Annotated in this window: 50 protein-coding genes (1 of these 50 running past the window's edge); 17 read left to right on the top strand and 33 right to left on the bottom strand. The window is 44.7% G+C overall.

Features of this window, described 5'->3' with window-relative positions; all coding sequences use genetic code 11:
• Positions 1–316 precede the first annotated feature (316 nt).
• The 5 genes from IGI72_RS05940 to IGI72_RS05920 form a co-directional block, all read right to left on the bottom strand.
• Positions 317–1,087, bottom strand: a complete 771-nt coding sequence (locus IGI72_RS05940) for a C39 family peptidase (protein WP_413152793.1) — start codon at positions 1,085–1,087, stop codon at positions 317–319.
• A 138-nt stretch (positions 1,088–1,225) separates the two neighbouring features.
• Positions 1,226–1,837, bottom strand: coding sequence for a hypothetical protein (locus IGI72_RS05935; RefSeq protein ID WP_005225537.1), 612 nt, complete (start codon positions 1,835–1,837; stop codon positions 1,226–1,228).
• 118 nt (positions 1,838–1,955) lie between these two features.
• Positions 1,956–2,843 (bottom strand): 16S rRNA (adenine(1518)-N(6)/adenine(1519)-N(6))-dimethyltransferase RsmA, encoded by an 888-nt coding sequence (gene rsmA / locus IGI72_RS05930; protein WP_413152792.1) that lies wholly within the window; start codon positions 2,841–2,843, stop codon positions 1,956–1,958.
• Complete coding sequence (rnmV, locus tag IGI72_RS05925; protein WP_142973789.1) at positions 2,840–3,412, bottom strand: ribonuclease M5; 573 nt, start codon at positions 3,410–3,412, stop codon at positions 2,840–2,842. The genes rsmA and rnmV overlap by 4 nt, the downstream gene beginning before the upstream one ends.
• Complete coding sequence (locus IGI72_RS05920; RefSeq protein ID WP_005225534.1) at positions 3,405–4,175, bottom strand: TatD family hydrolase; 771 nt, start codon at positions 4,173–4,175, stop codon at positions 3,405–3,407. Before IGI72_RS05920 ends, rnmV begins: the two co-directional genes overlap by 8 nt.
• A 185-nt stretch (positions 4,176–4,360) precedes the next feature.
• On the opposite strand from IGI72_RS05920, the gene IGI72_RS05915 reads away from it, so the two are divergent.
• The 3 genes from IGI72_RS05915 (at position 4,361) to IGI72_RS05905 (ending at position 6,420) form a co-directional block, all read left to right on the top strand.
• Entirely contained in the window at positions 4,361–5,077 is a 717-nt protein-coding gene (locus tag IGI72_RS05915) for a hypothetical protein (protein ID WP_413152791.1), read from the top strand.
• 174 nt (positions 5,078–5,251) lie between these two features.
• Complete coding sequence (locus IGI72_RS05910; protein ID WP_015509322.1) at positions 5,252–6,112, top strand: metallophosphoesterase; 861 nt, start codon at positions 5,252–5,254, stop codon at positions 6,110–6,112.
• A 134-nt stretch (positions 6,113–6,246) separates the two neighbouring features.
• On the top strand, positions 6,247–6,420 hold the full coding sequence (locus tag IGI72_RS05905) for a hypothetical protein (RefSeq protein ID WP_010747796.1): 174 nt from the start codon (positions 6,247–6,249) through the stop codon (positions 6,418–6,420).
• Positions 6,421–6,448: 28 nt separating this feature from the next.
• Here the strand turns inward: IGI72_RS05905 and IGI72_RS05900 are convergent, their stop codons facing one another.
• On the bottom strand, positions 6,449–8,206 hold the full coding sequence (locus tag IGI72_RS05900) for a metal ABC transporter permease subunit (protein WP_005225531.1): 1,758 nt from the start codon (positions 8,204–8,206) through the stop codon (positions 6,449–6,451).
• A gap of 1 nt (position 8,207) precedes the next feature.
• Positions 8,208–8,930, bottom strand: coding sequence for a metal ABC transporter ATP-binding protein (locus IGI72_RS05895; RefSeq protein WP_060791832.1), 723 nt, complete (start codon positions 8,928–8,930; stop codon positions 8,208–8,210).
• Between the two features lie 574 nt (positions 8,931–9,504).
• Here IGI72_RS05895 and IGI72_RS05890 point away from each other — a divergent pair.
• Entirely contained in the window at positions 9,505–11,019 is a 1,515-nt protein-coding gene (locus tag IGI72_RS05890; protein WP_413152789.1) for a flavocytochrome c, read from the top strand.
• An 84-nt stretch (positions 11,020–11,103) separates the two neighbouring features.
• Here IGI72_RS05890 and IGI72_RS05885 read toward each other — a convergent pair whose 3' ends face one another.
• The 4 genes from IGI72_RS05885 to IGI72_RS05870 all read right to left on the bottom strand — a co-directional run bounded on the left by IGI72_RS05885 (position 11,104) and on the right by IGI72_RS05870 (position 16,682).
• Positions 11,104–13,170, bottom strand: a complete 2,067-nt coding sequence (locus IGI72_RS05885; RefSeq protein WP_413152788.1) for a beta-galactosidase — start codon at positions 13,168–13,170, stop codon at positions 11,104–11,106.
• A gap of 9 nt (positions 13,171–13,179) precedes the next feature.
• Positions 13,180–14,034 carry a sugar ABC transporter permease gene (locus tag IGI72_RS05880; protein WP_413152787.1) on the bottom strand — a complete coding sequence of 285 codons (855 nt, stop codon included), beginning with the start codon at positions 14,032–14,034 and terminating at the stop codon, positions 13,180–13,182.
• Between the two features lies 1 nt (position 14,035).
• On the bottom strand, positions 14,036–15,271 hold the full coding sequence (locus IGI72_RS05875) for a carbohydrate ABC transporter permease (RefSeq protein WP_016608233.1): 1,236 nt from the start codon (positions 15,269–15,271) through the stop codon (positions 14,036–14,038).
• Between the two features lie 139 nt (positions 15,272–15,410).
• On the bottom strand, positions 15,411–16,682 hold the full coding sequence (locus IGI72_RS05870; protein ID WP_413152786.1) for an extracellular solute-binding protein: 1,272 nt from the start codon (positions 16,680–16,682) through the stop codon (positions 15,411–15,413).
• A gap of 254 nt (positions 16,683–16,936) precedes the next feature.
• Here IGI72_RS05870 and IGI72_RS05865 point away from each other — a divergent pair, with 254 nt between their 5' ends.
• Positions 16,937–17,935, top strand: a complete 999-nt coding sequence (locus IGI72_RS05865; RefSeq protein ID WP_081116594.1) for a LacI family DNA-binding transcriptional regulator — start codon at positions 16,937–16,939, stop codon at positions 17,933–17,935.
• Positions 17,936–18,017: 82 nt separating this feature from the next.
• On the opposite strand, the gene IGI72_RS05860 is transcribed toward IGI72_RS05865, so the two are convergent.
• From IGI72_RS05860 to IGI72_RS05780, 17 genes are all read right to left on the bottom strand, one after another.
• Positions 18,018–18,539 carry a GNAT family N-acetyltransferase gene (locus IGI72_RS05860; RefSeq protein ID WP_413126088.1) on the bottom strand — a complete coding sequence of 174 codons (522 nt, stop codon included), beginning with the start codon at positions 18,537–18,539 and terminating at the stop codon, positions 18,018–18,020.
• A gap of 17 nt (positions 18,540–18,556) precedes the next feature.
• Positions 18,557–19,318, bottom strand: coding sequence for a YibE/F family protein (locus IGI72_RS05855; RefSeq protein WP_413152785.1), 762 nt, complete (start codon positions 19,316–19,318; stop codon positions 18,557–18,559).
• Complete coding sequence (locus IGI72_RS05850; protein ID WP_413152784.1) at positions 19,315–20,346, bottom strand: YibE/F family protein; 1,032 nt, start codon at positions 20,344–20,346, stop codon at positions 19,315–19,317. Before IGI72_RS05850 ends, IGI72_RS05855 begins: the two co-directional genes overlap by 4 nt.
• Before the next feature lie 168 nt (positions 20,347–20,514).
• Positions 20,515–21,474, bottom strand: coding sequence for a D-2-hydroxyacid dehydrogenase (locus tag IGI72_RS05845; RefSeq protein WP_438753411.1), 960 nt, complete (start codon positions 21,472–21,474; stop codon positions 20,515–20,517).
• On the bottom strand, positions 21,471–22,802 hold the full coding sequence (locus IGI72_RS05840) for an APC family permease (RefSeq protein ID WP_010747783.1): 1,332 nt from the start codon (positions 22,800–22,802) through the stop codon (positions 21,471–21,473). Before IGI72_RS05840 ends, IGI72_RS05845 begins: the two co-directional genes overlap by 4 nt.
• 123 nt (positions 22,803–22,925) lie before the next feature.
• A complete protein-coding gene (locus tag IGI72_RS05835) occupies positions 22,926–24,146 on the bottom strand; it encodes an MFS transporter (protein WP_010747782.1) in 1,221 nt (406 codons plus the stop codon).
• Between the two features lie 188 nt (positions 24,147–24,334).
• Entirely contained in the window at positions 24,335–24,934 is a 600-nt protein-coding gene (locus tag IGI72_RS05830; RefSeq protein WP_368263966.1) for a YczE/YyaS/YitT family protein, read from the bottom strand.
• Between the two features lie 107 nt (positions 24,935–25,041).
• Positions 25,042–26,526, bottom strand: coding sequence for a response regulator transcription factor (locus tag IGI72_RS05825; protein ID WP_005225520.1), 1,485 nt, complete (start codon positions 26,524–26,526; stop codon positions 25,042–25,044).
• Positions 26,519–28,267, bottom strand: coding sequence for a sensor histidine kinase (locus IGI72_RS05820; RefSeq protein WP_270276071.1), 1,749 nt, complete (start codon positions 28,265–28,267; stop codon positions 26,519–26,521). Before IGI72_RS05820 ends, IGI72_RS05825 begins: the two co-directional genes overlap by 8 nt.
• Positions 28,260–28,880, bottom strand: a complete 621-nt coding sequence (locus tag IGI72_RS05815; protein ID WP_413152782.1) for a DUF624 domain-containing protein — start codon at positions 28,878–28,880, stop codon at positions 28,260–28,262. Before IGI72_RS05815 ends, IGI72_RS05820 begins: the two co-directional genes overlap by 8 nt.
• 278 nt (positions 28,881–29,158) lie before the next feature.
• Entirely contained in the window at positions 29,159–30,628 is a 1,470-nt protein-coding gene (locus IGI72_RS05810; protein WP_005225517.1) for an ABC transporter substrate-binding protein, read from the bottom strand.
• A 27-nt stretch (positions 30,629–30,655) separates the two neighbouring features.
• Positions 30,656–31,576, bottom strand: coding sequence for a carbohydrate ABC transporter permease (locus IGI72_RS05805; protein ID WP_005225516.1), 921 nt, complete (start codon positions 31,574–31,576; stop codon positions 30,656–30,658).
• A 13-nt stretch (positions 31,577–31,589) separates the two neighbouring features.
• Complete coding sequence (locus tag IGI72_RS05800; RefSeq protein ID WP_086294872.1) at positions 31,590–32,471, bottom strand: ABC transporter permease; 882 nt, start codon at positions 32,469–32,471, stop codon at positions 31,590–31,592.
• A gap of 240 nt (positions 32,472–32,711) precedes the next feature.
• Positions 32,712–34,103 carry a glycoside hydrolase family 1 protein gene (locus IGI72_RS05795; protein ID WP_413152780.1) on the bottom strand — a complete coding sequence of 464 codons (1,392 nt, stop codon included), beginning with the start codon at positions 34,101–34,103 and terminating at the stop codon, positions 32,712–32,714.
• On the bottom strand, positions 34,096–34,971 hold the full coding sequence (locus IGI72_RS05790) for an ROK family protein (RefSeq protein WP_081091708.1): 876 nt from the start codon (positions 34,969–34,971) through the stop codon (positions 34,096–34,098). Before IGI72_RS05790 ends, IGI72_RS05795 begins: the two co-directional genes overlap by 8 nt.
• A gap of 3 nt (positions 34,972–34,974) precedes the next feature.
• Positions 34,975–37,653, bottom strand: a complete 2,679-nt coding sequence (locus tag IGI72_RS05785) for an alpha-mannosidase (RefSeq protein ID WP_413152779.1) — start codon at positions 37,651–37,653, stop codon at positions 34,975–34,977.
• A 73-nt stretch (positions 37,654–37,726) separates the two neighbouring features.
• Complete coding sequence (locus tag IGI72_RS05780) at positions 37,727–39,016, bottom strand: glycoside hydrolase family 125 protein (protein ID WP_086294869.1); 1,290 nt, start codon at positions 39,014–39,016, stop codon at positions 37,727–37,729.
• Between the two features lie 155 nt (positions 39,017–39,171).
• Between IGI72_RS05780 and IGI72_RS05775 the strand changes: the two genes are divergently transcribed.
• Together IGI72_RS05775 and IGI72_RS05770 are read left to right on the top strand one after the other, a co-directional pair.
• Positions 39,172–40,224, top strand: coding sequence for a GntR family transcriptional regulator (locus tag IGI72_RS05775; protein ID WP_015509306.1), 1,053 nt, complete (start codon positions 39,172–39,174; stop codon positions 40,222–40,224).
• Positions 40,225–40,229: 5 nt separating this feature from the next.
• Positions 40,230–42,380 carry a GH92 family glycosyl hydrolase gene (locus IGI72_RS05770; RefSeq protein WP_413152777.1) on the top strand — a complete coding sequence of 717 codons (2,151 nt, stop codon included), beginning with the start codon at positions 40,230–40,232 and terminating at the stop codon, positions 42,378–42,380.
• A gap of 85 nt (positions 42,381–42,465) precedes the next feature.
• Here the strand turns inward: IGI72_RS05770 and IGI72_RS05765 are convergent, their stop codons facing one another.
• Positions 42,466–43,272: an HAD-IIB family hydrolase gene (locus IGI72_RS05765; protein ID WP_413152776.1), complete on the bottom strand. Its 807-nt coding sequence runs from the start codon at positions 43,270–43,272 to the stop codon at positions 42,466–42,468.
• A gap of 172 nt (positions 43,273–43,444) precedes the next feature.
• Here IGI72_RS05765 and IGI72_RS05760 point away from each other — a divergent pair, with 172 nt between their 5' ends.
• The 5 genes from IGI72_RS05760 (at position 43,445) to IGI72_RS05740 (ending at position 50,630) form a co-directional block, all read left to right on the top strand.
• Positions 43,445–44,440 carry an ROK family protein gene (locus IGI72_RS05760; RefSeq protein ID WP_213355196.1) on the top strand — a complete coding sequence of 332 codons (996 nt, stop codon included), beginning with the start codon at positions 43,445–43,447 and terminating at the stop codon, positions 44,438–44,440.
• 37 nt (positions 44,441–44,477) lie between these two features.
• Entirely contained in the window at positions 44,478–46,319 is a 1,842-nt protein-coding gene (locus IGI72_RS05755) for an FAD/NAD(P)-binding protein (protein ID WP_413152775.1), read from the top strand.
• Between the two features lie 191 nt (positions 46,320–46,510).
• Positions 46,511–47,449: an AAA family ATPase gene (locus IGI72_RS05750; protein WP_005225502.1), complete on the top strand. Its 939-nt coding sequence runs from the start codon at positions 46,511–46,513 to the stop codon at positions 47,447–47,449.
• A gap of 2 nt (positions 47,450–47,451) precedes the next feature.
• Entirely contained in the window at positions 47,452–48,495 is a 1,044-nt protein-coding gene (locus IGI72_RS05745) for a DUF58 domain-containing protein (protein ID WP_208773367.1), read from the top strand.
• On the top strand, positions 48,492–50,630 hold the full coding sequence (locus tag IGI72_RS05740) for a transglutaminase-like domain-containing protein (RefSeq protein ID WP_413152774.1): 2,139 nt from the start codon (positions 48,492–48,494) through the stop codon (positions 50,628–50,630). The genes IGI72_RS05745 and IGI72_RS05740 overlap by 4 nt, the downstream gene beginning before the upstream one ends.
• A gap of 58 nt (positions 50,631–50,688) precedes the next feature.
• On the opposite strand, the gene IGI72_RS05735 is transcribed toward IGI72_RS05740, so the two are convergent.
• The gene (locus IGI72_RS05735) at positions 50,689–53,340 is read right to left on the bottom strand and encodes a cation-translocating P-type ATPase (protein WP_016608271.1); all 2,652 of its coding nucleotides are present in this window, start codon (positions 53,338–53,340) and stop codon (positions 50,689–50,691) included.
• 349 nt (positions 53,341–53,689) lie between these two features.
• Between IGI72_RS05735 and IGI72_RS05730 the strand changes: the two genes are divergently transcribed.
• On the top strand, positions 53,690–54,433 hold the full coding sequence (locus IGI72_RS05730) for an NADPH-dependent oxidoreductase (protein ID WP_413152773.1): 744 nt from the start codon (positions 53,690–53,692) through the stop codon (positions 54,431–54,433).
• Positions 54,434–54,554: 121 nt separating this feature from the next.
• On the opposite strand, the gene IGI72_RS05725 is transcribed toward IGI72_RS05730, so the two are convergent.
• The gene (locus IGI72_RS05725) at positions 54,555–54,905 is read right to left on the bottom strand and encodes a hypothetical protein (RefSeq protein ID WP_208788196.1); all 351 of its coding nucleotides are present in this window, start codon (positions 54,903–54,905) and stop codon (positions 54,555–54,557) included.
• 160 nt (positions 54,906–55,065) lie between these two features.
• On the opposite strand from IGI72_RS05725, the gene IGI72_RS05720 reads away from it, so the two are divergent.
• Both IGI72_RS05720 and IGI72_RS05715 read left to right on the top strand, forming a co-directional pair.
• Positions 55,066–55,374, top strand: coding sequence for a DUF5960 family protein (locus tag IGI72_RS05720; RefSeq protein WP_008378984.1), 309 nt, complete (start codon positions 55,066–55,068; stop codon positions 55,372–55,374).
• 128 nt (positions 55,375–55,502) lie between these two features.
• Positions 55,503–55,709 carry a hypothetical protein gene (locus IGI72_RS05715; protein ID WP_034857684.1) on the top strand — a complete coding sequence of 69 codons (207 nt, stop codon included), beginning with the start codon at positions 55,503–55,505 and terminating at the stop codon, positions 55,707–55,709.
• Between the two features lie 143 nt (positions 55,710–55,852).
• Here IGI72_RS05715 and IGI72_RS05710 read toward each other — a convergent pair whose 3' ends face one another.
• The gene (locus IGI72_RS05710) at positions 55,853–56,146 is read right to left on the bottom strand and encodes a hypothetical protein (RefSeq protein WP_005234725.1); all 294 of its coding nucleotides are present in this window, start codon (positions 56,144–56,146) and stop codon (positions 55,853–55,855) included.
• A gap of 227 nt (positions 56,147–56,373) precedes the next feature.
• Here IGI72_RS05710 and IGI72_RS05705 point away from each other — a divergent pair, with 227 nt between their 5' ends.
• Both IGI72_RS05705 and IGI72_RS05700 read left to right on the top strand, forming a co-directional pair.
• The gene (locus tag IGI72_RS05705; protein ID WP_413152771.1) at positions 56,374–56,556 is read left to right on the top strand and encodes a type II toxin-antitoxin system HicA family toxin; all 183 of its coding nucleotides are present in this window, start codon (positions 56,374–56,376) and stop codon (positions 56,554–56,556) included.
• Between the two features lie 43 nt (positions 56,557–56,599).
• Complete coding sequence (locus IGI72_RS05700; protein WP_208769775.1) at positions 56,600–57,052, top strand: type II toxin-antitoxin system HicB family antitoxin; 453 nt, start codon at positions 56,600–56,602, stop codon at positions 57,050–57,052.
• Positions 57,053–57,215: 163 nt separating this feature from the next.
• On the opposite strand, the gene pepV is transcribed toward IGI72_RS05700, so the two are convergent.
• Positions 57,216–57,671, bottom strand: partial view of a dipeptidase PepV gene (gene pepV / locus IGI72_RS05695; protein ID WP_005225493.1) — the final stretch only. Its footprint extends 969 nt past the window's final position; 456 of the gene's 1,425 nt are visible here — the last part of the coding sequence; its start codon lies beyond the right edge, outside the window; it ends in the stop codon at positions 57,216–57,218.

The following is a 57,671-nucleotide window of genomic DNA, read 5'->3' as shown; positions in this document are numbered from 1 at the left end:
TATCCTTACGGATAAAAGGGACGACTTGATGCGCGTTACCACCCTAATTCGTGCTATTCTCACAAATAACACCTCAACAGTACACTATGATACTTGGCGCTGTAACGGGCGCATGCCGTTTTGCTGGCGTGAACCAACAAAAAAACTCAGAGCTCATCTTCACTGATCACCGCATGTCTCCTTTTTCACCAACCGGAGTCTCTGTACCTTTGTTGATCTGCTACTCTTCTCTTCAACGTTATCGATTTCTTTGTTTAATTTTAAAAAATTATAATTGTTTTTTCATTTACTGTCAACGGCAAGTTAGGGGTTTTTCTTAGATTTCTTCTAAATATAAGTATTGCTGACCCATTTTTTCATAGATCGCTGCTAAGTCTTCTTTGCTGACTTCACGATCCTTATGCCCATAAGGGTCGTTGACATACATCGCATCACCATCGATGCCAGTGATCACCACCGAATGGATCAATGCCGTCACAAGGATTTCGCCATTTTGGGTATTCCATTGAAAGAAATCCGCATCGGTAGGTACTTGTAATTCTAACGTCGCAATCATCCAAACTGGTTTCCCAGATTGTAGTACTTTGACGATCTCATCAAAGCTTTTGTCTCGTCCACTAACAACTTCGTATTGCTCTTTTACAATCCTTTCGGCGACATCGGTGATCGGTTCTACGTCAACCCCCATCGCGCTATCACCGCCATAGATGTTTCCAACAAAGCCTTCTCGCGGATCTCCATGGTGATAATAATCCTCATAAAGCGGGACATACGCTAATTCTTCCGCCAATTGATTTTTATTGGTATCAAATCCGTAAAAATTCAAGAGCATCGATAAAGCCGTTACCTCACAGCCATTCCCTAACGCCACTTCATCGAATTGATTTTCTAACGGAACATCCAATTGAATAACCTCACTGTATTCAGGCTCTGGTGTTTGTTCTTCATCCGAAAGTGCTAGTGTCAATTCATCCTCTATCTTTTCAAAGGGGGACTGCCCGTTCTTACTGTCATAAAAAATCAGCAGAAAGAAGAGCATCAAGACGAACATACCTAAAAGTAACCGTTTTAACTTTTTCTTCTTCATCTACTTCCTCCTCTTGTATATTATAACTTATTTCTGTTTATTATTTCACTATAATAAACTTTTTAGGAAGGAGTATTTTCTTAATCTAAACACAAAAAAATAGACCCGTTTAGGCAGCGGGTCTATTCAAACTGGCGCTTATGCCGCTTTCTTCTGTTTCTGAATAAAGCGTCCTTTTGCTTTCGAAAACGAACGAATATCAAATTGTTTGCTTAAGGCACCTGCAACAAAATAAGCCAAATTGAAATCGATCAAGCTATGGATCAAACCGCCGATCCCCATCAAAACGAACAAGAAATAGTAGAAATTACCATCGAATGCGGTCCCTGGTACATTTCCTGTGAAGTAAAAGGCGGCAACGACTGCCATTTCTACGGCAGAATGGATCAGTCCGATAATCAAGTTAAAGCTCTGAAATTTGATATTCAATAAAGAGGGTTTGCCATTTTTTAGTAAAATATCTGGGTGCTTCTGTAAATAAAAGGCACCGATGACGGCAAAAACAACATGGGACAATGCCCGTAAAGCAATGATTGGTGGCAGTGTTAAGAAAAAACCAAAGGTCGTTCCTAAAGCTACCGCGATCGCCATCGCAGGTGAAAAGAACATCGCCACAAAGACGGGCACATGGCTAGCTAAGGTAAAAGATGCTGGTCCGATGACGATTTTGGGCATTACCATGGGAATGACGATCCCCATGCCGATCAACAATGCAGCGATCGTTAAATGGCGGATGGAATGATTTTTCATTTATACTCTCTCCTTCAATGTGTCATGACAGTTCTGTCTTGCTTATTCTACTGGTATTTCTACGAGGTGTCAAGACACAAAAAAACGAATGTTTATTCAACATCCGTTTTTATTGAAGTTATCCTTTACGCGCTTGCATTTCATTGCTTAATTTGGCAAATTCCGCTAACGACAGCGTTTCTCCACGTCGTTTCGGATCGATCCCACTTGCTTCTAAGCTGTCTGCCAACCACTGTTTGGTTGTTTCATCTTTTCCATAGCTATTTTGCAAATTGTTCCAAAGGGTTTTACGACGCAGCTGAAAGGCTGCTTTCGTTAATTTGAAAAACTCTTTTTCATCGGTGACTGCGACTGCTGGTTGTGATCGACGCGTCAATTTCAAAATAGCCGAATCAACATTCGGTTGGGGCACAAAAACGGTTTTTGGGACGATGAATGCCAGTTTTGCTTCCATGTAGTATTGCACAGCGATCGACAACGAGCCATAGGATTTAGTCCCGGGAACTGCCGAGATTCGATCTGCCACTTCTTTTTGCATCATCACGACCATTTCATCTACTTTTACCTGAGACTCTAAAAAGTGCATCATAATTGGCGTTGTGATGTAGTAGGGCAAATTTGCGACAACTTTTAATGAAGCAGCCGTATCGCTGAATGCTGACTGAATGGTCGTTGCCAGATCTGCTTGCAAGACATCTTGATGAATGATTTTCACATTTTGATATGGCTGCATTGTGTCGGCTAACACTGGGATCAACCGATCATCAATTTCAAACGCCAACACTTGCTTGGCATGTTTTGCCAACTGTTCGGTCAGCGCACCGATTCCAGGACCAACCTCAATGACGTTTGTCGTCTCGTCGATGCCTGCAGTTTCTACGATTTTCCGTAAAATATTCGGTTCTGTTAAGAAGTTTTGCCCTAAACTTTTTTTAAAGGTAAAGCCATGTTTCGCTAAAATCTCTTTGGTTCTTGAGGGGGTTGCTATATCCCGTTCTTCCTTCACAATTCTTCCTCCACTATTTTCATTGCTTCTGCCAACTCTGCATCGGTGATACGAAACATTGCCAGCCGCTTCTCTAATTGTTTGCCGTTCGTATAGCCGATGCGTAAAAGATCCCCCAACCGCTCTCGTTTCTCTTTCGCTCCAGCCCCTGCGATCAAGCCATACGCTAACAACTGTTGCCGATCAATGGTCCCCTCATTGACTTCATTTGAAGCAATCGGGGTTACGACTTTTCGCAAGGCTTCTTTCAACGCTTCATGGCTGGCGTGTTCCACGCCTAAACTGCCCTTGCTTTTCGGTGCTGCCTGGCTGCGCGGTAAAAAGGCATGCTTGGCATCAGGAACGACTTCCATAATGATTTTGCGGATCTTTTCTCCCGAAAAATCGGGATCGGTAAACACGATGACCCCTCGTGTCTCTTGGGCGTGCTCGATTTGATCAAGGATCGTGTCATCGATCGCCGAACCGATCGTCTCGATGGTATCTACATCGAACACTTCTTGCAACCGACGGGTGTCGTCTTTGCCTTCGACGACAATGATTTCTTCGATTTTCGGCTTATTAGTCATTGATCCTAAACAAGCGATGGGCATTTTTTGTCGTGTAGGCCGCAACATCAGCAACCGCTTCTTGCCGCAGCTCCGCGATTTTATCCACTACATAATGAGTATAGCCCGGTTCATTGCGCTTGCCGCGATAAGGAACAGGGGCTAAATACGGCGCGTCAGTCTCAACGAGCAGCCGATCTTGTGGCACGACTTGCGCAGCTTCTTGTACCTCCGTCGCCTTTTTGAAGGTCACGACACCACTAAAGGAAATATACATTCCTAGGTCCAAGAACTTTTTCGCCCATTCGCCGTCCCCGCTAAAGCTGTGCATGATGCCGCCGATCGTTTGGACTTTTTCATCCTTTAAAATCGCATAGGTATCTTCTAAGGCTTCACGGGTATGAATACTGATGGGCAGCTGATGTTCACGGGCGATCGCCATTTGCCGACGAAAGACCTTTTCTTGAACTTCCTTCGGATCTTCCATCCAGTGATAGTCTAAACCGATTTCACCTAGGGCAACGACTTTTGGTTGTTCCAAGCGCTCTTGCAAATAGGTTTCCACTTGTGGGGTATAAGAACCAGCTTCGGTTGGATGCCAACCGATAATACTGTAAATGCCAGGATATTCTTTGCTTAATGCTAACGATTTTTCAATCGTTGGCTGATCAAAACCGACGACCGCCATCTCCGTTACTCCTAGTTCTTGCGCACGGGCGACCGTTTCGGGAATGTCTTCGTTAAACTGTTCTGCATTCAAATGTGTATGAGAATCAAAAATCATGAAATCTCCTCCTTAGTCCTTCTATACTCTAGCATATTTTGACGGTTTAAGAAACGAATCGTCTTCGCTTTTTTCAGCAGTTTAAGAAAACTTTCAGCAAGCAAAAAAAATCCGCCCAAAGTTGGAGGACGCCGAAGCTGATTTTCTCTATACTGAGGGTAACGAAATCGTATGGAGGTGGAAATATGGAACGATCAAAAATTGATCCCGGCCGCTTTTTTTCTGGCCAAAAAGCAGCCACGAAAGGCACGTTAAAACATCAATATCATTACTATCGGCAGCAAAATGCCCATCAAGCATTCAACAGCGATTTTCAGCGAAATTTCCAGCATGATTTCCCGAATTTTGCTACATGGTTAAAATTGCAGCAACAGACACCACAAAAGAATCAAACAGCGACTTTTTCTCACTGGTTATTGGTTGGTTTCTTCGGACTTTTGACAGCAGCAAGTTTTTCGCAACAGCTCTTATTCCTACTTTTTGTCTTTGTCTTAGCCGCTCTCGTCAAAGGCCCTGGCATGATCGTATGGGGCATCGTGTATTCCTTCTTAGTTAGTCTGTTCCCGCCATTGGGTATCGTTCTTTCTGGCTTATTTTTCTTACTGACCCTGCGTCAATTAACCAAAAACGGCACTTTCGTTTTGACTGCATTGTACTTTTACGGCTATCCCTTTGTCATCACAGCCCTCCAACACTTTACGAATTGGGACCCGCAATGGCTGTGGGTCGGCAGTATCGGTTTTGCCTTGATCAGTGGCCATTTTGTCTTAAAGCAAAACTATCCCTTTGCTTCAAGTAAAAGTCTCGCATGGGCGATCATCTCCGTCCCTTATGATTGTGTCATGGCTTTGATCCCCGTCAAACACAAAGCACGCTTCAAACGTTTGGTGAAAAGCAAATAATTGCGATCTAGGATACAAAAGATCGGCTATTGCAGCCCCTTTTGTATCTTTTTTTCATGGAAGAAACAAACGAAATACGATGGATATTTTTTGTTATTTTTGCTTTCGCATGATTGCTTTTTTTGTAAGAATCTACTATGCTAGAAACTAGCAAATCAAAAAAGGAGCCACGCCATGTACACCCTCATTCTTATTGCATTCCTCCTTACGGGCTTGCTAGTTTACTCCTTTATTATTGAACCGCATCTTCTCAAACAACGGCACTACCTCATAAAAAAAGACAAGCGCACCGTCTTAGATATTTCAAAGGCTTACGATCTTTATCAAGCAGAAAGCAATCTCGTGATCGCCCATATCAGCGACCTTCATTTTTCTCGTTGGTACAAACCACGGCGAATGAATCGCATCATTCGATCAACGATCCAAAACAAGCCGGATCTGATCATCATCACGGGGGATCTGATCGATAATTATAAAAAATGGCCGCATCGTTCAACCAAGCGACTGATCGAAAAGCTGAAAAAATTGCAAGCGCCTCTGGGTAAGATCGCAGTTATGGGGAACCATGACCATTTGAATGACGGGCATTACTTTGTTAAGGAAATATACCAGCATGCAGGGTTTACCTTACTTGATAATGAGTCGGTTTTTGGTTCTGATGACAAGACGTCGATGAATATTGTCGGTATCGATATAGAAAGTCCGAAAGTCAGTTTTACCTATGAAGCAACCTTAGCAGAATGGCAGCTGCTTTTGCTCCATGAACCCGATTATGTTTCTCGGATCACCAATCTGCCAAACTACGACTTGATTCTTTCTGGCCATAGCCATGGCGGGCAGATTCGCTTGCCTTTTTATTATGCGAAAACAAAGGGCGCGTTGAAATATACCGATGGGCTCTACCTTTTAGGCAATGAGACCTTATTAAGTGTTTCCAGCGGGGTTGGTATGACCAAGATTCCCGCCCGACTCGGTGTCCCACCTGAGATCCTTTATTACCATTTAGAACCGCAACAGCAATTGAACGTTTCTTAACTGTTCATCGGTGCAATTGGGAAAAAATCAGCGACTCGTTTCAGCAAACGTTCGATTCGCTGATTTTCTTTTTGCGCCCACCGTGTTAAAATATACTAAATAAACACTTTTCAACAATTAGGAGGAACCAAAAAATGCTCATATCGGGAACGCTTTGGTTTTTGATCGCCTTCTTCGCTTATACAGCCTATGTATACGGTCAGGGGTTGTACTTTCCTGTCATCGCTTTTCTTGCTGCTTTGATGGGCTGCGGATTTTATCTCTTTGCTTTTCTCCAGCACAAAAATACGACGAAAAAACATCCTTAGCCAGAACGAGCCAAGGATGTTTTTTGCATTATTGATTCAAGCCTTGATAAATCGTATCGAGATTCCACTTCATCATGTTATAGTAGCTGTCGCCTTCTTCTCCCGGCTCTGCAATCGAATCGGTAAAGACGGTTCCGAATATCGGAATACCTGCATCACGAGAAACACTTTGCATCGGACGAGTATTGACGCTGCTTTCGACAAATAAGGAAGCGACGGCTGAATTTTGCAGCTGATCCACTAAGTTTTTGATTTGCGCTGGGGTTCCTTCTTCTTCGGTATTGATTTCCCAGATATAGGCAGACGGTACACCGTAGGCTTTGGAGAAGTATTTGAAGGCTCCCTCACTGGTGACGATCAATTTCTTCTCTTCGGGAATCGATTGGAAGTTTTCCTTTGCTTGCTGATCCAGTTCTTCTAATGAAGCCAAGTAGCGTTCAAGGTTTTCTTCATAGAAAGAGCGATTGTCAGGGTCCTTTTCGCTCAAGCGTTGAGCAATGTTGCGGGCATAGATCATACCGTTTTCTAGATTTAACCAGGCATGAGGATCGGCTTTGCTGTGGTCTTCATCATCAGAAAGATAAAGCACATCCACGCCATCACTGACGGCAAAGTAATCTTCATTTTCTACCTTATTGGCATTGTTCATCAATTTGGTAAACCAGCCATTGCCGCCAGTTTCTAGATTCAAGCCGTTGTAAAGGATAAGATCGGCATCGGTCGCTTTTCGAACATCTTCCACTAAAGGTTCATATTCATGGGGATCACGCCCCACTGGTACGATACTGTGAAGATCGATTCGATCACCGGCAATGTTTTCCGTAATATCAGCAATGATCGAATTGGTCGCTACTACTGAAAGTTTCCCTTCTGTTTGGGCCATCTGTCCGTTTTGCTGTGCCAAAAAGAAGCCACCAGCTACAGCTGCCGTTGCTAAAACCGCCGTCGCTGACCAGCGTTTGACTGGACTGGTCTTTTGTTTTGGTGAGAACAAGAAACCGATCACGAAAAAGGCTCCTGCGGTCAAAACGATACTTGATCCTGCGGCAATATTAAAGCTATACCCGATAAACAAGCCGATAAATGAGGCGAAACCACCTAAAACCCCTGCGATGACCATCATATGCTTCAATTGTTTTGTATAAAGATAAGCCGTTGCTGCTGGAGTGACTAACAGAGCCACGATTAAGATCGTTCCGACGCTTTGCATCGCTGTCACTGAAACCAAAGTCAACAAGAACATCAATAAATAGTGATAGGCTTGCACTTTCATCCCAAAGGCCTTTGCCATCATCGGATCAAAAGACGTGATCAACAGTGGACGGAAGAAGAGGATGATCACTGCCAGCACAAGGATAGCGATAGCGATCGTCAGCCATTTGTCGCTGTCTTGCACCGCTAGCACATTCCCAAACAAAATGTGAAACAAATCAGTCGAACTATTTGCTACTCCAATCAAGATAACCCCTAAAGCTAGAAACGAACTAAAGGTGATACCGATCGCCGTATCGCTTTTGATCAGGCTGTTATTGGCGATATAGGTAATGATCATGGAAGCCAAGATCCCAAAGAAGATCGCCCCGACAAAAAAATGAACGCCGAAGATATAAGACAAGGCTACCCCTGGTAAGACCGCATGAGAGATTGCATCCCCCATCAAGGACATCCCTCGTAAGATAATAAAACAACCGATCACCCCTGCCACGATCCCGATCGCGACTGCCGTGATCAAGGCATTTTGCAAGAAATGATAGTTACTTAAACTCGTAAAAAAGCTTGTCAACATGTTAAACGCCTCCTTTCACGATGATCGCATCGCCAAATGTTTGCTTCAAATTGCTTTCGGTAAAGACTTCACTGACTGGTCCCGCAGCGATCAGGGTTTGATTGAGCAGAACCAAGTAATCAAAGTATTCGGTGATTTTCCCCAGATCATGGTGAACGATAAAAATCGTCTTTCCAGCATCTCGCAAGTTACGCAACAGGCCGACGATGATCGCTTCACTGGTGGCATCGATCCCTACAAAGGGCTCATCGAGGAAAATATAGTTGGCATCTTGCACCAACGTTCGAGCAATCAAGACCCGCTGAAACTGCCCGCCGGACAATTCCCCAATCTGACGTTCCGCAAAGGATTCCATTTCTACCGCTGCCAGAGCGGCTGTCACTTTCTGCCAATCGTTTGCCGACATCCTTTGGAACATGCGCATCTTAGGATACAAACCTAAAGATACGACTTCTTTGACTGTGATCGGAAACGTGTAATCAACCGCGGTCTTTTGTTCGACATAGGCAATTTCCTTTTGAAAGTCTTTTAACGCTTTTTTGTCGACACTCATGTTCCCACTGGAAGGGATCAATTTCAACGCCGCTTTGATCAGCGTCGACTTCCCTGCCCCATTTGGACCAATGATCCCTACGATCGACGGTTTTTCTACTTGAAACGACAAATCCGAGATCACTTGATGATCGCCATCATAGGCTGCGGATATTTCTGAAAAAGTAATCATTATTTTCACTCCATTTCCATAGTTAAGGATAGTTTATTTATTTTTTAGGTAGACCTAACTTATTTTTATTATACAAGAAAGGATTTGTTTTGCAAGACAGTTCTCTTGATTTTTTTAAGAAACACCGCAGTTTCTTGGCAATGACTCTTGAAAACTAAGATTCTATCTTTATTTATTGAGTAAAAGTTGGTGCCCACAAACACGGATGCCATCAATTTCTTTCTATCTTTTGAGCGCAAAGCATTTGATTTGTTATTAAATAAAAGAGATCATTCCTCGGCACCTCAGTGACGTACGTTTTTTCAATAACAGAAGAGAGGCGAATCAAAGCCTCTTCGCTTTCTCCCTTTATGATTAATACCAAACAAATCAAAGAATCAACAATTCTTCTATTTCCATAAATTCACGAATTCACTCTCTTTTATGATGACCAAGAAACCCTTTCATCTCGACTAAAACGCTTTATAAATTAAACTTTTCTAATTATTATGTGATTTTTCGAACAAAAGCTAAAAATAACATGACAACTATGTTAGTCTTTGATTTGGAAAAAGTTTTAGGAGGAATAAAAACAATGAAGAAAATTTTCCAAACACTATTAGTCCTAACCTCGTTAGCAACTTTGAGTGCTTGTGGTGCTGATTCACAAACAAGCAGCAGCTCAAGTACTGGTTCATCTGCTAATGAAGAAACAGATGCAACTTCTGCTGCATCTGGTCAAGAATACACAGACCCTAGCGAACTTGCAGACAGCTACGATGTCGTGATCGTCGGTGCAGGTGGCGCTGGAATGGCCGCTGCGATCCAAGCAAAAGAAGCTGGCGCAAACCCAGTTATTTTAGAAAAAATGCCAATTTCTGGTGGAAATACATTGAAATCTTCAGCAGGAATGAACGCTTCAGAAACCAAATTCCAAGAAGCAGAAGGCATCGAAGATTCAAACGATCTATTTTATGAAGAAACATTAGCTGGCGGTCACAACACCAATGATGAAGAATTGTTGCGCTACTTTGTGGATCATTCAGCAGAAGCGATCGATTGGTTAGATTCCATGGGTATCACTTTAGACAACTTAACAACGACTGGCGGGATGAGTGAAAAAAGAACGCACCGTCCATCGGATGGTTCTGCTGTTGGGGAATACTTAGTTGATGGCTTGATGCGCAACATCCATGAATTGGAAATCCCAATTTTTGTGAATGCCGATGTCAAAGAAATCAATGAAGAAGATGGTCAAGTCAACGGGGTGACCGTTGAAGTAGAAGGAACCGAACAAACCATTGATGCCAAAGCAGTTGTCGTTACAACAGGAGGTTTCGGTGCCAATTTCGACATGATCACCGAATACAAACCAGAATTGGCAGACTACGTGACAACGAACCAAGAGGGTTCGACTGGTGATGGGATCAAAATGATCGAAGCATTAGGTGGACAAACGGTTGATTTAGAGCAAATCCAAATCCACCCAACAGTGGATCAGTCTAAATCACTGTTAATCACTGAAGCTGTCCGTGGAGAAGGCGCGATCTTGGTCAATCAAGAAGGCGAACGGTTCTTCAATGAAATGGAAACACGAGACAAAGTCTCTGAAGCGATCATTGCCCTACCTGAAAAATCAGCAACGTTAGTTTTTGATGCAGGTGTCAAAGAACGCGTGACAGCCATTGATTTTTACGAGCAACAAGGGTTAGTCAAATCCGCTGACACGATCGAAGAATTAGCAAAAGAATTGGACATGCCAGAAGCAGCGCTTGCTGAAACGATCACTACGTGGAACAGCAGTGTGGCTGCTGGTGAAGACGAAGCCTTTGGACGCAGCACAGCAATGGACAACGATTTGTCAACAGGACCTTACTATGCCATTGCCATCGCTCCTGGTATCCACCACACGATGGGCGGCGTGAAGATCAACACCAACACAGAAGTGATCGCTACGGATAACGAGATCATTCCAGGTCTTTTTGCAGCCGGTGAAGTAACTGGTGGGTTGCATGGTGAAAACCGAATTGGCGGAAATGCCGTTGCCGATATCATCATCTTCGGACGCCAAGCAGGAACAAAAGCTGCCGAATTTGCGCAAGAAAATTAAAACACTCTCTATAAAAAAGAAGTACTTACGTTTTTTTTCATCAACGTAAGTACTTCTTTTTTCATATAATTGACACAATAGTCTTTATTGATCTGGTACTGTCACTTTGATAATCTGCACCTCATAAGGCGCCAACTGAAGCTTTTGGTTTGTCGTTTTTTCAGTAAGCAAATCGATTCCTGAAGTTGCTACCTCTACTTCTTGATTTTCTTCGGAAAAATTCATCACAAAATAATAGGTAGTCGGAGTAAGCTGCTCTTGCTGACTTTCTCTACTTTGGATCGACACGTTCGTTGAACCTTGACGGACCCACTCATTTTGTATGCGAAGCTGTTGTGTTACTTCTTGATAGAAGTCTTCCAAAAAGGCTTGATCCGTCCGTCCCCCAAGATAGTAGGCACTTCCTTCACCATAATCATTTACGGTCACTGCAGCTTGACCTTGATAAAAATCAGCACCGTAGACCCCTAACGTTTGGGCAGTGTTTGTTTGAACAACACTACAATAATCATGAATTTGGTACTGCTGCTCCTTCATTAAAAGCAGATTTTTTTGTTTCGGATATAACGTATCGATTTCTTTCACAGACACACCAAACAGTTCTTCTAACTCTTGGGGCCAGCCCCCTAAATAGGTCAAGTCCGTTTCATTCACGATCCCCGTCAAATAAGTGGAAACCAGCGTCCCGCCATTTTTCGTATACTGTTGAAACTTTTTCATAGTTTCTTTTGGTAAAAGGTAAAGCATCGGAGCGATGATCAATTGGTAAGAGTCAAAGTCATGGTCTTTCGTGATGACATCAACCGCGATGTCATGATCCCAAAAATAGCGATAATGCTCTTGCAACGTTTGTGGGTAGCGTTTGCTCTCCAAACCAAAACCTTGCGCATCATTGAGCGCCCAATTGTTATCCCAATCATAGATGATCGCCACTTTGGCTTTTTTGTGCAATCCTTTGATTTCTTTGATTTCTTCTAAGGCTTTTCCCACTTCTGCTACATCTTGAAAAACACGATTCTGTTCGTCGTTGTCATGGTCCACGACGGCCCCATGGAACTTCTCAGATGAGCCTCGAGATTTTCGCCATTGGAAATAAAGATTACTATCTGAACCGTGAGCAATAAATTGCATAGAAGACAACAGATGCATCCCGGGGCGTTTCGTGCGATTGACTGGATGCCAATTCACACCACTAGGGGTTGATTCCATGATCAAAAAGGGTTGCTTTTTCAAGCTACGGTACTGATCATTGATAAACCCAACCTTACTTGCCAAATCAGCGGTCGTTCCCCAATCATTATGCCAAGCAGGATAACAATCCCAACTAATGACATCTACATGCTGGGCAAATTTTCCATAATCAAGGCTATAAAAGGGAATCAAATCTCGGGTATCTGCCATGAAATTCGTTGTGATCGGCACATCTGGAGACAAACGACGAATGTCTTTGATCTCATGTTCATAGAAATCAATGGTCTGATCGGTCACAAAACGATGCCAGTCTAGATTTAGTCCATGAACTTGCATTTCGCCGATCGGTGAAGGAGATTCGATTTGCGACCAATCGGTGATCGTATGGCTCCAGAAAGGTCCCCACCAGGCCTCATTCAAGGCTGCTAATGTTTGGTACTTCTGCTTGACCCACTGACGAAAGTTTTCTTGGCAAATGGGACAATGACAATCTCCAGAATACTCATTTGAAATATGCCACATCAATAGTGCTGGGTGATCGTGGTAGCGTTCAGCTAATTTCCGATTGATGATCGCCACTTTCTCACGATAGATCGGTGAAGAAAAGCAATGATTGTGACGCCCGCCGTGTAACATTTTTTCCCGTTTTTCATTGGTCCGTAGAACTTCAGGGTATGCTTTAGACAACCAGGCAGGACGCGCGCCGCTTGGCGTCGCTAAAATGACGTTGCTGTTTCGTTCGGCGAGCTCATCCATGATTTTGTCTAACCATTCAAATTCAAACACCCCTTCTGCTGGCTCTAAGGCACTCCAAGCAAAAATACCAAGGGAAAATGTATTAGCATGAGCTTTTTCCATTAGTTCTAAATCTTTGGCTAAGATCTCGGGATAATTTAGCCACTGGTCAGGATTATAATCCCCACCATGTAAAAAGCGTTCTTCTAAGTTATATCTTGTCATCTTCTCTTCCTATCCTTTTGTGCCACCAGCGGTCAAACCGGAGACAAAATGTTTTTGTAATGCAATAAAGACGAGTGCGATCGGAATACTGATCAAAATAGCCCCTGCCGCAAAAGTCGTATAGCTGGCTCCCATTTTATCCGTGACTAATTTGTATAACCCAATGGGTAGTGTATAGTACTCAGGATTACGTAAAATCACAGAAGACAGGGCAAAGTCTCCAAGTGGTCCAGTAAAGCCATTCATGGCAACGACTGCCAGCATTGGTCGTGATAAAGGAATCAAAATTTGCCAGAATATTCGCGTATTGCTTGCGCCATCTATCTTGGCACTCTCGTCTAAATCTAACGGGATCGAGTCAAAATACCCTTTCAATAAGTACGTGTTCATGGGAATCTGGCCCCCAACGTAAATCAAGATCAGCAACCAATGGCTATTGATCAAGCCGAGCATTTGCGCCAATACGAAAATTGCGATCAAGGCAGAGAACTGCGGGATCATTTGTAGTAGTAAGAACAGCATCAACCCATTTTTACGGCCTGTAAAACGAAATCGTGAAAAGGAATACGCCGTCATGGAGACAAAAATCAGTGACAAGAACATGGTGCATACACTGATTTTTAATGAATTCAAATACCATTGACTATAATAAAGCGAGTTGTCACCAGCAAACAATTTCGTGTAGTGACTTAATGTCAGACTCGTCGGAATCAGACTCGTACTTACTAAACTGTTCCCAGGATTAAAACTAGCACCGATCGTCCAAAGTAAAGGGTAGACGATCACTACTACCGTAAAAATCAGTACGAGATACGTCAAGGATAGGCGGACAAATTTTTGTTTCTTCATACTTGCTGCCTTCATGTTATCCAACCTCCTTGAATGAATTTGTTCGGCGGAATTGCCATAAAGCAATCGCGATTACGACGATCGATAAGAGAATCGTCAACGCTGCTGCCAGTGCATATTGACTATTTTGCATCGTGAGCTTATAGATCCACGAAACCAAAATATCGGTACCACCAGCGGTCGAACCAGGAACTGCTGGTCCACCAGAATTAAACAGATAAATGATATTGAAATTGTTGAAGTTAAACGTATATTGCGTGATCAAAATCGGTGCCATTGCATAAAGCAATAATGGCAATGTGATTCGGCGGAATTTTTGTAAAGCTGAAGCACCATCGATGGTCGCCGCCTCATACAAATCATCAGGAATGGATTGCAGCGTCCCTGTAGTCACGATAAAAATATACGGAAAGCCTAGCCAGCCTTGAATCAGTAGCAAAGCTAAGCGGGTCCAATTCGCACTCGTTAGCCAAGGAATCGGTGAAATCTGGAAGAAATTCAAAATCGAATGATTGATCGCACCAAAGGAATCATTGAACATTCCTGAAAACACCAAGATCGTAACAAATCCCGGAACTGCCCATGGGAGGATCAAAATCGTTCGAAAGAACTTTTTGAGTCGTAATTCTTTTTGATGCACCAGCACCGCTAAAAATATTCCGATAGAAACTTGTAACGTTGAGGCGATCAAGGTCCAGATAACTGTCCAGCCCAGAACATTGAAGAAGGTACTACGCCAAATATCGACAGTAAAAATCTTCTTAAAGGTCTCTAATCCCACCCAATCTGCTAAATTGGCAGGTGCAGAATGATACAGATCATAGTTCGTAAAAGCTAACGCGATACTAAAGAGAATCGGAAAAATAACAGAAAACACGAGTAAGAAAAATGCTGGGCTACTCATTAAATAAGGATAGCCTTCTCTTAATAGTGCCTGGTAGCTTTCACGGATAGAGTTGACTGGTAGCTCATTGTCTCTTAATTCACCGTTTTTATAGGCATCACGGATGTTTAAATAATAGAACAACAGACCAAAACCGATGACGATCAAGGCAACTAATCCTTCTGCTAATAAAAAGATGGAATTGTCTCTCGGCACTTCCACGCCTAATGTCACGATGCCCCAAAGTCCCATATTAAATAAATCTTTAAAGACGACAAGATACATAGCAAAAAAGAAGAAAAATAAAGCGCCTTTGATTTTTTGCCGATTATAAAATTGACCGAATCCTGGTATGATCGAGAATAGCATTGCTCGTTTTGCATACGACTGCGTGTTTTTCACATTTTCGCCCCCTGTAAGAAAAAGCCGCTGACAAACGTTTCGTTCGGCCTTACTTGATTCCTAATGATGAATGACCACCCGAAACGTTTGTCCTTGAGACGACTTTCTAGTTTTGAATTGCCGCAATGGCTGATTTGATCTGTTCGACTGCTTGTGGTAAAGCTGTTTTCGGTTCAGCCTTTCCAGTAGCAATGGTTTGCAATGCGGCATCCATTGGTTCCCATACTGAATTCATTTCAGTGATCCCAGGCGTTAGTTCTGCGTGTTGGGACTGAGCGGCAATGGCTGCAGCACTTTCACTTTCTTGAACTGCTGGATCATCTGCCAATGAAGCAACCGCTGGTACTTCCTGTGTTTTTTCATAACGAACTTTTGAATTTTCCTCATTGCTGATAAATTTGACGAATGCTTCAGCTAATTCAGGGTTTTGGGAATAGCTACTTACGTTGTAGCTTTTGACACCGATAAAGGAGCCCATATGTTCACCATTGCCTAATAATGGCAATTCTTTCACACCATAGTCGATGCCCGCTTCTTTATAAGGAGACAAGTTCCATGGTCCCGAGATGACAGCGGCAGCTTTTCCTTCCGTAAATAAAGAGTCCAACACATTGATTCCTTGTTCGCCGACCAATCCCGATGGAAAAATACCTGCATCATAAAACTGTTGGATATAGTCTGCCCCTTCGATCGCGCCTTCATTAGCTAATCCAATATCTTCAGGGTCATAGGATCCATCGGCATTCTCGCCAAAAACATAACCGCCATAACCGCTCAATACACCTTGTGCGTAATAAATTTGATCCCATAATGCCAGTAACCCATAACTATCAGCACCTAAAACAGACTTGGAATACTCCAGCCACTCATCCGTTGTCTGTGGCAAGTCTTCTTCGGAAATTAGTTCTTTGTTATAATACAAAATTTGTGTTTCAACCGCTTTTGGTAAGCCGTAGACTTTGCCGTCAACGATTTGCGATTGCATTGCTGATTCTGTATACAGATCTTGTAGCGTTTGATCGACTGTTAATTCTTTCAACAAACCTTCGGTAACGGCTGTACCGATTTGATCGCCAGGAATCGTGATGACATCCGCACCTGTACCAGCGGGGCCATCCAATCGTAAATCTTCGATCTGTCCACCATAGGCTTTTTCGACCACTTTGATCGTCACATCGTGTTCTTCTTCAAATTGTTTGACTGCCTCTTCAATCCCAACTGATTTTGCTTGGTCTTCCCAGACCAATAGATCATAGTCCTTATTGCTGCCACTATTTGCTGCAGTACTATCTGTCCCTTCACTTTGTGGACCGCAAGCACCTAATCCTAAAGCTGCTACACTTAAAAAAAGAACTCGAGACATTTTTTTCATCATCATTTCTCCACCTTTTCTTTATTTTGCAAACGCTATCTTCTTGTTTATAATAAATTATTTTACTTAATATGTAAATAGTTTTACTAAATTAATTTCTTCAACGGAGTAAATAAACGGATAAAATCAAGGTTTATCTCAAAAATAATTTTTCAAAATACCACCACGCTCTAAACTTTCACTATTGAGTAAATATATTTAGTAAATTCATTTACTTGGTAAAGTTGTTAGCGTATACTAGAAGAAAGAGGTGAAGAAGATTGGTTACAATAAAAAAAATTGCCGAGCAATCAGGCTTTTCACAAGCGACTGTTTCCCGATTATTGAAAGGCGACGAATCGTTGTCGATCGCTGCCGATACGCGTCAAAAAATTATTCATACCGCTTTATCACTAGGTTATGATCGCTCAAAAATAAAAACAACACTAGAAAAAATCGCCGTCCTTTTCTGGCTGACAGAACAAGAAGAGCTGCAAGATGTCTATTTTCGACAATTGCGTATCTCTTTAGAAAAATATGCGAAAATCAACAATTTGGAAATTCAACTGATCACCCATGAAGATGATGTTTTAGAAACACTGCAAGAAGTCGCCGGATTTATTGGGATTGGCTCTTTCACTGAGAAAGAAACGCAGCAGTTCAAATCCGTTTGCCCCTATGGCGTCCTTTTGGAAATCAACCCCTGTCCAGAGTTGTTCGATACGGTCAAACCTGATACTGATCGAATGACGCAACTGGCGATCGATCTATTTTTAACAAAAGGATACCGAAAGATCGGCTTTATTGGTGGTGCTTATCTAAATCCTGATACCCAACGTGCAGAAATGGATAGTCGCGAGGTCATCTTCCGTCAAACGCTGGCTCGTCGAGATGCGCTCGATGAGGCGTTCTTATTTAGTGGTGGCAATTTTTCCGTTGAAACCGGCTATCGTTTGGCGAAAAAAATGGTGGAATCCCTTGGTGACAATTTGCCAGAGGCGCTCTTTGTGGCTTCTGACACCATCGCAGTTGGTGTGCTCCAAGCGTTAAATGAACGATCCATCATCATTCCTGATCGCTTGGAACTAATCAGTATCAACGACAATGAGATCGCAAAATTTGTGGCTCCCCCTCTAACAACGTTTAAAATTGATGTGGAAGAAATCGCCAAAACCGCGATCGATTTATTGGTGGATCAGATCGTTCATCCTCGAGCGATCACCAAAACAGTCCTTTTAGGGGCTGAACTCATCGAACGAAAAAGCTTTACGCAAGCATAAAAAACGCCCCTAGAAAGTTAGAAAAAGCTAACTTTCTAAGGGCGTTTCATTGTCTAAATCGAAAAAAGCATTCTTTCGTTTTTCACATCTCTTTCGCCACAGCATACACAAGATGCGGCATGTCCACTTGCCGATAGTGTTTGACAAAGCGATCCACCAGCTTCATTCCATTGCGCAATGCCACATTTATGGAGGCTTGATTGGTCTCACGAATGATCGAATAAACACTGGCGGCATTCAGCGTTGCAAACGCATAGTCTTTACAGGCCTGGGCAGCTTCTGTGGCAAACCCATGATGCCAGAAGTTCTTTTGAAACAAGTACCCAATTTCTAAAACGGCTTCTCCCTTGACGTCTTGCCATGTCAATCCGCATTGACCGATCGCTTGCCCGGATGCTTTCTCAATCACTAGCCACAAGCCAATGTGATCGTTTTGATAGTGTTGCAGCTGTTTGTCGATCCAACCAGTGACTTCTTGCTCACTGAAGGGTCCTTCATAGGCAATCATAACTTCTGGATCTTGCAAAATCTTTTCAATTGCTGGTCGATCGTCATGACTCATTTCTCGCAGGACTAATCGCTTAGTTTCAATTAGTGGTTCCATGGTGGTTGCGCCCCTTCCTATTCCATTCGGTTTCTTTTCAAAAAATACCAACTTGCTGCCCATGCGGTGATGGGTAAAATAATCACCGCTGCCAGACCCGTGATCAAACAAACGACCAATTCTGAGACGAACGCCTTCGAATTGATCATTGCACCAAAGGAGATCGACAAATCTTGAAACCACGCAATCAACGCCAGATTACTTCCCATAAAGGCAAACAATAAGGTATTGATCGTTGAAGACAATACGTCTGATACCACGGTCATACTACTTTTACTTAATGCCTTGATCGAGACTTGCGGGTTTGCTTGAAAAAGTTCATAGGTCGCAGTGCTGATTGCCATACTCCCATCTGCCACCGCCCCCGAAAAACTCATCAAAATGATCGCAGTCATCAATGCCTTAAAATCGATGGCTACATCAAAGGAATACATCGCCAACTCATCCAGTTCCTCTGCCGAAAATCCATGCAGATTCATTGCAGAGAGCACAAGCGGAAATAGTAGTAGAAAAAGCCCTAGAAAGACCAACACACAGACAAAGGCAATTTTGGTTTTCTGATTGACGCCGTTCACGAAAAACAAGGTGATCGCCGCCACGGCTAAAAAAGCAACACAAGCCGCTGGTAAAATCGGTGTCCCTCGGTCAATCAGGACCAGCAGCGCTAGAAAGACAGCCACATTCATAAACAGACCAGTGACTTGAAACAGCCCTTCGATCCGAAAAACAGCGAAAGTCAGCAAGAGAAAAAGCAAGATCAACACAAACAAAACATTCATTTTGCTTTCCTCCTTTGTAGTTCAAAGCAAAGGAGCGTCAACGGTACCGATAAAACCAACGCAAAGCCGCCGCATAATGTACGCACTATTTCTAAAGAAAGATGCATTGGCAATGCTTGCGACAGCAGCCAGCCATTTGCTAGGTAAAACAATAGCGCTGGCATACTCCCACTTAAATAAGCAAACAACAAGACATTGATCATCGAAGAAGTCGTATCTTGCGCGATGGACCGACCGATCGCTAATCGTTCCTTGCGGCTAGTCCGGGGATTGATACGCTGGATCTCATCTAGACTGGCAATCAGCATGACAATATTGTCCATGCTGGCACCAATCGCGCCAATCAGCAGACTCCCTAGATAGACACTGCGATACGGACGGGTCAGAAACGACATTTCTTCATAGCGCAACCCATGATCTTGCAAAAGATCCATGGCGAACCGACAGAGAAAAAACGCCAAGAGGACGCTGGCTAACGAGGCAATGATTTTGCGGCTGTCGATCGTACGAAAGCCATAGGAAATCCCCATCGTCAAAACCAACGAGACGATCGTAAAAACGATCATCAAAAAGACCAATGAAAAGGAGCTGTTGTCTTTGTGAAACCAAAGAAAAAGGAGCAGCAAGCCAGTATTCACAAAGATACTAAGTAAAGCCCGCAAGCCCTTTTTGCCACCAATTGCGACTACTGCCATCAGGAATAAGGCAAGGAAGAAAAAGAGATACCCATCCCTTTTTTGTGCTTGTACCTGCCAGCCATCCCCTTCTTTTTGCAAAAGCAGCTGTTGTCCGGTCTGATACAACGGATGAATCGCACCGTTGGGGGTGTATTGCGTAGTGACTGTCCGTAGTACCCCCGCTTCTTCTCCATTACGAACGATCCCTTGGATCTGCTGCTGGTCGGCGGTGACTTGAACCGTTTGTACTTCTATGATCGGCTGTGCATAAAAGCGGCTGCTTTGGGTTTGGATCAGCCAGCTCAAGACCAGCACGCTAACAAAGGCCGCTAGATAATAATACTTTTTCAAGACCGTCTCCTTTCATTTTCAGTAAAAAAAGACTTAGACAAACCACCAGTCCTACGACCAATCACCTTGTGAGGCTGGATGACTGGTCGAAATGGTTACTGTGTCGGCGAGACTAACTGCTTTGCTAGTCGCCTGCTTTGTCAAAGTCCTTTTCCTTGCTCGTTTTGCTTACACGACATTTTGCGGTGTACCTGCTTTAAAGCCGCTTAAGTTCGCCACAGCGATCCCCATCAAACGACGCCGCGTTTCGACGGGTGCCCAAGCGATATGCGGTGTCAAATAGCAATTTGGCGCCTGTAATAAGGGATTGTCAGCTGCGATCGGTTCTTTTGAAACGACATCTGCCGCCAAGGCTGCGATCTGCCCAGTTTGCAGTGCTTGAGCAACTGCCGCTTCATCGATCAAGCCGCCACGGGCGGTATTGATCAGGATCGCAGAAGATTTCATTTGTGCCAATGCGGTGCGATCGATCATTTTTTCTGTCTCAGGAAACTGCGGAACATGAAGGCTGATGATATCTGCTTCTTGATACAATTCCGCCAGCGAAACTTGTTTTGCCCAATCCGCTTGTGCTGGTTTTGGTCGATGATTAAAGTAGATCACCTTCAGCTGAAACGCATGAGCGATCGTGGCAACTGCTTGAGCAATCGCACCATATCCAATCAGCCCAATCGTTTTGCCTGCCAATTCCATCAATGGTGTCTGCCAATAAGAAAAATCTTTGCTGGTTTGCCAGTCGCCCTGATGCACGGAACGATTATGGTGTCCCACTTGATTCGTCACTTCCAGCAGCAAAGCAAAGGTCGCTTGTGCCACTGCATTGGTACTGTAGCTAGGAATATTGGTCACGGTGATTCCCTGTTCCTTCGCTGCTGCCAAATCAACGACATTGTATCCAGTTGCCAAGACCCCAATGTAGGTCAATTGCGGACATGCTTTGAGCACATCTGCGGTGATCGGTGTTTTATTTGTCAAAATTGCTTCGGCATCGCCGATTCGCTCAATAATTTCTTGTTTATCTGTATACGAGGTACGATCATACACCGTCACCTCTCCTAATTCTTCAAACCCTTGCCAAGAAAAATCTCCTGGATTCAACGCATAGCCATCAAGTACAACGATCTTCATTCTTTCGCTCCTCTCGCTTTTCCTTTTGCTTTTCCATAAAAAACGGGAATTCCTAGTAACGTCACGCCAATTCCCACGACTGCTAACCACGTGTCAGTGATCAAGGTCATAATCAAGATAAAACAGCCACCTAAGATCGCAATCAAGGGAATGATTGGATAGAAGGGAACTTTATACGGACGCTTCATCTGCGGTTCTGTTTTTCGCAAACGAAAAACTCCTACAAATAATAATACACTAAAGAACCACATAACAAAAACCAGCATATCGGTCAAGAGATCAAAGGTGCCTAAAAGCATCATGATACACGCGATCCCTAATTGTAAAAAAGCCGCCGCATAGGGTGCATTGGTGGTTTTACTTAAAGTGGCAAAGGTCTTGCTGAAAGGAATCTCATCTTCCAACGCCATGGCATATGGGACCCGCAAGCCAGTCATTGTATAGCCGTTCAATGCGCCATACACAGAGATCAGGATACCGATCGTGACCAGTTTTCCGCCAAAGCTGCCAAACAAGGCCATCGCAGTTTCTGAGGCACTGTTCAAATTACCAGCGATTTGATCGATCGGCAATGTTTTTAAAAAGGCAACATTGATCAACACATACACCAAGGTAACAAAACTCAACCCAAAGATGATGGCTTTTGGTAAATCTTTTTCGGGTCGCTTCATTTCCCCAGCGACATTACCGACTCCCATCCAGCCGTCATAAGCAAAAAGGGTTGCTAAGAGGGCACTACTGATGCCAGCTGCAAGCGATCCTTGAGTATTGGAAGAAAAATCCACCAATGAGACCGATACTTGCCCTGGTGTCAACAGACCCGCCACGATGATCACCGCAATCGGAATCAGCTTGACTGCTAACGTGACGGACTGGACTTGAGCAGCAGCTTTTGTTCCCAAAAGATTGATCAAGGTCACACTCGTTCCGGTCAAAATCGATAAAGGAAGCAAATAATTGCTGGGTAGATGAAATAAGTTCAAACACTGGGTCGCAAAAATAATACTTAAAGCCGCCACGTTTGCTGGAAAGTAAATGATACTTTGTGCCCAGCCTAATAAAAAGGAGGGTAATTTTCCATAAATTCTTTCAATATATCGAATGGGTCCGCCAGTCTCAGGAATCGCCGTCGCTAACTCCGCCACCGTCAAACCGCCGCAAATCGTTAGAAAGCCGGCAAGCAGCCAAACCAACAAGGTCAAACCGGTGGATTGGGTCTGCTGGACCACAGCCGCTGCTTTGAAAAACACGCCGGCGCCGATCACCGTTCCCATTACTGTCGATAATGCCCCAAAAAAACTGATTTCTTTTTTCAATTGACTTTTCACAACATCACTTCCTTTTTAAATGAATAAGTCAAAGTATAGCGGATAGAAACTATCTTGACTAGAGGAATTTCAGAAAACAAAAAGCAAATACCATGAAAAGACGGCATTTGCTCCAAAATTTTTTTATTCTTTTGTGGATTCTTGAAAAACCAGCAACGGAAGCTGTCGTTTTTTGTGCATTTGTTGAACCAAATAAATTCCTGCCAGCAAGATGATCGGGAAAACGATCGCCCCTAGAATCCCAACCTGCAGCTGTTGTCCCGTCCATTCGACGATACTGCCGACGACAGCGGGTCCGATTGAACACCCTAAATCTCCTGCTAATGCCAAATAAGCAAATAGCGCCGTTCCGCCGTTGCGAATGTATTGCGCAGAAAGACTAAAGACCCCTGGCCACATGATCCCTACGGCAAAACCGCTTAAGCCGCAGCCAAGGAACCCGATCAATGGCAATGAAGCAAAGCCGATCATCATATACGCCAGTAGGCAAAGCAAAACACTCAAAAACATAAAGCGTTTCAAATCGATGCGTTCCCCGAACTTGCCGTAAAGCAAGCGGGAGATCCCCATCATCAAGGCAAAAACCATTGGCCCTGCTAAATCGCCTAGCGTCTTACTAACACCTAAGCCCTGTTCGGCAAAGGTCGATGCCCATTGGCTGACTGCTTGTTCGCTGGCTCCAGCACAGACCATCATCACCAGAAACAGCCAAAAGCTTTTCAAGGAAAAGAGCTGCCGAGTGGTCAACCCTCGTTCTCCTTCGGCAACGATTGGCGCCAACGGGACTTTGGTAAAGAAAAACAAATTGACCAACGGGATCAGCGCCCAGATGATCGCCAAAATCGGCCACTGTTGAATACCGAACACCATGAAGAACGCAGTTGAGAACAAAACAACCCCCACGTACCCCCAGCAATAAAACGAGTGCAGCATGCTCATCGTTTTTTCCTTATGTTCCGTTGGACAGGCTTCAACGATGGGACTGACTAAGACTTCCAGCAAGCCACCGCCAATGGCATACAACAAAACCGCTGCTAACAATCCGCTAAACGGGGTCGGAAACCATAAGGGAAAAACGGCTAGACCAATCAAGCCGATCGCTGCAAAAAAATGCGCGGCTACGATCGACACTCGATAGCCGATGCGGTCTACAAAAAAGATTGCTGCAAAATCGACGGCTAACTGGGTCAAAAAGTTAAAACTAACCAGCAAAGTAATCTGGCTGATCGGTAGCTGGTATTGGCTTTGAAAGGTCAAAAATAATAAGGGGGCAAAATTATTGATGACGGCTTGAACGATGTACCCTACAAAGCAAGCCGCAATCGTCGAACGATAACTTTTCATTTTCACTTCTCCTTTACTCGTCTTATCAGTATACCAAGTCCAATAAGACAGTAACCATGGAGAAAACACTTTTTTTACCCAGAGAATCTTAAGGAAATCAGGATTTTTCTTCCTTCAGATAATTCCCTTAAATGGAAGCAGCAAAAAAGCTGTCCTTACAGACAGCTTTTTCCGACTTATTTTCAAGGCTAGGCGTTTTTCTTCCGAGCAGCGATGGTTTTCATGGTGGCTTCAAAGATTGGGCCAATAAAGACGATACACAAGAGAGTACCTAACCCAACACTGGCGCCTAGCGCAAAACCGATCAAGACCATGGCTGCATCCAAGCCGATACGGATCGTTTTTTGCGTCAATTTGCTTCGTTTGTAGATCAAGGCAGTCAAGGCTTCTAACGCCGCTGATCCTTTGTTGGAAGAAACGTAGATACCAGCGCCGATCCCAAATAAGATCGGTGCTGAAAAAATAGCGATCCAAGGATAAAAAGGCAAATGAATCGATACTTTGTCCATCACTGGTTCAAAGATCCCAATCAACAGGCCTAAGCCGATCCCGTTGATAAAACTGCCAATGCCTAATTCGGCACGATCAAAGACTGCAACGATCAACAAAACAATAATATTAAAACACAAACTGGCAATCCAAAAAGGGACATCGACGAAATTCAAAATTCCTAGTAAAAACGTACTGATCGTATCATAACCTTGATGGGCGGTGATCAATAAGGAAATGGCCAACGCAATCAGCCCGGTACCTATCAAAACTTGTGCAAATTTTTTGGTTTCTTTCACAACATCACGCTCTCTTCTTTATTTTTCCTCTCTTAGTTTACCGTGAAAGTGTCACAATTACTATCATTTAATCACAAAAACCAGAATTTTTTTGAAGAAATCTAAATTCAATCAAGGGATTCATAATGCTGTTCATAGGTATCGCGAAACTCTTTGGGGGTCAGACCATTCAATTTCTTAAACATTTTGGAAAAATAGTTGGTATTGTTGTAACCAATACGATCGCCGATCTCACTGATCGTAGCTTTCGAATGAAGCAGCAGCTGCTGGGCTTGCTTGATCCGCACCAGATTGACGTACTGATTAAAACTCATTTCCGTTTCTTTCTTAAAGAGCTGGCCCAAATAAACGACGCTGACATGCAGTTCTTCTGCCGCTGATTTGACCGTCAAATCATGGGTATAGCCTTCTTCGATCAGTTGGATCGTCTTTTGAACGATCTCCGAATAGCGTTTTTGCGGTGGCTGCGATTTCGCCAGCTCCAGCACATCATCAAAGAGCTGCCGCAGATCTGCCAGTGTATTAGACTCACGAATCCGTGCCAAAATCTGTTCATGGTTTTCATGGGAAAGTACTGGTAGCTGCCGATAAATATCATTGAACAACAAGAACGAAACATAGCGAACATGCTCAGGGTCTGCTTGGGTTTGTTCCAAAATAGCGAACATTTTATCCAGCTCATGTTGGATCGTTTTGACATCCCCAATGGTCAATGCTTTGTTAAAAGATAGAAACGGGAGTTCTTCGTTTCGCTCTAAAATATCCACGTGGATCGTCTGTTCTTGTAAGAACAGATCCGGGTAGAAGGCTTGCAGTGACTGAACCTGTTTGATTTTTTCATAGGCTTTATACAAATTCTCCCACTCGTTGATGGTTTCGCTCATGATCAACTGCCAGTCTGTACTATTGAGCTGCTGTGCCAGTGCTTTTAGGTCAGCGTTGATTTGCTGCCTTGGTCCAGCAGCAGTAATGATCACTTGGTTTTCATCTAATCGCCCTGGTAAGATCAATGGCTGATCGTGTTGCTGAAAAAACGTCGTGATTTTTTGTAAGATCTCAGCAGTCCCATTGAACTGCAAAACGGTAAAGGGTGCTGCTAGTGGCACCCGCTGTTGCGCCAGCAAATGGAGGTACTCGCTTTCGTTCAATTCATCATTCAACCAAAGCAGCAGGCTTGATTCTTGATACAGTTCTTTTTCTGCCAACAGTTTTTGCTGCTCCTCTAACTCAGCTGCAATTGCTTGTACACTGCTGCGTAGTTCTTCTTTGTTAACAGGTTTGACGAGATAATTACGCACACCTAACGCCATGCCTTGTTTGACAAAGGCAAACTCCTGATAGCCTGATAGAATGATCGAGAAAAATCGATTCCCAAACGCTTGTGCTTGGCGGATCATATCGATGCCGTTCATTTCTGGCATCCGAATATCCGTAATCAGCAAATCAACGGAATGCTCTTGCAAGTACTCGAGGGCTTCACTAGCACTTTTCGCTGTATGCACCACTTCAAAGCCCAGTTCTTGCCAAGGCAAGATCATCTGCAGCCCCTGCAAGATCATGTATTCATCATCAACGAACATTGCTTTATACATCTGTCTCATGCCCCCTTTGCAAACGTTTCTCATCTAAGCGGATCTTGACCGTAAACCCAGCACCTGCCTGAGACGTAACGTCCATTTGATAGGCGCTGTTGAACATGCCCCGCAACCGTTCGTGAACATTTTTGATCCCGATCGAGGTTTGGGCTCCGATCTCCTGATTTTGCAGTTCTTCTTGGATCATCGCCAACTGCTGTGCATCTGCGCCTTTGCCGTTGTCTTTGACCTCAATCACGATCTGATCGACTTCTTTATAAGCCTTGATACTGATGGCATTATCATTGCGCTGATAATCGATGCCGTGAACAAAATAGTTTTCGACAAGCGGCTGCAGCGTGAACTTCGGCAATTCCAACTGTTCTAATGCTGGATCGATGGTTACATGATAGGCGATCTTATCTGGGTAGCGCATCTGAAACAAGTAGACATATTTTTCACAAAAATCGATTTCTTCTTTTAAGGTCTTCGTCTTTTCTTGCGTCGTATTGTTCCGTAGCAGTGCCGAAAAGGCATAGACGACATCCGCCAGCTCTTCTTGGTTGCGACTCAAGGCATACATTCGAATGTATTCTAACGTGTTATACAGAAAATGCGGATTGATCTGTGCTTGCAGCGCCCGCATATCGGCGTCTCGCTGCTTGATCTCTAACGTGTAGATGTCTTTGATATACTCGTTGATACTGTAAGTCATTTGATTGATGGCTTCTGCGATTTCTTTCAGCTCTTGTTGGACATTGGCGGTATCGATCCGCTTATCAAAATTTCCTTGACTGACTTCTTTCGTCGCATAGACGATCTGCTGTACTTGCGATGTATAGCGCTTGAAGGTCCGATGGAGCACCCATAGGACCAATAAGAGAATCCCAATCCCAAAGCTAAAGATCCAAATGGCGCTAGAAAAAATATCCCGCCAGATCACACCTTTTGACAACAAGATCAGTGACAACTCTCCGCTAACGGTCGTTTGTTTTTTGATATAAAAGTCTTTCGACAGAGTGTCGTGAATAGTTCCATGAGCCACCGCCTGATCAATTTTCGCTAAGGTCTGCTTGCTAAGGTTCGCGGCATCCTTGTATAGCCGCTGACCATTGGAGGTATACAAAAAACTGTTAATACCATGCGCTTGGTTGTCTTCTTGTCGATTGGCTAAGACATCGTCTGAGTGAAAAATCACGTAGACTTGCCCTAACGGTTGCGCATAATTACTTGGTTGGGCGATCGAACGAACAAAAAACAGACGATTTTTCAAATCGATCTGCTTGCCGCTGCGTTTTTCTCCATAAGGGGTATCTGGGGTTGCCACTAGTGTCTCATTGCTTTCATCTAGTTGAATAATGATCTCTTCGATACTAGGATGATTACGGATCAAGCGATAGAGGATGTTTGGCAAATACACACTTTGACCCGTCTGGCGAAAAATATCATTACTATAGGAAAAATAGTCTGGCAATGAAAGCTGTAAATAATTGCGCAGCGATTCAAAAGCAGTATCCGAACTGGTAAATTCGCCTAATACCGTTGAAACGACCGCGTTTTGATCCTGCACGTATGCATCCAGCTGCATACTGGTAGCTTCCACGAGGCGTTCGCTGCTATTGAAGCGGTCTGCCCCAGTATATGCCGTCAGAACCAGCATGATAATAATCGAGATGATCACCAAAAGGACGCTATACAACTGCATCAACTGATTGATCAAAAAGTCATGTTTAAACAAACGAAAGCGCTGCTTAGTCATGTGCCAAGTCCCGATCAATGACGGTTTTTTCCTGACTGATCGCCATGTGGCACCACAAAATCAATAGACTGAAGGTTCCAAAGAGCAAGAGCCCTTTCATCATCCAAGTAAAAGCGAAAATACTGGCAATCCCCACGAACAATTTTAGAAAGGTCGCCATATGAAGAAACAGACACACGAAGGACAATTTCAGGTTATTCCACAAGGAAATCTCATAGGATGTGTCAAAAACCACACTTAGTAAGTACAGTAAGATACTCAATCCGCTGACGACAACTAAAACAAAAGAGATCATCAGCCAAATCAAGCCTTGGATCTGGGTAGCTAAATACAAGTTATACACTAAGAAACCTGTCAGTAGGAAGAAAAGATAAAACTGTTTATTGGCTTTGACAAAGACGCTGCGCCAAATGCGCCATGCGCTGCGAAAGCTTTGATGCTCATAATTTAGTCCGTCTTCTTGGATCAAGGTACTAATGGTATGAAACGCTGGACCGATCCCTAAGATTCCGCCACCTGCCAATGTCAATACGACGAAAAACAAATTCAACTTCACGATCGCCCAAATCAAGCGAAAGCCCTTGACCAACCCACTATTTGCTGTTTCTTCCATTTAAAATTCCTCCCTTATTTGTTCCCTATCGAAAATGTAGCATGATTTTAGCTTCCTACTCAAGCTACCTGAGAATCTTTTAATGCTATGTACGTTTTAGAGGCACTATGCTTGCTGCTTGAAGGTTAAAAAACAAAAGTAACGTTATTTTTTCATCAAAGATTCCGCTACTTACTTTAAAGAAAAAGCAGCCAGAAGCTAGACGTGGGAACCATTGGTCCTGATGCGTTTAGCCTCCGGCTTACTTGATCTATTGATTGGTGAGCGGCGCCTGTTGCTTATTCTTGGCTTGCACGATACTCATCAAATTGTTTTTGCATTTCATCGCGGACCTTCTCCCAGCCAGCGGTTTTTAATTCTTCGTTTAGTTTCGGAACATTTTCTTCTGGATCGATCGTTCCCGTTGCTAAACTTGCTTTGTAACGGTTCATGACATTGGCGATATTCGTGATTTCTGTTTTCACATTATCAGTCTTGAAGTTGAACCCTAAGATTGGTGATGCTTCAGCGTTAGCAATATTTTCATCACGCTCTTTGATCATATCGTCTGTGATGGATTCTTGTGTATAAAGGATCATGTTGTTCCCAGTGTTCCAAGCAGCCATCCGGGTATTTGGCAAGTAGCCATCAAGGAGACGGATTTTGTTGTCTTCGCCCTCGATTTTTTCCCATGCTTCGCCTTCGACACCCCAAACCAATCCATTCAACAATTCAGGATCGCTGTTCAACAAGCCCAACACTTCCACTGCTTTTTCTTTGTTTTTCGAAACATTCGCTACGACAAAGTTTGCCATTTGCGCTTGGCCTGTTGATTTTAATTGTTTCGTGATTGGACGTGAAACCAATTCATGACCTGCGGCATTGCTTAAGATCGTATCGCCGTAATCCATTGGTCCTTGGGTTTCTTCACGCATGAACCATGTGTTACCTTCTAATGGGTAACCAGTCGTATTAGTGGCTGCATCAGTTGGGATCAAGCCTTCGTTGTACCATTTGTGCATCAATTTCAAGTTTTCCATTTGTTCATCATCTTCGTATTGATTGATGATCTTCGTTGTATCGCCGTCCAATTTAACAGCAAATGGGTAATCTTTCCCGATCACATAATCATAGTTTCCAGAAACATTAAAGGTTTGTCCGATCGCAAACGGTGCGATGTTTGGTTCTTCTTCTTTAAACTTCTTCAACACGTCTTCGGCATCTGCATAAGATTCGATCCCGCTAATATCCAAATCATATTTATCTAAATACTCTTTATTGAAGGTCAAGACTTGTTGGGCATAAATATTGCCGTTGACTGGAAAGGCATATAATTTTCCGTCGATCGTATTGCCTTTGATATAAGATTCGTCTAATTGATCATACGCTTCTTTGGCATATTTTGGTGCTAACTCCGTCAAATCTGCATACGCGCCTTTTTGCGCATTCGCAACGTAGTTTGAGGCAAAGGAAATATCGTAGTTTTCACCCGATGAAATGATGGTACTCATTTTTTGATCCCAATCACCCCAGCCGATATACTGCAGATCGATGCGAGCGTTGGTTTTTTCTTCAATGCGTTTATTGGCGATCTCCATTAATTGATCAAAGTTTTCTGGCTTGTCCCCGACTTGATACATCAATAAAGTCGTTACGCCGTCTGCATTGTTTTCTGAATCGGATGTTGCGCCGTTCGACCCACAGGCAGCCATTCCCAAAGTTGCCGCTGCGGCCATCCCAGCAAAAGCTGTTTTTTTCCACAAATTCATTTTTGTTTCCTCCCTATACTTATTTGATTATTCTTTGACGCCACCAATTGTCAGACCACCGACAAAATACCGTTGGAAGAATGGATAGGTGATCGCAATCGGTAAGGTTGCAACAACAACGATTGCCATGCGAGCAGTTTCGCTTGGCAAAGCGGCCAAACCACCTTGGATCTGGGCAGCCATACCAGAGCTTTTGGCTAGATAGTCCAAGTTGCTTTGAATCCGCATCAAAAGTGCTTGTAAGGGCACTAAAGAGTCTTTTTGAATATACAACAATGCATTGAACCAGTCATTCCAATAGCCAAGAGCGGCAAATAGACTGATCGTTGCGATCCCTGGAACGGCTAACGGCAACACGATGGACAGAAAAATCTTCATTTCGCTGGCACCGTCGATGCGCGCAGATTCTATAATACTATCTGGTACCGTCTTTTTAAAGAAGGTCCGCATAACAAGGATATTAAAAGGCCCTAAGGCAAGGGGCAAAATCAACGCCCAAATCGTGTCTTTCAATTGGATCAAGTTGACCATCACTAAGTAATTGGCAACCATCCCTGGCGCAAACAACATGGTGATCAAAGCGAAGATCGTAAAGAAACGACGGAATGGAAAATTTGAGCGAGAGATGACATAGGCATAGAGCGAAGTCATCGTTGCATTGACGAAGGTACCAAAAACAGTGATAAAAATAGATACGCCAAATGCTTGGAAAATTTTGCTGCTCATTTGTCCGCTAAACAGGTAGGTATACGCTGCGAACGAAAATTCTTGTGGCCAAAAGCGATAGCCGTTTTCTGCCAAAGAGGTTTCACTGGTCAATGAGATCGCGATCACAAAGAGAAACGGCAAGACACAGGAAATCGCGAACAGACCGATCACGATATTAAAAATCAGGTTGACCGTTGGGTTAAAGGAGCGGATCTCGACTTTCGTTACTTTTTTCTTCATTTATCCATCCTCCTTAGAATAATGCTGAATCTGGTTCTAGTTTACGAACAACCAAATTCGCTGTTAGTAATAATAATGCCCCAACCACTGATTGATAAAGGCCAGCAGCTGCGGTCATCCCGAAGTCACCTGTGGCAGTCAGTCCATTATAAATGTACGTATCTAAAACGGAGGTGACTTGGTACAACGCCCCAGAGTTTCGTGGGACTTGATAGAAAAGTCCGAAGTCGGCACGGAAGATCCCACCGATGTTCAAAATCAACAAAACAGAAATCATTGGAATCAGCTGTGGCAACGTCACATTTTTGATCTGCTGCCATTTGCTGGCGCCATCGACCATCGCGGCTTCGTAATACGTCTGATCGATCCCGACCACTGACGCATAATAGATGATGCTGTTGTAGCCTAAGCTCTTCCAGACATTCATAAAGACGAAAATAAACGGCCACCATTTCGGATCAGCATACCAGTTGATTCCTTCACCGCCCATACCCGTGATCCATTGGTTAATGATCCCTTTGTCTGGACTCAAAAAGGCATAGACAAAGTACGAAATAACCACCCAAGAAAGGAAGTACGGCAACAGGGACATCGTGTGATACACTTTTACCAAGCGCTTATTGCGCAGCTCACTCATAATAATGGCAAAGGCAATCGCAAAGAATAGGTTGAATGCTAAAAATACGATATTGTAGAGTAGGGTATTTCTAGTGATCAGCCAAGCATCATTAGATGCAAATAAAAATTTAAAGTTATCAAAGCCGACCCATGGGCTTTGTTTCAAACTGGCAAAAAAGCCGTCTGGTGAAATGTGGAAATCTTTGAACGCCACCACATTTGCGAATACAGGTATATAGAAAAAAAAGATAAACCAGACAACACCTGGCAAAGCCATCAATATCAACGCTTTGTATTGCCAGACATTCCTCCAAAACCCCTTTTTCTTCACATCTCATCATCTCCTTCATGCTACTAGAATAACGCTTTCATCCCTAAAAAATAAGGAACAAACTAAAGATAAAATGAAACAAATTAAAGGTCTTTGTTTATATTTTGTTTCTATTCTTTAAAAAACTGAAAAACGTCCTACCTTTTGCAAGATAGGACGCTTCATTGATTTGTTTTTTATGAATGATCAGTCGACAAAGCCGTTTTGTAGAATCACTTCGTGGAACCACTCACCAGACTTTTTGATGGTCCGTTTTTGGGTAGCCAAATCGACAGCAATAAACCCGTAACGATTTTTGAATTCATTCAGCCAAGACCAATTGTCCATGCAGGTCCACATATGATACCCGCGGCACTGGCTGCCTTCTTGGATCGCTTGGTGAACATACCGCAAATGATCTTTGATAAAGGTGATGCGGTACTCATCTTGGATCTGACCGCTGGCATCGATAAAGCGTGTTTCATCTTCGACCCCCATGCCGTTTTCTGAAATATAACAGGGGATATTGCCGTAGTTGTCTCGTAGGTTGATCAAGGTATCATAGATGCCTCGTTCATAGATCTCCCAGCCTCGATGGGGATTGATTTTCTTTTCTGGCCAATCATACACATCGAAGTAATCTTCTGGCATTGGTGTGTCCGCTGTTTTGGCAGAACGCTTTTGCTGCACCCGCCGTGGCTGGTAATAGTTGACCCCCAAGAGATCGACCGTGTTTTCTTTAATGATCTGCAAATCTTCTGCTCTGGTTTCTGGCATGATCGCCAACTCGTTTAAGACAGCGAGCAATTCTACAGGAAAGGTGCCTTTGACCGCTGGATCTAAGAAGGATCGGTTAAAAAAGGCATCTGCCAGTTGCGCCGCTTGGACATCTTTTTCATCGTTCGGATCTTTCGGATAAGTCGGTGTCAAATTCAAGATGATGCCGATTTCGCCTGATTGCTGAGATTGACGGAAGCGTTGGATCGCTAAGGCGCTGGCGAGTGCTTCATGGTAGCCAACTTGCACCGCATGTGCCAAGTTGATTTCTGCTGGGTAATGCTGTTGATACAAATACCCCATCTCCACTGGCACGATCGGTTCATTTTGCGTGAACCAATGACGGACTTGATCACCGAACAACTCAAAACACAAAGCAGCATAATCTGCAAATGCTGTGACAGTCTCGCGATTGAGCCAGCCGCCTTCTTTTTGCAGTGCCATCGGCATATCAAAATGATACAAATTGATGAAGGGTTCGATGCCATTTTCGATCAAAGTAGCGAAGTACTCGCGATAAAACGCCACCGCTTGTTGATTGACCGCCCCTCTTCCTTCTGGCAGCAAGCGACTCCACTGGATCGAGGTTCGAAAAGAATTAAAGCCGATCTCTTTCATCAACGCCACATCTTCTGGGTAACGCTGCAGCAGCTGGACGGTATCTTTTGGTCCCCGTTTTTGATAAAAACGTTCTGGCTCCGTTGCGTACCAATAGTCCCAAATCGAATCGCCTTTGCCATCATCGGCCGTTCGTCCTTCAGTTTGCGGACCGCTGGCGGCGGCTCCCCACCAAAAATCTTTAGGAAAATGCAAGTTAGTCATGGGCAGTCACCTGCTCTTTGCCTAACAAGAGACAGCCGATAATCCCGCTTTTGTTCGGCAAGCCCCAAGTGACGATGTAGTCTTCCACTGGTGGTGTCTCCATATAGCCTGCCATTTGTTTTTGGAAGGCTTGTTGGATTTGAGCGAGTAGATGCGGCTGATTCATGACCCCGCCGCCTAAAATGATTTTCTCAGGTGCTAAGGTCAACGTGATATTGACCAGCGCTTGCCCTAGATAAAAGGCCTGCAACCCCCAAATCTCGTGCGCTTGCGGCAAGTCTTGTCCTTTGATCCCCGTACGTCCTTCTAAAGAAGGCCCTGCGGCTAATCCTTCCAGACAGTCGCCGTGATACGGGCATGTACCAGCATACGTATCTTCACTGTGGCGTTTGACATAGGTATGACCGATTTCTGGATGACCGATCCCCTCGAAAATCTTTCCTTCACGAACGACTCCTGCGCCAATGCCGGTGCCTACTGTCAAATAGACACAGCTGTCTTTGCCTTGCGCCGCTCCTTGACGTAATTCCCCATAAGCGGCAGCATTGACATCTGTTGTCCAAGCAAATGCTGTCTCTGGGTAGCGCTTCTTCAATGCACCGAGAAAATCGAACTGCTGCCAGCCCTGTTTCGGCGTCGCTAGTATGTGGCCATAGGTCGCTTGGGTTGGATCGATCCCGATCGGACCAAAGGAACCGACCCCTAATGACACGAGATCGTAGGGATCGAAAAAGGCAAAGATCGCCGCTAACGTTTCCTCTGGTGTTGTCGTTGGGATCGACTCTTGGGCGATGATCGTCAACTGGTCATCGGCAACGGCACAAATCATTTTTGTGCCGCCGGCTTCAATTCCTCCATAAACCATCATTACTCACTCCTTTACTCCAATGGTACGAATTTCATATGGGTGTAATTGCTCATTGACGGTCGATGCTTGTTCTTCCTCTAAAAGGTTCAACAGACAGAGCGTCGCCTGCTCTTTTTGCACGTGAAAGGCAGTGGCTTGATCCGCCAAATTATAGCCCCGCAAAACGATCTGCTGGTCTTGGCGATTGCGTTTTAAAGCGGTGATAACTACCGTCGTTCCATGAGCTTCCATGTATTGGTTGCTGCTGGCTAGCTTGCCTTGATGCTTGTCGGTCTGACTTGCCGTCCAAGGAACTTGGGCAGCTTGTGCTTGGCGATACGTTTCATAACGTTCTTCAGGAGCCCCATGACAGGCTACACCGTATTCAAAGGTGTGGCTGCCTAAGCATTGCGCTTCTGGTGTTGGGAAGTAGCCCCAATCGCCTAGCTCTCCCGTACAGCGCAACAAGGTCAAGCAGATCTGATCCTTCACGATTTCATATTCGTTCAAACCAAAATTAGAAACCGTCATGCCGCCAGTTTCATCATGCAAGTTGACAAAGGCGTGCTGATGCTGCGGATTTGTTGGGTTTTCCCAATGACTAGAAACCTGATTCGGCCGTTTTACGACTTCATAAATGCTGTCAGCTTCATGGAAATCCGTGATGATCCCTGTTGGGAATAACACCCGCAGTCGGTGATCTTTGCTTTGGTTGTTGACGGTGGTTTTAAATGCCAGGCGGTTGCTGGTTCGTTCTAAGCGAATCTCCGTCTCGATCTTGAAAGCAACCAATTCTTGACTCCGCTGTGCCTTACGGAAACGGAAATCGACAACAGCTTTTTGTTCTTCTAACAAACGGTCATCTGCTGAAACGGGAATCTGCAATTCTTGCGTCAGTCGCACGATCCCCACCAGTGGATCGTTTTGTTCGATCGTCACGTGATGCGGAAATTGTGTCGATAAGATTGCTTCATCCCCTTCTGGTTGTTTGAAGATGTACTCATTGGCGATATCCCCCACATCCTCGAAAACCAGTAAATTGCGATACGTTTTTTTGGTTGCTTTGTCTGTAATCGTCAAGCTGCCGTTTTCAGTAATGACGGCTTCCAAATGTGCGTTGGCAAGTTTGCGCCCTCCTTCTGAAACGATCGGGGCGCTCTCTACTGGCGTAGCGGCTTTTTCTACTAGGGCAAAGGTCTGCCATGAAAATTCTGGCAACTGATTTGCTTCAACTTGGACCGTGACAAAGCGTTTCATGAAAGGAATCCGAAAAGCATCTTTAGGCAATTCATAGTCAAAAAGAACCTCTTCTTCACTAATGATCGCAGCAACAGGGTTCCCCTCTTCATCGATCACCGAATAAGAACCTTTTGGCTTCGCCAACAATTCGTGGTAAAGCTTGCTTGGCAATCCTTCACGGAATGTTTTACGCTCAAGTTCGATCACGACTTCCACTAAACCAGAACGGGTGCTGCCAGTGGTGTTGAAGACCACGAAGGGGCGACTCTCCTCAGGAAACTGGCTCGTGTCGATGGCTGCTACTAAATTGCGTAACGCTTCATCTGCCACGAACTTGCCGATTTCATTGGCTTTTTCAAAGCGCGGCATCATTTCTCGGTGTACTTCGTCCACTGAACAGCCACAGATACTGTCGTGAGGATGATTTTGCATCAAGGTTTTCCACGCATGATCCAACATATCGTGAGGATAGCTGCCGCTTGCTTCATAAGCCATAGTTGCTAATGGCTCCGCAACATTTTCTAATTGGCGGGAAACCTTTGTATTCCATTGTTTTAGATAAACTCGGGAAGAGGCGGTATTGGCTAGCGTATACCAACCATCGGTTTCTTGACTGGTCAATTCACCTGTGACAGTTCCTAGGTCATCTGGCAGATCTGCTTGCACCGCTTCAAGGTATTCGGTAAAGCTGGCGTGTTTGAATTCATACTCTGGGAATAGCTCGTTGGCTGTACGAATCGCTGCCGAAATGTCTTTTTGGACGGGTTGATGATCGACCCCATTCATCATTAAGTAATGATTGGTGGCTCCAAATTTTTCTACATCTTGCAGTTTTTGTGTCCAAAAAGCTTTGGCTTCTGCTTTATCCACTGGAATCTCATTGCCATTGGAGTACCAGTTGGCAAAGAGTAGACCAAAGATTTGACTGCCATCTGGACCTTCCCAATGCATTTCAGAATATTGGGAAGTAAATTGATCATCGGGTAAAACTTCGTTGTCAAAGCCGATCGGTTTGACGCCACGTCCAAATGCAGCACTTTCAAGATTGGCTTGCAGCATCATTTGCGGGGTTTGCCCCATATTGCCGAAAGTATCTGGGAAATACCCCAACATAACGGGGGTGCCCCACTTTTTGCTTTCTGCCATTCCAATCAGCATATTACGGGTGTTTGATTCGGCACTGATCAAAAAGTCATCTTGCAAAATATAAAACGGACCGATCTGTAATTTCCCTTGTTTGATAGCCGCTTTGACCGCCTCGCGTTTTTCAGGCCGCACTTCTAAATAGTCATCCAAGATGATCGTCTGTCCATCTAGATGGAAGCTGTGGAACTCAGGGTCATTTTCAATTAATTCTAAAAGATCATCCATCAATTCCACTAGCCGCATGTGATGCTGTTCGTAAGGCATGTACCATTCCCGATCCCAGTGGCTGTGTGAGATGATATAAACTTGTTTCTTCATTGATTTTTACTCCTCGCTGTTTGCGTCGTTGGACTGCTTTTTGTGTCACTCGAATGGTAGTGGGTCGTGCTGCTTATTTTTCCACTCGGATATCGAAATAATCCATGACCAATTCACAAAACATCATGTTCGCCCACGAGAACCATTCTCTCGTGTATTGCGAAGGATCATCGACATCGAACCCTTCATGCATCAAATTTGTACCCGCATCTGTCGCCACTAACTGATCCAAAATTCGTTTCTTTTCTTCTTTGTCAGTGGTGGTCATCCCTTCCATTGCCATGGCGATCGGCCACACATAATTTTCTGGCGTATGAGAGCTACCAATGCCTTTGGCGTATTTTCCTTCATAGAAATACGGATTTTCACTGCTCAACAACGTTTTACGGGTTTGAAGATAAAGGGGATCTTCCATGCTGCCATACCCCAAGTAAGGGGCGGCGATCAAATTCGGCACATTGCTGTCATCCATCAGGGTGCCATTGCCGAATCCATCCACTTCATAGGCGTAGACTTCTTCGCCAGCTTGGTTCGTGGTCAACCCATATGCTTTAATCCCTGCTTCAATGTCTGCTTGTAGTTTTTTCGCTTGTGCCACGATCGCTGCGTCTTCTAAAACCGTCGTAAAGATTTCTTGGATATAGCCTAAGACCACCACCGCAAACATATTGGAGGGAATCAAATAGCCGTATTTGCAGGCATCATCACTTGGTCGAAAGCCTGACCAAGTCAAGCCGACAGGTTTCACTGGTGCGCCTTTGCCGCCATGAGTCAAGGTATCTTCTTTTCGCCAGGTATCCCGTTCAAAGCGATATGGAGATTCCTCATGATTTTGTTCTGTCACAAACACCTCCAAGGCTTTTTTGATGCCTGTTACAAAATCATCATTGAACTGATCGGTTCTGCCTGTGTTTTTATATAGCAGATAGGCCAGTTGGATCGGATAGCATAAAGAGTCGATCTCATATTTGCGTTCCCAGATCCAATCGTTCATTTCTGTATCGTCTGTTTGGTGGCCAGCGCCATTGGCTGATTCGTTAAAGGCATTTGCGTAAGGATCGATCGTAATATAGTAGAATTGCTTCTTGACTAACCCGCTGATCATGCTTGCTAAGTCTTCATCTTCTTTGGCGATCACCAAATACGGACGAACTTGTGCAGTGGAATCTCGCAGCCACATGGCTGGAATATCCCCCGTCAGTAAAAAGGTCGTGCCATCCTCATGACGCTTGACCGTCGTTAGTAGTGTATTGGCAAAGGCTGCGTTAAAATTTTTCGCCCAATCGGCATGCGTTTCTCCGCATAGATCCGTAATCGTTTCCATAAATGTTGCTACTGAAGTTGGTATTTCTTTATAAACCATTCCATCACCTTCCCTGATTTGATATATCAATTTACGAACCTAGTATATCATGAATTAATTGAATGTCTAGCGCTTTTTCAAAATAATTAAAGGGTTTTCATTTTTATTGGTTTATGGTATGCTAACAAATATGATATATCAAAAGGGGTTTTCTTATGAAACAACCATTATATAAAAAAATTTACGCGGAGCTTCACGAAGCCATCGTTGAAGGGCGATTAGCGCCTGGCAGTCGTGTCCCTACCGAAAAAGAACTATCTGAACAATACCAAGTCAGTCGGATCACCTCTAAAAGAGCCTTGACGGAACTGGAACAAAATCAGCTGATCTATCGCGTGCAAGGCAGCGGCAGCTTTGTCCGAGAATTGAAGGAAAAAAAAGCGACTGGACGAATTTTGTTTGTCTTGCCCTTTGCCAATGATCTCTCTTTAGGAAACTTTACCGAAGGCATTTACCCCGTGATGCAAGAACACGGCTTTGAACTTTTGATGACACCAGTGGATTATTTGGAAAAAACGACGGCAGCTGAGCTGATGCAAGAATTCGACGGCCTGATCTATTACGCCAGCAATACGTTTTCTTACTATGACTTGCTGTTCGAATGTGCTGAAAAGCACTTTCCTATCGTGACCTTAGATAAAAAGCTGCATGAGTTTGATTTTCCAGCGGTGATGCCAGATAACTTTCAAGGTGGACAGCTAGCCACAGATCATTTACTTGCGTTGGGGCATCAACGGATCGCTTATATTTTTGGTGATACCCATCATCCGCAATCCGTCCGTCAGCGTTATCTAGGTTACATCGATGCGCTGAAAAAAGCCCAAAGAACCTTTCGCACCAAGCTCGACGACACGGCTGCCAGCATCGCAAATGCGCTTGCCTACTTGGAAGAACATCAGGTCACGGCAGCCGTCTGTGAAAATGACTTGATCGCCATCGAATTGATGCGTGCTTTGCGCCAAGCAGATTTGCACGTCCCTGCCAACATTTCCCTAGTTGGTTTCGATAATATCCAAGCCGCAGCCCTCGTTGATCCAGCACTAACGACTATCGGGCAGAATTTTGCCGAGATGGGGCGCTTGGCAGGAAACCAAGTGATTGAGAAAATCAACGCTGCGAAGGCAGCAACCCCAGTACCAACGGAGACGACCACCCATCTAGTGGCGGTTTCTTTGATCAAAAGAGAATCAACCCAATTAAAGGAGTGAACCAAGTGAACGTATCAATGATCGACACACGACACGGAACAGACAACCAATATAGTTTTTCCCACGGCAACTGCCTGCCTTATACAGGGGTTCCTTTTGGCATGAACTACTTTGCCCCGCAAACCAGCGATCAACGCGGCAGTTGGTGGTTTCATCCAGAAGATCGAACCTTTCAGGGCTTTCGCATCACCCATCAGCCTAGCCCATGGATGGGAGATTTCAGCCATCTGACGATGCTGCCGATAAACGGCACGCTTTCTGAAAATACCCTTTTCCATGCGCAAAGCTCGTATCGTCCCGAAGAAAGCACCTTTAATCCAGCCTTTCTTAAAATCAAGTCGCAGCGGTATTTAACAACAACGACTTTGATCCCCAGCATGTATGGCGGTGTGCTGACTATTGAAAACTGCGGGGATCAGCCAGGTCTTGGCTTGTCACTGCCGGGTGACTATGTCTTAGAACAGGTGGATGAACAAACAGTGGCTGGTCAACTGATCGTATTTTCAGGGTGCGAAGATGAACGATTCACCTTCCATTTCGTCTATCGCTTTGAAACACCCATCACGGCGATCGAAGGTGCCTTGACAGGCAAAGAAGCCTTCGTCGTTCTCCGCTTTGATGATTGCCAAACACAGACGATCCGTTTTGCGACCTCGTTTCTCAGTCGCGAACAAGCTTGTTTGAACTTGCAACGGGAACAGCAATGGGCTCCTGCCGATTATCTAGCTTCTGTCCAACAGCAATGGAATCATTTTTTGCAAAAAATCGAGATCGAGCATCACGATCAAACACAAGTTTCTACTTTTTATCATAATTTTTATCGCTTATTCTTGTTTCCTCAAACCTTCTTCGAAATCGATCAAGAGGGCCGCAAAATGCATTGGGATACCTTGGCAAAAGCAATCAAACCAGGACCACTGTATACAAACAACGGCTTTTGGGATACGTATAAAACTGTCTACCCGCTCTTTTCACTCTTGGCTGTCGAACAATTGGAAGACATGCTGGAAGGCTTTTTGAACAGTTATCGCGAAAGCGGCTTTTTACCAAAATGGCTATCGCCAGATGAGCGTGGATTGATGCCAGGGACGCTGATCGATGCCGTGATCGCTGATGCCGCAGTAAAAGGCATTCGTCCTGATTTGATGCCCGAATTTTTAGCAGCGATGAAAAAAGGCGCCACCGTCCAAAGTGAAAATCCCAATTATGGTCGGCGCGGCACGACGGACTATTTGACTTATGGGTATGTGCCATTGACGCATCATGAATCGGTCAATCACACCCTTGATTATTGTTACAGTGATTTTTGTATTTCACAAGTCGCGCAACAGCTGGGTGACGAGCAAGCAGACTATTATCAGCAGCAATCGCAAAACTACCGCAACATTTTCGATCAGGAAACTGGCTTTATGCGGGCAAAAGATCCCGATGGTGCCTTTCGTCCAGAATTCAGTGACATACGCTGGGGCTTAGATTATGCAGAAGGCAGTGCGTGGCAAAGCAGTTTTGCTGTTTACCATGATTTCGCTGGCTTGATCGCCGAACATGGCGGCAAAGCGGCCTTTGAAGCAAAACTGATCGACTTGTGCAATCAAGAACCTCGCTATACGACAGAAGGCTACGGCTTTGAGATCCATGAAATGAGTGAGATGGCCGCACTCGATTTTGGTCAGCTGGCGATCTCCAATCAGCCAAGCTTCCACTATCCGTATCTATTCAGCTATTTGGGCAAACCAGAAATGGCACAGCCCTTGATCAAGCAGCTATTGACACAATGCTTCAATGACTCGCCCAAAGGCTTTCCTGGCGATGAAGACAACGGTAGCATGGCTGGTTGGTACATTTTCAACTCCTTGGGCTTTTATCCAGTCACACCAGGGACGGGGGAATATGTCATCGGCATGCCATTATTTGATCAAGCAACACTACATCTTGCTTCAGGCAAAGACTTAGTGATCAAGAGCACGCCCAATGCGCCGCAACAGCTCTTCGTGGATAAAATCACATTGAACGAAGAACCCTTCGAGCGATTGTTTTTCACCCACCAAGAATTGACTGCCGGTGGTACATTGAACTTCCAGCTAGGTATCGTCCCTCGCAGCAAAGAGTGGTCAGCCGATGCCTATCCTTATAGCGTCAGTCAACCACATGCATAACGAAAAAACCGCTCCTTAGCAACAGGCAGCACTCTACTTTCAGTCAAATGAAAGTACGTGCTATCCCTGCTAGGGAGCGGTTTTTTTATTGGTTCATTTGTAGCGGTAACAGACGTTCGATGGTTTTCAGCACGCCATTTTCATCGTTTGACTTGGTCACAAACGCTGCCGCTGTCTTGACTTCCTCAAAGGCATTGCTCATGGCGAAACTAAACGTGCCAGCTGCCATCAACTCCAAATCGTTCAAGCCATCGCCGAAGACCATAGTCTCTTCTGGTGTGACGTGCAGCAATTCTTGCAAGTGTGCCACAGTCGTTCCTTTGTGGACGCCTTGATTGGTGATATCGATCCAAGCGGCTTCCGAAGCCACGATGTAGGCGTCGTTTGTAAACTCGCCTAACTGTTGGACATGCTCAAAGCAACGTAGTTTGGGATCAAAAATAGTGAGCTTCACAAAATCTTCGGTGATGGTTTGATAATCCGCCACCGTTTTGACCACCCGATAAGAGCCCCGAACTTTCTGGGCATCTGCTTCATTGGTCGTTTCCGCAATGTACGCCGTAGTCGGTGTACAGGCGATGATCACATGATCTTGCGCAATCGCAGCGAGCTTCGCAATGATCCGCCGCCCTAATTCGTTTGGCAGCAGTGATTCAAAGATGTATTCGCCTTGATGTTTGATGCGGGTCGCGCTATCCCCAAGAATCCAAACATCCGCTGCTGCTTCACCAAACAGTTCTTCCACTCGTTCACACTGTTTGCCGGTACACGCAGCAAAAGCAACACCCGCTTCTTTCATTTGTTGGCTGACTTGTTCATAATAAGGCCGATCAAAACTGCCTTGGCTGTTCAAAAATGTGCCGTCTAAATCTGTGATGACTAATTTGATCATACGTTTCTCTTCCCCTCTACCTCGTGTCCTCTTTATGGCGAACCACTTAATTAACATTGTTAATTAAGTATACTTATTTTCAAGTTTTCCGTCAAGTCAGTCTTTTAAAAACTTTACATCGTTTCATCCCGTCGGTATACTTAATTAAATCACTTCATTAAGGAGAACACCTATGGCTTCTACCACCCATTCCATTCGCCAGCAAAACAAACAGCTGGTTTTAAAAACCTTATTTCAAAACGGGGCATTATTCGCCTCCGATTTAGTAAAGAAAACCGGCATCAGCATGGTCACCACTAACTCATTATTAAAAGAATTGTTGGCAGAGGAAGAAATCACTAAAGGTCCGCTGGAGCAAAAAGAGCTAGGGCGGCCTGCTGTGACCTATCAGCTCAACCAAGACCGAGGCCATTCTCTTTTGCTTAGTTTTATCGATCACGATGGTTCCTTGGCTCTTTGGTCCATGCTGATCGACCGCAAGGGAAAGGTTTTGGCAAAACACGACCAGCCCTTTCCTGATGTTGCCCCTCATCGCTTTCAAGAATGTGTAACGAACGAGCTAGCATTATTTCCCTCTGTGGAACAGATCGCCCTCTTTTTACCAGGAAAAATCAGTGGAGGAACCGTGACTTCCAGCTGGTATGAAAAATTTAATGGCTGGCAGCTGGCAGCCCTCGTGGCAGAGGTCACTGCACTGCCCTTCTACTGTCAAAACGATGCCCATATTTTAACGATCGGCTATTGCATCGCCCAACAGATCTCTTTGCAGCAAACCATCGTCGGCATGTACAATCCCGAAAAAAGCATGCCTGGTATCACGCTCATGGTCAATGGTGCACTTTTAGAAGGAAAAGACGCCCTAGCGGGAGAGGCAAAATTTTTGCCCGGCTACTTGGATCAAGGGGCACCGCAAGACCGCACGGCTTTGGTTCAGCGCCTGACAAGCTTACTGCCATTTTACAATGCTGCTTTTGCCCCCCACTGTATCATTTTAGCCAGCAGTGATGCAGTAAAAACCGATCTCTTAGACGCGATCAAAAAAAATCCATTGCTGCAGCAACAACCAAATCAGCCTGCTTTCCATTATATCGATGCCATCGAGGAAGCCATGGTGCTAGGCATGCACTGGCTGATTTTCCGCAAGACACCTTTTGACTTAGCTCGTTGATGACACAAAGACCATAGAATAATTGAGGCGGTGTGATATGAAAATAGCTATCATTGGTGCTGGTCCTCGTGGACTTTCACTTTCAGAACGACTGATCGCTCATAGCAAACAAAACAAACAAGCCATCGACTTGCTGCTGTTTGATCCCTTTCTTCCTGGGGCAGTTTGGCGCACGGACCAATCGGCGGATCTGCTATTGAATTCTGTAACCAGTCAAGTCACCCTTTTCACGGATGACACATTAAGCACCGGCGGTCCCGTGGTCAAAGGACCTACCTTATACGAATGGGCAGTGACAGAAGGGAAACATTTCGCAGCCACGCATGCTCCTGAGCTCGTTGCGGAATGCACAGCACTTGATTCACTTGATCCTAACGGGCATTGCTCGCGGGCGTTATATGGCCTCTATCAGCAGTGGTTTTATCAGCAGCTATTAAAAGAGCTGCCTGAATCCATTACCGTCAACCATCTGTCAGACAGTGTCAGCTCCTTGACCCCTCTTTCCAAAAATCGCTACCAGTTGGCGACGGCTCACCAAACATTTCTTGTTGATGCCGTCGTCTTAGCTACAGGCCATTCACAAGCCCAACTGTCAGCAGCAGAACAACGATTGGCGGCTGCCGCAGAAAATAATGGCTGGTTTTATGCACCGCCAGCCAATGCGGCAGATACGGATCTAACGGCGGTGAAAGCTGGCGAACCTGTGATTTTACGGGGACTAGGGCTTGCCTTTTACGATTACGTCACCCGCTTGACCAGCGGTCGGGGCGGCACCTTCGTCAAAGTCAATGGATCCCTCGTCTATCAACCTTCTGGTGAAGAACCGCAAATCATCGCAGGTTCTCGTCGGGGTGTCCCGTATCGTCCTCGTGGCCGCAATCAAAAAACACCGACGCAGCAGCGAAAGCCCGTTTTTTTGACCCCTGAACGCCTCGCTGCTTGGCAAGCAGCCAAAACGGTTGCTGGCAAGACCCTGCTCTTCTATTTAAAAAAAGAGGCAGAACTCGTCTATTATCAGACGCTGCTTTTAGAAAAACAGCTGCTGGACAAAGATCAGCTTGCCGCTTTTACCGCCGCCTTTGTTGCCTCTGAAGGATCTGAAGACTTGCTGAAAAAATGGCAGCTTCCTACGACGGAGTGGTGGTCATGGCAACAACTAGCCGACCCCTTTGCTCAGAAAAAGCAACAGTCGTTGCAAGACTTTTTCATTGCACTATTACGTACCCAAATCCAAGATGCCGAAAAAGGCAATCTAACAGGACCTATCAGCAGTGCCTTGGAAGTCTTCAAAGATCTGCGGGACCCGATTCGGTTTGTTCTCGATCATCAGCTAATGCCAGCACAAGACCTGAAAACACTCTTTTGGCAGTCTTTCGTTCCCTTGAACAGCTTTTTATCGATCGGTCCGCCGGTTCAGCGACTGCAGGAACTGGTGGCATTGATGGAAGCGGGAGTGGTGACCTTACTAGGTCCTGACATGACTGTTGAGATCGAGGAGGCTTACTGTACGTATTCAAAGCGATTTGACGACACACGCTATCACGCGACGCAACTAATTGAGGCTCGCATTCCATCGACAGCGATTCGTCGAACCAACAATTCCTTGTTGCGGCAACTGCTAAACGATCGGATCATTCACCCGCACCAGTTGACGATCCCCAATGAGGTGCCTTTTGAGACGGGTGCGATCGCCATCGATCCTGAGACCAATCAGATCCTTGGACCAGATGACCGCCCCTACCCTACCCTCTATTGTTTTGGGATTCCCACAGAAGGTATCCACTGGCTGACGGCTGCCACTGCTCAGCCAGGAACCGATGCTTGGAATTTACGGCAGGCGGACCAGATCGCCGCTGACCTCTTGCATCACACCTTCTAGTCGCTTCTTTTCTATCAAACGCAAACTTCCGAAGAAACGCTTCGGGAGTTTTTTGTTTTTCTTTCGCAAATCCGCGGAAAGGATTTCTCTTTTTTGAATATTCTTGAAATTTTCTTTAATTGTTACACGAAAATTGCGACAGTCCTAGAAAACCGTTACAATGGAAGAAACGAACGTAGGGAGGTTATCAGATGACCGCTGAATTACAAAAAATAGATGCCTTGATCGCAGAAGTGGAAAAAGTGATTTTAGGCAAACGAGATGTGATCCAATTTACCGTGGCTGCGCTGCTTGCTGGCGGACACGTTTTATTCGAAGATATCCCTGGTGTTGGGAAAACGATGTTGGTCAAATCGTTAGCCAAAGCCATTCAAAGTGACTACAAACGGGTACAGTTTACCCCAGACCTTTTACCTAACGATGTGTTAGGTGTGTCGATTTTTAATTCCCAAAGCCACCAGTTCGAGTTTCGTCCTGGCCCGATCTTCACCTCCGTCCTCTTGGCAGATGAGATCAACCGAACCACACCAAGGACGCAAGCCTCACTCTTAGAAGCCATGTCAGAAAATCATGTCACCATCGACAATCAAACGTACCCATTGAGTCCCCACTTTTTTGTTTTAGCCACGCAAAATCCAATCGAGTATGAAGGAACGTATCCTTTGCCTGAAGCCCAATTGGATCGTTTTTTGTTCCGCCTGCATATCGGTTACCCAGATTTTCAAGATGAGCTCGCCCTCTTGACTGGAAAACGACAGCAAAGCTTGGATCAGATCCAAACCATTTTACATGCTGATGAAGTGACTGCTTTAAAAGCGATGGTCGATGACGTGTATGTCGATGAGCGGGTCGCCCGTTACGCATTGCAGCTGGTTCAAGCGAGCCGTCAGCATAATGCCATTGACCTTGGTATCAGCCCTCGTGGTGGGATCGCCTTCTTAAAAGGGGCAAAAGCGTTAGCATTGACGGAAGGTCGGACCTTTGTCACGCCGCAAGACTTGCAGCGAATTTTACCAGCAGTCTTCGGTCATCGTTTATTACTGAAAGGTGGCGTTCATGCCAGCACGGAGACCCTTTCAGACTTGATGAAACAGATGATCCAACGAGTGCCTGTCCCAACGAGGAGATAGCGATGAAGAAAAAGAAGCTTGAACGCCTGCTGCGCCTCCTGTTGTTTAGCGCTGCCTATTTTCTGCTGCTGGCTTACTGTGTGATCTTCAATAATAATGCTGGCTGGAGCCTTTGGTTTTTACTGACTTTGTTATTGTTGCTTGATGCAGTATTCTTGCTCCCCTCCCTCAAGAAGGTTCAAATCATTTTAGAAGAATCGATCCAAGCTGAAACACACACAGCGATCACCTTACCGCTACAAGTCTTCAAGTATCGCCCGACGCTGCTGCCGCTGGTCGATTTCACCTTACAGTTTGACGATCGTTTCAAGGAAAGTCATCACAGCGCCTTTTATCGAGGCAATCTGATTCGGCTGCAGCTGCCTTGGACCCCAAAGGAGCGAGGCATCTATGAAGAATTGCCCGTTCAATTGTACAGCCATGATCTCTTTGGCTTTTTTGAAAAAAGCTACGCTGCAGTTGCGAAACAATCGATTTTGATCCTGCCTAAATTGGCGCCAGAAGCCGTTACCCTGCTGCCATTTTTTAAAAAGCAAGTCCGCAGCCAAACCCACGGAGAACCCAATTTTTCTATTCGACAGTTCCGTCAATACCAGTTAGGGGATTCCTTAAAAAATATCGATTGGAAATTATCCAGCAAACAACAGGAATTGATCTATCGCGAACGAGAACATGAAGAAGAACAAGACATCGTTCTGCTCTTTTGGGGAGAAGATCATCCTGCTTTTGAAGAGACTTTGACACTGTTTTATTCGATCCACCATTTCTCGCAAAATCAACGACTTTTTCAGCCGCTCTTGATTGGTGACGGATTGACTTCTCCTTACCAAACGGATGCCGCTGCCTATGCCCAGATCCTTCCCTTCGAGAAAGTTCCTGAAGGGGTACCGCTTTTGACTGGCAGCCATCTTGTCTTCATTACCCCGGTTTTTACCCCACAACTGGAAGACTACCTCAGTCAGTTGGAAGCAAAAAACAGCTGCCAAGTGTTTACCTACGCTGATTTAATGAGGCAGTTGAATAAACTTGAGGAGGCGGTAGGATGAGATTTATTAAGAAAGCGCTGATTGGTCTTTTGACCTTTCTCAGTCTATCACTGGTGATCTTGCCGTTTATCGCAGTTTATGACCTTGGCAATCAGTTCACCCTTTTAACTTATGCCTTTAGTGTCTGTTTGATTTTGACTGTGGTGCCGAAAGTCCGTTACAGTTTGCCTTTGCTGGCAGCCGCTTGGCTGATCGTCTTGTATCGGATCTTTCCTTATGGGACTGCCTTTTCTTTTGATTGGCTGCTGCGTTTTTGGCTAGACCTGCACCGTGCCTTTCAAGAGATCCTCAGCGGTGAAGTCGGCTATATCACCGAACTGGCGGCGGTGACATTGATCGTTAGTTGGGTTTTGTTTTTAGCGATCTTACCGATCGCTTATCAACGCTTTTTCTTGATTTACGCTACCATGATCGGCTACTTGCTAACAGTCGTGATTTTTAATCAATTTGATCTGACGTGGCATTTGATGGGTATTTTTCTTTGTGCCTTGGCTTCTTCACTGATCCAGCGCAGCGTCTTTCAATCCAGTCAAACGATCGCTCCCTGGTTCGCTGTGATGCTATTGATTGGTGGATTAGCCGTCACTGCTGTCTACTTGCCGCAAACGAGCCTGCGGGAACAGTTGGCAGCCCGTTCCACGCCTATACGGACAAATCTGAATCAGCTGGGTTTTTATCAATTTATTGAAGAACATGGCACGCCCAGCGGCTCTCGCACTGGATTCAGTGAAAACGACCGTCAATTAGGCGGACCACTACTGGATGATGCGACGATTTTATTTGAAGCGCAACAAGAAACCCCGCATTACTGGCGGGTGGAAAGCAAAGATTTTTATTCTGGTAAGGGCTGGATCAGTACGAGCCGCGAAGAGGCTCGCTTAGAAGCAGAGGGCGTCACGATCGCGGATCAAAGCTATCAGCAAGCCTATCTTGAGAACGAATCCGTTCGGGTCCAATTTCAAAACCATGGAGACTATGTCCCATTGCCCTATGGACGCAGCACGTTGTCCCTTGAAAACGGTGCTCGCGGGTTTCAGATCAGCGACGCCATCCAGCGGGTCGATCTCATTGATCCACTCCCAGACACCACCTTGACCCTCGATTGGGACCATCCAGATTTTGCCGCAGAAAATCTCCAAAATCTGCCTTTGATCTATCCGGATTCTCCGATCGATTATATCCAGTTACCCGATTCTTTGCCGCAGCGGGTACGAGATCTCGCAGCTGAGATCACCGCTGACAGCAACAGTCTGTTTGATCAAGTCACGGCGATTGAAAGCTATTTGAAAGATCCGCTCGTATTCCGCTATTCCAAAACCGATGCCGTCGTGCCTGCAGAAGAGCAAGATTATGTTGATCAATTTTTATTTGAATCACAAGTCGGCTACTGCGACAATTTTTCCACGGCAATGGTCGTGCTACTACGGAGTTTAGAGATCCCTGCTCGCTGGGCAAAAGGCTTTTCTCCTGGATCTCCTGCGACAGAAAACGGCATCACTACCTATACCGTTCGCAACTTGAATGCCCACTCATGGGTGGAGGTCTACTTTGACGGCTACGGTTGGGTGCCTTTTGAACCGACCCCTAGTTTCCAAAATCCAGATCGTCCCGTGTTGACTCAAGAATCTACTAGCTCCGAAGAAACGCCGACCGCTAGCAGTGAAACAACACCAACAAGCAGCACGGAAACAGAAAGTAGTGAAACCACGACCAGCAGTTCTGCAACAGCTGCGGTTACTGATGACGTTTGGTTGACTAAGGAGCTGAAACAAACGCTGCGCAATGGCTTCTTTGGAGGCTTAGCTATCCTAGGACTTGGCCTACTTTTCTATTTCCGCCATTCGTTTTTCCGTATTCATTTATGGTTGATCTGCCGCTTTAACAAACAGCCGCTAGTTGCTGCCTATCCTTTGTTTTTGCGGCAAACGACGAAAGTTCTGTACCGTAACGAGGCGGAGCCGTTGATCGATTATGCCCAACGACTTGAAGCATTCTATCCACTGTTCCATGGTGATTTTATCCGCTTGACGCAGCAATACGAAGCCTACCTTTACAGCCAAGAACAGCCGGCTGGTCAAGAAGCCTTCTTGAAACAAGTCGCTGCCCAAATCAGTCAGCTGAAAAAAATCAACTAAGCAGTGAGGATAAACGACAAAAAAACGTATCGATCGTTTGATCGATACGTTTTTTGCTTTAGGCGTTTCCTTGACGTTTTTGAACGGCAATAATAATCAGTTTCGTGATTTCCATCAAAACAACTGCCACAGCAGCCATTGCGATACACAGACCGACATGTCCTAAAGTGAAGGTTGCTGGAATCGCAAAGACTTCACGGATGCCAGGAATCAAGGTAATGCTGTATAGTCCACCACAAACGACGATCGCCAGCCATACCATTTTATTGGCAAAAAGGCCAGCTTGCCAAGCAGTCTCAGTGTTTGAGCGTGCTGGTAATGTTTGCAATGTTCGGCTCCAGATAAGTGTTGAGAAGGCCATCGCAACACCTAATTCAGGTGATTGGTTCATTCCTAACCATTGTGCCAAAATCACGACAGCGGCAATCAAAATACCACGATACGTTACTGAGATCAATGTTTTTCCAGTGAAGATACCAGCATTTGGATCTCTTGGCTGGCGCTGCATGATCGTTGGTTCGGCTTTTTCCATTCCTAGAGCAATCGCTGGTAATGAGTCGTTGACTAGGTTGATAAAGAGCAGCTGCAAGGCAGTAAATGGATTGTCCCAACCCATCACTAAGGCAAAGACGATCGCAATGATCGCACCTAAGTTTCCAGCAAACAAATACGAAATAGCTTTTTTGATGTTGTCAAAGACGTTTCGGCCAACTTCTACTGCACGAATGATCGAGGCAAAGTTGTCATCCGTCAAGACCATCGCCGCTGCGTCTTTGGCAACGTCCGTTCCGGTTCCCATTGCGATCCCGATATCCGCTTGTTTCAAGGCGGGTGCATCATTGACCCCATCCCCGGTCATGGCAGAGATCTTGCCTTTGTCTTGCCAAGCCCGCACGATACGGATTTTGTTTTCTGGCGAAACACGAGCATAGACTGTGATTTTGTCTAATTGATCCGCTAGTTCGGTTTCAGAAAGAGCATCCAATTCCGTACCGGTCAAGGCTAAGTCGCCCTCGGCTGAAATACCGATCTCTTGTGCAATCGCCACGGCTGTCGTTTTGTGGTCCCCTGTGATCATTACTGTTTTGATACCAGCAGATTTAGCATCCGCTACGGCTTGTTTGACTTCTTTACGAGGAGGATCGATCATCGCCATCAAACCAACCAAAATCAGCTCGTTTTCATCTTCAAGTGTCAATTCTCGTGATTGGGCATCGGTCAATGGACGGTAAGCAAACGCCAAGACCCGTAATGCCCGTTTTGAGAATTCTTCGTTTTGATGCTGCAATTTCTGCTTGATTTCATCTGTTAAAGGCACGACTTGATCATCGATCAAGACTTTGGTACTGCGGCCAAAGACGATGTCTGGCCCACCTTTGGTCAACAATAAATGTTCGCCATCGATCTCATGTAAGGTTGACATCAATTTACGATCAGAATCGAAAGGCAATTCTTGCAAACGAGGAAACTGTTGACGAATTGCCCGATAAGGCTGATTTAGTTTCTCACTGTAATCCAGAAAAGCAATTTCAGTAGGGTCTCCTAGCTTCGCCCCATCTTCACTGATGGCAGCATCATTGGCCAAGACACTGATCTCTACTAAGCGTTTTTCAGGCAATGTCCAGGTAGTTGGCTCATCGGAGAACGTGCCCGTTTGCCCATTTGGTAAATAGTAGTCAACAACGGTCATTTTGTTTTGGGTCAAAGTCCCGGTCTTATCGGTACAAACGATACTCGTTGAACCCAATGTTTCAACCGCTGGTAGTTTTCGAATGATGGCATGACGCTTCGCCATTTGTTTTGTTCCGATCGAAAGAACGATCGTCACGATCGATTGCAAGGCTTCTGGAATCGCTGCAACGGCTACGGCTACCGCAAACATAAAGGCGTTGACTAAATCTTGTGTCATATCACCTGTTCCGTCACCTAAGAACAACCGTGCGACTTGAACCCCTAAAATAATCAATGAAAGGACTAAGATCGCCAAGCTCAGTTTTTTACTGAAGCTGTCTAATCCTCTTTGCAATGGTGTTTTGTGTTCAACTGTACTTTCCAATAAGCCAGCCACTTGACCGATTTCCGTCACATTACCAGTCGCGGTTACAATAAACCGGCCACGCCCATAAGTGACGATCGTTCCACTGAAGACCATGTTGTCACGGTCGCCGATCGGTGCGGTACGATCGATCACACCTAATTCTTTTTCCGCTGGCGTTGATTCCCCAGTCAGCATTCCTTCATCGACCTTCAAAGAACCCTCTTCGATCAATCGACCATCTGCTGGTACATAGTCCCCAGCTTCTAAAATAACGATATCGCCGACAACCAATTCTTTCGCCAGCACACTTTGTTCTTTGCCATCCCGAATGACGTTAGCATCTGGTGCCGACAAGCTTTTCAAAGCGTCTAACGACCCTTCAGCTTTTTTCGTTTGAATCACACTGACGACGGAATTCAACAAGAGTACTGCGAAGATAACGATCGACTCAACGTGGGCACCCATAACCATTTGGATGATTGCCACGATCAGCAAGACGATCACCATCGCATCTTTGAAGGTATCTAAGAATAAGGCAAAGCTTGATTTCTTAGGTGCTTCCTTCAGCTGGTTCAAGCCATTTTCTAACCGCTTGGCTGCCTCTTGCTGCGTCAACCCCTCTGGACTGCTCTGGACCTCTGCCATAATTTCCGAGATTTCTTTTTGATACATTTCTTTCGCCAATTTTTTTGCCCCTTTTAATTTTATTTTCCTTAGGCACTCTGCTAGAAAAAAAGAGACCTAAGACAAGTATACGCTTGTCTTAGGTCTCACCATTTCAAATAATACCAGAAAGCTGTCGCCAGCTTACTTACTGTTGATATTATCGCAGCTTGCGCCACCGGTTACTCCCCTAAGGAATAATAATAAGAATGTATCATTATCATAACGGAAACTTTTGTGCTTGGCAACTATAAAACATCAATTTGAAAATTTTTTGAAAACATTCTTTTTGTTCCCATTCCTTTTTTTCTGTTACACTAAGGAAGAAAGAAATTTGTACGTTACAGGAGGAAAAACGATGGATCTTTTTGATACTTTTACCCGCCACAGCTCTGTCAGAGATTTTCAATCACGCCCACTATCAAAGGAGCTCAAGCAAAAATTAGTAACGGTTGCCCAGAGCGGTTCCAGTTCGAACTTTGTTCAAGCCTATTCGATCATTGAGGTCAGTGATCCTGAAAAACTGGCTGCCATCGAAAAAATTGCCGGTGCCCCAAATTACATCACTCGAACGGGCGTCTTCTATCTTTTTGTCGCCGACTTACATAAGCATCAGCAGCTGCTGACCCAAGCAGGGGTGCCTGATACCCACTTAACCACGATGGAACCATTTATTGTGTCTGTCGTTGATACAACCATCGCTGCCCAAAATATGGTAGCTTACGCTGAAGCACAAGACTTAGGAATTTGTTACATCGGCGGCATCCGCAATGATTTGCCTCGTATCGCAGAACTTGTCGGCTTACCAAAATTGACGTTTCCGTTATTCGGTTTAACGATCGGCTATCCGCAACACAGAAATGAGCCGAAAGTCCGCTTGCCCCAAGAAGCGATCGTAAGTGTCGATCAGTATCAACCGCTGACGCAGGAGCAAACAGCCCAGTACAATCAAACGACAGAAGCCTATTATGCACAGCGCAGCAGCAATCAACAGCAAACCAATTGGCAAACGAAAATGACGGAATTTTTCCGTGAACCGCGACGTCCAGATGTCGCTGCCTTTATGAAGCAACAAGGCTTCTCAGACCACTTCGGCGAATGAGTACACTAATTTCCACGGGAAAATAAAAAAACGATCTTTGGCAAGGAATCTTGTCAGGATCGTTTTTTTGCTTAGTGTAAAAAATCAGGTTCAGGCGGCTCTTGTATCTTTGTCATGCTAATTAACGTGTGGCTTCTTGTGCGGCTTCGTTGACGGCAACTGCCTGCTCACATTTTTCCATTAATGCTACTAACGCTTTATCTAACACGGCTTCATTTTCGGAGGTTCGCTGACTGATTTGCGTCATAGGCTGCGCCGCAAGATCCAGCAAATAGGTCGGGATTGCTTCTTTTTCAGCAAAAGTGCCCTTGATCAGCGGCTGGTAGACAGATTCGCCACAAGGTCCGGTTTTGATAAAGGCTAGTTCGAACTGCGCCTTCCCTGACAAGCGCAACCGATAGAACCCTTCTTTGGTCAGCAGTTTTTCATCGGCAAAGCATGCCTGTAATCGTGCGAAACGTTCGTAATCCATGGTAGCTGCTCCTTTTTGATTCCTTCTTTTCTCTAGTGTAGCAAATTTCTTGTTAGCAAAACATCTTTTTCATAGAGAACGCCTCCTTTTTCCTCGTTTGGTGATTTTTCACTTTACAAACAGAACAAACGTTCGTATAATTCAAGTGAGGTGAATGTGTATGCCAGCTGCAAAAATCGCTTATGCAAAACAAGAAACCTATGCATTTGAAAAACACTATTATGAATTGGTAAACTTTCCCACACCAGTGGCGCTTTTGTTTGATGAATTCGCACTGACGATGGAGCGCAATCAAAAATCGTATATTGCGATCCCCGCGCGCTATTCCGTCTTAAAGGTTCCGCTCGTCTTTGTTTTTCGACTAGAGACTAAGGATGCGCCTGTTTATTATTATGAGCACGTACTCGCTGAAAATAAGATCATTCGCCGCTACAACCCCGAGCGTAACTATTTGCCCGGCGGAAGATAGGCCAATGGTTCAACCCGTTTGCTATACTTAGCGGTTGCACTCTCCTGATGCATATCACTGAGCAGCAGTTCGAATATTTGTCATCCAAACGAAACCCCTCTATACTAAAAAGAAAGGGGTTTTTCACAATGACGAAAAAACCGCCGCAAACGTCTGAAGAAAAGGAAGCCGCTTCTAACAATATGGGACTGGGGATCGGTGTCGGAATGGCATTAGGTGCTGCGTTTGGGCTGCTTTTTTTTGACAATCTAGCATTAGGCATGGGTTTAGGCATCGCACTAGGGGTAGCGATCGGTGCGGGCATGGATCAAAAAAGCAGCAAAGACAAGAAATAGCTGCAGCAAGGAGCTGTGTTTATCTGTCACAGCTTGCTGCCCAGTAAATACCAAAAAAGCCTAAGTTCTGCACTTGTTGTGCAGGACCTAGGCTTTTTTGCTACTTCGAGCAATATTCTCGAAAGCAGCTGCTTCACAGTTGGTTACAACAGATTTCTTTTCGCCATTTCTGCGCGATACAGTTCATAGACCGCATCACTTTGCTTTGCATGGCTGCGGTAAAAGAGCCCATAAGAGAAAATCGCTTGGAAATTGCTTCCTTGATTTGCTCGTGCTACAGCGTGGTACAAATTCGCCAACTGCTGATCAGACATCTTCCCGCTTTTGATTCGTTTAGCAACTGCTTTTTGGGAAAGGGTAAATAAAATCGTCGTAAATACTTGATAAACCACCCAAATCGCCAGAATAACCAAAATAAATTTCACCAAATCAGGCATCACTTTTCAACTCCTTACAAAAAGTAAATCATTCGGATGATTTGATGTCAATAATAAATTGGGACATTGACGGTAAAAATAAACTCAATAACTATTCATTTATATATAAATGGTTCATCTAGTACACTACAAAACTTCGTATATCCCATTTACTTTTAACAAATAAACAAGTTGATTGATACGTGCAACACGTGTATAATAGTAATGTCAGGAGGTATGTGTGCACAATGCCGATGACACAAAAAGAAATGGTCAGCTTACTTAAATCTGCTGGGTGGAAAAAAACGAAAGGCGGCAAAGGCTCCCATATTAAAAAGGAGAAGTCTGGTAAGAGACCTATCATTATTCCTCATGGTGAACTAAACAAATACACTGAACGAGGAATCAAGAAGGATGCCGGGCTAGTTTAGCCCCTCCTTCTTGCAGTAAACAAAGAATAAGGAGGTAAATAAAATGTTAGTCAGCTATCCCGCTCTGTTTTATTATGATAGTACAGAGGAAAGTAAAGCAAAATACTTTGTTTCATTTCCAGATTTTCCTAATCAAGCTGGTACACAAGGAATAGATATTCCAGATGCGTTATTTATGGCTTCCGACTGGCTAGGAAACGTTTTGGCAAGTGATATTGAGACTGATCAGGACATTCCGTCTCCTTCTTCAATCAATCACTTGTCACTTGAAAAGGATCATCCTTTCAAAGATGATCCAACCTTTGACTTTACATACGATACTGATAAATCTTTTATCTCAATGGTTAGTGTTGATGTCTCAAAGTATCTAGGTAGTCAGGAATCTGTAAAGAAAACATTGACAATTCCTAAATGGGCGGATAAATTAGGACGAGATATGCACTTAAATTTTTCTAAAACACTCACTGATGCAATCACAGCTAAAAAACTAAAATAATGATTTTCTACACCTCATCACTATGAGGTGTTTTTTACTACTCATCCCCCTGTTCCATACTAAAAAAGTGCGGCATTCTCTCACATGAAAAAGATACGAGAATGCCGCACGAAACGTTCAATTGTATTTATTTAGCGAGTGAACAGACCCAATCAATCTCTCTTTATTTCGCCAAACGGTAGATAGCATCTGCATAGATCACCGCTGCGTTGAATAGGTCATCCAAGCTCATGAATTCATTGGCTTGGTGCATGGTGTCGACATAGCCAGGGAACATTGCGCCATAAGCAACGCCGCGTTTCAATAGACGGCCGTATGTGCCGCCGCCGATGATTTGTTCGAAGCCTTTTTCGCCGGTATGTTCTTCATAAACCGCCAATAAAGTTTCTACCAATGGATCATCTGCTGGTACGTAGTGAGGTTCCATGTTGCGGTCATTGCGGGTAACGGTTGCCCCTTCCATACCGACGGTGCGTTCCACACCGATTTCAAGTCCTTCCGCAGTTACCCCTTTAGGATAACGGAAGTTCAATGCGATAAAGTTGTCTGCTTGCGTTCCTGCTTGGTTCGCTTTGAAAGCAAATAAACCAGCATTCATGGTCAATTTACCCATTTTTTC

This window comes from Enterococcus sp. DIV1059_2 (assembly GCF_051713685.1).
In the GTDB taxonomy this organism is placed as follows: domain Bacteria; phylum Bacillota; class Bacilli; order Lactobacillales; family Enterococcaceae; genus Enterococcus_D; species Enterococcus_D casseliflavus.
The sequence above is the reverse complement of the archived record's forward strand: the minus strand, read 5'-3'. Positions and strand labels throughout refer to the sequence as shown.

What these genes read in the sequence shown, in the direction of transcription:
- IGI72_RS05920 (WP_005225534.1), bottom strand. Translation starts at nt 4,175, where the DNA reads ATGATTTTTGATTCTCATACACATTTGAATGCAGAACAGTTTAACGAA.
- IGI72_RS05740 (WP_413152774.1), top strand. Translation starts at nt 48,492, where the DNA reads ATGAGATTTATTAAGAAAGCGCTGATTGGTCTTTTGACCTTTCTCAGT.
- rnmV (WP_142973789.1), bottom strand. Translation starts at nt 3,412, where the DNA reads ATGACTAATAAGCCGAAAATCGAAGAAATCATTGTCGTCGAAGGCAAA.
- IGI72_RS05835 (WP_010747782.1), bottom strand. Translation starts at nt 24,146, where the DNA reads ATGAAAAGTTATCGTTCGACGATTGCGGCTTGCTTTGTAGGGTACATC.
- IGI72_RS05900 (WP_005225531.1), bottom strand. Translation starts at nt 8,206, where the DNA reads ATGTTGACAAGCTTTTTTACGAGTTTAAGTAACTATCATTTCTTGCAA.
- IGI72_RS05855 (WP_413152785.1), bottom strand. Translation starts at nt 19,318, where the DNA reads ATGAATGTTTTGTTTGTGTTGATCTTGCTTTTTCTCTTGCTGACTTTC.
- IGI72_RS05765 (WP_413152776.1), bottom strand. Translation starts at nt 43,272, where the DNA reads ATGATCAAATTAGTCATCACAGATTTAGACGGCACATTTTTGAACAGC.
- IGI72_RS05730 (WP_413152773.1), top strand. Translation starts at nt 53,690, where the DNA reads ATGGATCTTTTTGATACTTTTACCCGCCACAGCTCTGTCAGAGATTTT.
- IGI72_RS05875 (WP_016608233.1), bottom strand. Translation starts at nt 15,271, where the DNA reads ATGCTATTCTCGATCATACCAGGATTCGGTCAATTTTATAATCGGCAA.
- IGI72_RS05895 (WP_060791832.1), bottom strand. Translation starts at nt 8,930, where the DNA reads ATGATTACTTTTTCAGAAATATCCGCAGCCTATGATGGCGATCATCAA.
- IGI72_RS05705 (WP_413152771.1), top strand. Translation starts at nt 56,374, where the DNA reads ATGCCGATGACACAAAAAGAAATGGTCAGCTTACTTAAATCTGCTGGG.
- IGI72_RS05710 (WP_005234725.1), bottom strand. Translation starts at nt 56,146, where the DNA reads ATGCCTGATTTGGTGAAATTTATTTTGGTTATTCTGGCGATTTGGGTG.
- IGI72_RS05805 (WP_005225516.1), bottom strand. Translation starts at nt 31,576, where the DNA reads ATGAAGAAAAAAGTAACGAAAGTCGAGATCCGCTCCTTTAACCCAACG.
- IGI72_RS05800 (WP_086294872.1), bottom strand. Translation starts at nt 32,471, where the DNA reads ATGGCTTTGCCAGGTGTTGTCTGGTTTATCTTTTTTTTCTATATACCT.
- IGI72_RS05870 (WP_413152786.1), bottom strand. Translation starts at nt 16,682, where the DNA reads ATGATGATGAAAAAAATGTCTCGAGTTCTTTTTTTAAGTGTAGCAGCT.
- IGI72_RS05750 (WP_005225502.1), top strand. Translation starts at nt 46,511, where the DNA reads ATGACCGCTGAATTACAAAAAATAGATGCCTTGATCGCAGAAGTGGAA.
- IGI72_RS05910 (WP_015509322.1), top strand. Translation starts at nt 5,252, where the DNA reads ATGTACACCCTCATTCTTATTGCATTCCTCCTTACGGGCTTGCTAGTT.
- IGI72_RS05820 (WP_270276071.1), bottom strand. Translation starts at nt 28,267, where the DNA reads ATGACTAAGCAGCGCTTTCGTTTGTTTAAACATGACTTTTTGATCAAT.
- IGI72_RS05785 (WP_413152779.1), bottom strand. Translation starts at nt 37,653, where the DNA reads ATGAAGAAACAAGTTTATATCATCTCACACAGCCACTGGGATCGGGAA.
- IGI72_RS05860 (WP_413126088.1), bottom strand. Translation starts at nt 18,539, where the DNA reads ATGGAACCACTAATTGAAACTAAGCGATTAGTCCTGCGAGAAATGAGT.
- IGI72_RS05795 (WP_413152780.1), bottom strand. Translation starts at nt 34,103, where the DNA reads ATGACTAACTTGCATTTTCCTAAAGATTTTTGGTGGGGAGCCGCCGCC.
- IGI72_RS05790 (WP_081091708.1), bottom strand. Translation starts at nt 34,971, where the DNA reads ATGATGGTTTATGGAGGAATTGAAGCCGGCGGCACAAAAATGATTTGT.
- IGI72_RS05890 (WP_413152789.1), top strand. Translation starts at nt 9,505, where the DNA reads ATGAAGAAAATTTTCCAAACACTATTAGTCCTAACCTCGTTAGCAACT.
- IGI72_RS05915 (WP_413152791.1), top strand. Translation starts at nt 4,361, where the DNA reads ATGGAACGATCAAAAATTGATCCCGGCCGCTTTTTTTCTGGCCAAAAA.
- IGI72_RS05715 (WP_034857684.1), top strand. Translation starts at nt 55,503, where the DNA reads ATGACGAAAAAACCGCCGCAAACGTCTGAAGAAAAGGAAGCCGCTTCT.
- IGI72_RS05720 (WP_008378984.1), top strand. Translation starts at nt 55,066, where the DNA reads ATGCCAGCTGCAAAAATCGCTTATGCAAAACAAGAAACCTATGCATTT.
- IGI72_RS05760 (WP_213355196.1), top strand. Translation starts at nt 43,445, where the DNA reads ATGGCTTCTACCACCCATTCCATTCGCCAGCAAAACAAACAGCTGGTT.
- IGI72_RS05735 (WP_016608271.1), bottom strand. Translation starts at nt 53,340, where the DNA reads ATGTATCAAAAAGAAATCTCGGAAATTATGGCAGAGGTCCAGAGCAGT.
- IGI72_RS05700 (WP_208769775.1), top strand. Translation starts at nt 56,600, where the DNA reads ATGTTAGTCAGCTATCCCGCTCTGTTTTATTATGATAGTACAGAGGAA.
- IGI72_RS05935 (WP_005225537.1), bottom strand. Translation starts at nt 1,837, where the DNA reads ATGAAAAATCATTCCATCCGCCATTTAACGATCGCTGCATTGTTGATC.
- IGI72_RS05755 (WP_413152775.1), top strand. Translation starts at nt 44,478, where the DNA reads ATGAAAATAGCTATCATTGGTGCTGGTCCTCGTGGACTTTCACTTTCA.
- IGI72_RS05810 (WP_005225517.1), bottom strand. Translation starts at nt 30,628, where the DNA reads ATGAATTTGTGGAAAAAAACAGCTTTTGCTGGGATGGCCGCAGCGGCA.
- IGI72_RS05745 (WP_208773367.1), top strand. Translation starts at nt 47,452, where the DNA reads ATGAAGAAAAAGAAGCTTGAACGCCTGCTGCGCCTCCTGTTGTTTAGC.
- IGI72_RS05885 (WP_413152788.1), bottom strand. Translation starts at nt 13,170, where the DNA reads ATGACAAGATATAACTTAGAAGAACGCTTTTTACATGGTGGGGATTAT.
- IGI72_RS05940 (WP_413152793.1), bottom strand. Translation starts at nt 1,087, where the DNA reads ATGAAGAAGAAAAAGTTAAAACGGTTACTTTTAGGTATGTTCGTCTTG.
- IGI72_RS05775 (WP_015509306.1), top strand. Translation starts at nt 39,172, where the DNA reads ATGAAACAACCATTATATAAAAAAATTTACGCGGAGCTTCACGAAGCC.
- IGI72_RS05905 (WP_010747796.1), top strand. Translation starts at nt 6,247, where the DNA reads ATGCTCATATCGGGAACGCTTTGGTTTTTGATCGCCTTCTTCGCTTAT.
- IGI72_RS05845 (WP_438753411.1), bottom strand. Translation starts at nt 21,474, where the DNA reads ATGAAGATCGTTGTACTTGATGGCTATGCGTTGAATCCAGGAGATTTT.
- IGI72_RS05880 (WP_413152787.1), bottom strand. Translation starts at nt 14,034, where the DNA reads ATGAAGGCAGCAAGTATGAAGAAACAAAAATTTGTCCGCCTATCCTTG.
- IGI72_RS05725 (WP_208788196.1), bottom strand. Translation starts at nt 54,905, where the DNA reads ATGGATTACGAACGTTTCGCACGATTACAGGCATGCTTTGCCGATGAA.
- IGI72_RS05815 (WP_413152782.1), bottom strand. Translation starts at nt 28,880, where the DNA reads ATGGAAGAAACAGCAAATAGTGGGTTGGTCAAGGGCTTTCGCTTGATT.
- IGI72_RS05780 (WP_086294869.1), bottom strand. Translation starts at nt 39,016, where the DNA reads ATGGTTTATAAAGAAATACCAACTTCAGTAGCAACATTTATGGAAACG.
- IGI72_RS05825 (WP_005225520.1), bottom strand. Translation starts at nt 26,526, where the DNA reads ATGTATAAAGCAATGTTCGTTGATGATGAATACATGATCTTGCAGGGG.